Below are 57,165 nucleotides of genomic sequence, written 5' to 3'. Positions count from 1 at the left end.
GGCCCATGCGCGGGTTCGGTGCGACTGGGCGCTCTCATTTCATTCGCGAAATACTGTCCGGCAGAAGCGCCAAAAGCCGTCCTGAACACCGCAATGAAGGCGCTGGGGCCTGAGCAGCCAAGCAAAAGGCGATATCGCCGACGCTTCGGCCGGCAGCGAGCCACTCCACTACTTTGAGAAGTTTCGCCTGCTGACGCCAGGCGCGGAAACTCATGCCTGTCTCAGATTGGAAATGGCGCTGGAAGCTGCGGGGGACATGGCCGCACGTGATGCAAGCGCATCGAGTGGCCAATCGGCACCCGGTTCGTCCCTGATGTCTGAAGCGATGCTACGGAGGCGCTCGGATGCCGGCGAGGGAAGGGACAGCGGCGCGATCGGACTCGCCTGGAGCTGGCCGAGAATGACCGGGATAAGTCTTTCGGCATGGGCACTGCCGGCGTCCGCGCGAGGTATCTCCAGGAACGCCAGGATAAGTTCGCGTAGGAGTGGCGTCCGGTGCAGCCGGGTTGGTTTCGAAGAAGCAATCACGGCCAAGCAATCGGCGCCACAGCGAGGAGTTTCGCAATGCGGCGCTAGACCTGGTCGGTGTTGATATCGAGCAACGACCATATTGTGGCTACTAAAGAGTAGATTTTTAATAGTTGAGCCGAGCAACGGTTCATATTGGTTCTGGAGCGGCAATTCACCAGGCAACTTTCAGTCCGAGGTGGGCAATGTGGCGGCCGGTCCGCGCACGAGCGCCTGGGTGCGTGTTTCCAGCAGACAAAGCCTCGCGATGCGATGGCAGTGTCGTGATAACGCGGCAACAAGGCAGTGCTATTGCCTAATGTTGCCTAATCGCGGCAAGCCGAACTAACGCGTACCCCGCGCCGCCAACTTGATTCAAAAGGTCTGCTCTCATTTCCCTGTCGGTGACGACCTTGATTTTGGTCCATTTGTCTATCTTGGTATCGAGCGGTAGAGGCAGGCCCTCTCGCAGCAAGAGGGTAAGCTCAGGGGCTCTTTCCGACTTATAGATGCAAATCCTCATCACACGGCACCCCAACTGCACAGATTTGTAACAGTTATATTGCAGTGCGTTATCAGCTATTGCAATGCCGCAAAATACTTCTCCGCAAATGTGCCGAGGTATGTTTCCGTTCCGCTGTACATACGCCGCCGCTTCGTCCAGTTATGAGCCTGACATAATGGTAGAACACTCAGCTTTCAGCACTTCGCAAGCTGGTATCGTACACTACTCGCCGTCAACGCATCTGGCGCTGGTATTGCGTCTGCAAGGCAATCACGCAGATCGTCCCGTATCGCGATGCGCTTGTCGCCGAACTCAAGCTTATCCCGACGGACAAGGTCACCACAGGACAAGTGGGCATCATAAGGCATGCCACGTGGTCAACGCGTTTTTGGAAGCCAATCCAATTGAGGTGTTAACCAATGGCTGCTTAATACGCCCACGATTCCAACTTTGAGCCAGCATATCAATCGGGAGCTGGCGGTACTTTCTAACACAAGGCCAAAAAGAACGGAGTGCCGATGGCGGCACCCCCAATCAGAACTCACATGGAAACTAATTCGATTTGTTACGCCGCTCTCTCTTCTGCGGCGTTCGGTCTCCACTTGATGAGCCGGCCTTCCAGAACATCGAGAATTCGATCGATGATGAGCACGAACATGGCCAGGATGATGATGCCGGCAAACACCCCCACCGCGTCGAAGTTGCCTTCCGCCTGCGCGATCAGGTAGCCCAGTCCTGCAGAGGAGCCAAGATACTCGCCAATGATGGCGCCGACGACCGCGAAACCGACGGAGGTACGAAGCGACGACAGGATCCAGCTTGCTGCTGCGGGGAAATAGACATGCCGCAATAGATCGGAAGGTTTGGCTCCGAGGATCCTTGCATTCGCGAGGACCACCGGGTTGACTTCGCGGACGCCCTGCATGGCGTTGAAGAAGGTAATGAAGAAAACAAGTGTTACGGCAAGCGCCACCTTCGACCAAAGGCCGAGCCCGAGCCAAAGAACGAAAATCGGGGCAAGCACCACGCGCGGAACGGCGTTGAGCCCCTTGATGAACGGGTCGAGGATCCGGGCGGCGCTCCGGCTGAGACCGAGCCATACACCAGCGGCGACACCAAGGCCCGTGCCAATGATGTAACCGAGCACTGTTTCCGTCAGGGTTATCGAGACGTGCTTGTAAAAGCTCGGGTCAACGATCCAGCTGACAATCTGATTGAAGATATCGAGTGGCGCCGGGAAAAAGAAGACATCAATGAAGCCGGCGGTCACGCCGAGCTGCCAGCCACCGAGGATAAAAACCAGCATACCGAGCTGGATAGTGCGTTCAGTCCCGACGTTCATAGCTTTTCTCCACTTCGCCACGCAGGGAAGCCCAGATATTGCGATACAGATCCATAAAGCGTGGATCGAGTTTGATCTCTGCCACATCCCGTGGCCGCTCGAGATCGACCGGGAAACTTTCGATGACCCGCGATCGAGGGCCGGCGGCCAGAATGGCGACGCGGTCTCCCAGCGCGATGGCCTCTTCAAGGTCGTGCGTAATCATGACCACGGCGCGGCGTTCTTCCTGCCAAAGGCGCAGCAACTCATTCTGCATAAGGTGCCGCGTGTGGATGTCGAGCGCGGAGAAGGGCTCGTCCATCAGGATCACCTTCGGACCGGCAATGAGGGCCTGCGCCATCTGGACACGTTTACGCTGGCCGCCGGAGAGTTGGTGCGGATAGCGGTGTTCGAACCCCTTCAGCCCGACCTTGGCAAGCCAGCTCATCGAACGCTCGCGGCGCTCAGCGGCTCCAACACCCCTGAACATCAGGCCGAGCTCGACATTCTCGATGGATGTCTTCCACGGAAGCAGCGCGTCCTGCTGGAAGAGATAGCCAATGTCATTCTGCACGCCCTTTACCGGCGTGCCGTCGATCGTCACCGTACCGCTCGCGGGTTTCAGAAGACCTGCGATCGCGTTCAAAATAGTGCTCTTGCCGCAACCGGTCGGGCCGACGATGGCGAGAAACTCGCCATCGGCAACCGTGAGGTTGACGTCCTGCACCGCGACATAGGAACCAAATGACATTGTCACGGCGTCGATCGATACCATCGACTTTGCATTTTGCTGTCCCGTCGGGATAGGCATGGGGTTTACGACAGCCAAGGACATGGCCTCCTCCTAGGATCAATTGGTGGTCTTATCCGTTACCTTGTCCACGAAAGCGTTCGTGTAGGTTTTGGAAAGATCGATTGTTGCGGCAGCAACCTTTTCGTTGAAGCTCTTGAGGACGGCCAACGGCGTCTGCGTGTCGGTCTCGCTGAACTTGCCGTCCACCGAGAAAATCGGCTTGGCATTCTGGACGGCCTTCACATAGGTGTCCCGGTCGCCGGAGATGAATTCTTCCGGCAGTTTTTCGACAATCTCTTCAGCGCTATGTGTGTTCATCCATGCCAGTGCCTTGACGGTCGCGTTCGTGACCTTCTGGATGGTTTCCGGGTTCTCATCGATATAGGCCTGTGTCGCATAGAGGACGGCGGTCGGATAAATTCCGCCATAGATCTCCTTTGCTCCCTCGTCGCTGCGGGCGTCGATCAAAATCTTGCCGACACCCTTTGCCTCGATAAAGGTCGCCGCGGGATCGTAGTTGACCAGAAGATCCACTTTACCTTGCTCGAGGGCCGCGACTGCGGCCGCGCCGGAACCGACGCCGATCAGCGAGATGTCGTCGGCCGAAAGATTGTTGCGCTGCAGGTAGTAGCGCACGAAGAAGTCGGAAGATGATCCCGGTGCGGTGATGCCGATCTTCGCGCCCTTGATCGTTTCCGGCTTGGTCGGATCGAAGGATGAGTTTTTCCCGCCGGCCAGAACCAGGCCAGAATTGCGCGCAAGCTGGACAAAGCCGACCACCGCCTTGTTCTGCGACTGCATCTGGATCGTATGGTCGTAGAAGCCGACAGCGATATCCGTGGAGCCGGCAACAAGCGCCTGCAGCGTCTTGGAGCCGCCAGATGCGAAGTTTTCGACGGTCACCTCAAGACCTTCCTTCTCGTAAAGACCTAGGCCAGCTGCCACCGGGAAGGGCAGGTTGTTGAGGTTGTAGGACCCGACGCTGATGCGCACAGGTTCCGCAAAAGCCGAACCGGCAAAAGCGACCGTTGCCGCAAGGGCGAGTATAAGTTTGCGCATGTGTATTCCTCCCTGATGCGTGGCGCCCTCCCGGCAACCACTTCCGATTATGCAGCGCAAACCACTTGCGCGATAGGTTTTGCAAAGACCCGGCCCTCGAAGAGGCGTCGGGCCGTCCGCAGGATTCCGGCAACTGTCTTGCCGTCGCGGGTATCCAGTTTTACTTCCAAACGACCGCTTGGATGTTCGAGAACGAGGATGACCGGCGGCTTGCGATTGCCGATCAGTTGCGCAGCGACGGTTCCGTCGCTGATGCAGGCCGTGGCAATCCCAACCGCGCCGGTTGTTGCAAGAGACGGGTGGCATTGGTGCGGCATGAAATAGCGCACGCCGAGATCTCCGCCCTTGTTGGGAGTGGAGATCAACACCGGTTTGGGCGTGACCTGGTTGCTGACATCGCCCATGCCCATACGACGGCCAGCCTCAAGCCGTAGCGTTTCGAGTCGGTGCAGCATTGCGCCGTTGGCGTTAAGCTCGGCTGCAGGTTCGTTTCCCGTCACACGGAGGGCGGCGGCTTCGAGCAGCATCATCGGCATCGCGCAATCGATGCAGGTCACATCGATGCCATCAATCGTGTCGCACGGGTTGCCGGTCGGGAAAAGTTTGCCTGTGCGTGCCCCGGCCGCATCCATGAAGGTCAGCGCGATCGGTGCCGCATTGCCCGGCACGCCGTCGATCGAGGCATCTCCCATGTAGGCAACGCGGGCATCGGGGGTCGGAACCTCCGCTTCGATGAGTTTGCCGGTATTGACGTTGTGAATGCGCACGCGGGTTACGCCCGTCGCCGCCTTGACCAGTCCGGCCTCGATCGCGAACGGCCCGACGGCCGCAAGCATGTTTCCACAGTTGGGCGAGATATCCACGAACTGCTGATCGATGCGGACTTGGGCGAACAGATAATCGACATCAGCATCGGACACAGTTGACGGGCCGACGATGGCAACCTTGCTGGTGACGGGGTTGCCGCCGCCAATACCGTCAATCTGCAGAGGGTGACCCGAACCCATGACTGAAAGCAGGATCTGATCGCGTTGCCGCGAATCCGATGGAAGATCGGATGCGAGAAAGAACGGTCCTTTGGAGGTGCCGCCTCGCATCAGAACGCAGGGAATGGAAATCAGGTCGTTCATGGTTGTACCCGCATACTGATGTGATTTATATATCAATCAGCTTCTTTGTTGCAGTAAGCGGCAAAATGATTGATATGGGAAATGCGAATATCAGAGGGAATGATGCGTTATGAGCATCAATTGCGAGATACTGGATCTGCGCGCGTTTCTGTCGGTCGTCGAACTGGAAAACTTCCACCGCTCTGCCGAAGCGCTCAATCTGTCCCAGCCGGCGCTCAGTCGTCGAATTCAGAAGCTCGAGCTGGCAATCGGGGCGCCTTTGCTCGAGCGCACCACGCGTCATGTCTCGACAACCGCCCTTGGCGCGGAACTGATACCTTTGGTGCGACGAATGCTTGAGGAGTTCGACACGTCGCTGTTTGCGGTGCGCGATGTCGGATCTCAGCGCAGCGGCCTCGTGACAATCGCATGTCTGCCGACGGCTGCTTTCTATTTTTTGCCGACCGTCATCAAGCAATTCAGCGCCGAGTATCCGAACATTCGTTTTCGCATTCTCGATCTCCCGGCCACCGACGGACTGCAGGCAGTCGCCCGTGGGGAAGTCGAGTTCGGCATTAATATCATGGGCTTTTCAGATCCCGACCTCATCTTCGAGAGGCTCATCGAAGATCCATTCGTGCTGGCGGCACGCAAGGATCATCCGCTGGCAGCGAAGAGCGAACTCGAATGGGACGATCTGGCGCCCTATCAACTGATCACAGTTCACCGGTCCAGCGGCAACCGTACGCTTCTTGACGCCGCTCTGGCGAAGTCGAACCTGAAACTGCGCTGGTCCTATGAAGTCACACATCTTTCGACATCGCTTGGTTTGGTGGAAGCGGGGCTTGGAATTTCGGTTCTGCCTAAACTCGCCACCCCACAGGAAGAGCACCCGTTCCTCGTCACGAGACCTATTGGCAATCCTCAAATCTCACGAACGATCGGCATTGTGCGTCGTCGCGGTGGGACGCTTTCGCCCGCGGCCGAGCGCTTCATGACAATGTTGATTGGGACGTGGAGGAAACCGTGCAACTGAAAGAAAACCGGGATGGTAACCCGCCTACTTAGTGAAAAGTTCGAGGCTGAAAAAAGAGCATTTCCCGTTGCAAAAGAAAACCTTATGCGTCCTGCGCATAGGTGGGGTGAGGGATTGTCGCTGTTTTAAACCGATTGAAACGCCTATATTCCGATACATCGAAACGACGCCGGAACCAAGCAAGGTTGCTGACGTCACATAGCCCTCAGGAAGGGGATTATCATGAACGTAGCACGCTCTTTCAACAACTGGCGCAAGTTCCGTCAGACCGTCACCGAACTCGGCCGCATGTCTAGCCGTGAGCTGCAGGACCTTGGGATCGACCGTGCTGACATCCGCAGCCTCGCCCGTGCATCGATCGCGCGCTAACCGCACATCATTTAGTCTCTCCGACCGCTCGACGCCCGCTCATGACGCGGGCGTTTTTGCGTCAAACGCATGTCTAGGTCGGCTGGATCCGTGGCTCGAGAAATTCAAGGACGAGTCCCGGTGCGCCGGCAAGAACCAGATTCTTTTGATTACGCATCCTATGCTGCGGACGCTCAAGCTCGTCGAACACGTATTTCTCTCCGGGGCCGACGTCGGCCGATGACCGATCTCCCGCAAATGATCGCGGCGACCCCTCCAAGACCCGGCGATAAGTCAGCGCCGTTCACTCGACGGTCGTTGGAGAACGCCGCATGGGATGTCGCCAGCGCACGCGAGGGCCGTTCCACAGCTATCTCGATCGAAATGGTCAGCGTTCGTGACCGTTCGAACAGTTGAGCTGTCCGGCCGCCGAGCGGCGTCAGCTCGTAATCCACCCGGGACGGCGTCGATGGTTAAACGGTATCGACGCGGCAAAGGCACTTGAGTTGGACCACTCGACCAGCAGCTGCCGTCTCTCGAAGCTCGAAGAAGGCCTTTGTGTTCAGCTTTTCGAACGGGCTGGGCGACGATTGCGCATAACGTCGGCGGGCGACGAGCTCCGCCGGTCCGCAAACTTGTCGCGCTTTTGATCGCTCATGACGGACAAAATTGGCACCCTTTGAAGTTTCTCGGCAAGACTACTTTGAAAAATGGCGAAATGTCCGTGCCAAAAGGACTTTCAAAGCCAATCGTGCGGCGGCGAGACCTGGCCGTCATCGTTCGTCTCGAAGCCTTTTGCCAAAAGCTGCAGGAAGGCACGATCGTTCTTCATGCCTATGCGAAAAAATTGCAGGCCTCCGACCTTGCCGTTTTCACTTTCGTACTCACGAAGCAGAATGCCTGGGCCGGCGGGCCAGGTATGCTTCGACCATGCTCGTCGAGATAAAGCACGCGCCCATGAACACCTCTGGCGCCTTGCAGCGGTTCAGGGCATCCTATGTGAAAATTGTGTTTATGGCAGTTGGAGGAATGCCGATGCGCTGCTTTACCGTGCTTGGACCCTCGCAGACCGGAAAATCAACAGTCGTGGAAAAGCTCGGCTCCCTGGAGGGGGCGCCGAGAAAATCCAGCTCCCCTTATGGATTGAACCTCACAGAATTCACCTTTGGAAACGAGGCGTGGTGTGCGCTGGATGCGCCAGGACCCAACGAAGCGTTGGCGCATGCACAACACGCGCTTCTTGCCAGCGACGCCTGCATCCTGTGCGTTTCATCGGCACCCGAGGAGGCTGTGCTCGCCGCGCCCTATCTGCGGGTAATCGAGGCCTCGGAGACGCCGTGCATCCTCTTCGTCAACCGGATGGACGAACCGAGAGGGCGGCTGAGGGACGTGATCGCCGCGCTTCAAGACTACGCCAACCACACGCTTTTGCTTCGCCAGATCCCGATCCGCGAGGGGGACAGGATCATAGGCAGTTGCGATCTGATTTCGGAACGGGCGTGGCGCTACCGGGAAGGCCAGACTTCGGCGCTGATCGCAATCCCCGAAAGCGCCGCCGAGCGCGAGCACGAAGCGCGCAGCGAACTCCTGGAACACCTGTCCGAATTCGACGACTGGCTTCTCGAGGAGCTGATCGAAGATCGCGAGCCGCCCAGCGACGCGCTCTATGCCATTTCATCGCGGGTTCTCAGGGAAAACAGGATTATTCCAGTCCTGATCGGTGCCGCAAGTCACGGCAACGGCATGATGAGGCTGATGAAGGCGCTGCGCCACGAGGCGCCGCCGGTCGGGGTTCTTCGACAGCGCCTAGCTCGTGCGAGCAATGTTGATGAAAACAAGCTGAGCGCCGTGAGCTTCCATGCCTATCATCGCCAGAATGTCGGTAAGACAGTGCTCGTGCGCGCGCTTGGCGATGGACTGCGGCAGGGCGCATCGCTGGGCGGCTCCGGCCTCGGCGCCGTACAGCATCTCGCAAACGGGAAGTCCAATTCGGCCGTTGTGCCTGCGTCGGGGGATGTGTTTGCGACGGTCAAGTCCGACCACTTGCCCGTCCCTTCGCTGTTGACATCAGGCGCGGTGGTCGCCCCGCCTGAGTGGACGCAGCCGCCCACCCCGATGCTTGAAAGGATCCTAGTCCCGGGCAGCGAGCGCGATGAAAACAAGCTCTCCGAAACGCTGGCAAAAATATCCGAGACGGATCGCGGCCTAACGGTCTTGCAGGAGGAAAGCACCGGGGCCCATCTCGTCTGCGTCCAGGGGCCGGTGCATCTGCGCGATCTCTGCCGAACCCTGTCCGACGTGTTTCATATCGACGTAACCGATCGAACGCCCAGCCCGATCTACCGCGAGACAACTGCGAAACCATCCGAGGTTCATTACCGTCACCGCAAACAGACAGGCGGTGCCGGACAGTTCGCGGATGTGAAGCTGAGCATTCGCCCCAATGAGCGCGGCCGGGGCTTCAGCTTTAGCGAGACCGTCAAGGGTGGCGTCGTCCCGCGCAACTATATCCCAGCTGTCGAAGCAGGCGCGCGCGAAGCTATGGAGAAAGGGCCGCTAGGCTTCAAGGTCATCGATGTCGGCGTAACGCTGTACGATGGTCAGCACCATGCCGTCGACAGTTCGGAACACGCCTTCCGGACTGCGTCGAAAATGGGAGTGCGACAGGCGCTTTCCGAAGGGGCGGCAGTTTTAATGCAACCGGTCTTCCGCAGCGAAATTCACATTCCGTCGATCTATTCCGGCAGCCTCGTCCAGATCGTCTCCGCTCTCAAGGGCCAAGTTCTCGGCTTCGACCGGGATGAAACCGCCAAGGGATGGGACATCTTCCGGGCACTTATTCCGGGCGGCGCACTCGACGATCTGGCGCGGGCGCTGCGCTCGGCGACGCAGGGCATTGGTTATTTTTCCAAGACCTTCGATCACTTCGAGGAGCTATACGGCAAGGAAGCGGACGCTATCGTGAGGGCACATGGGGAACCAGGCGTCGCACACTGAACCGTTCGCGCACTTCATGCTCGTTCGCAGAATGGCGCCGTCGCAGAAGTTTCCTTTGGTCGATGCATAATGGATATTACGCCTATATGTATGATGGATCGACCAATGCGGCGACAAAAAAGCGAAGCTACGCCCGATCGTTGCGATCGTTCCGTGGGCCTGCTGCGAAGTTCATGCAGACATTTCGACCTGCACCTCCACGTCCATTGATCCGAATGCATCTGACATAGCGGAAGGGAAAAGTGACGGCGGAGCCTGCAATAGCAAAGACCGGCCATGCTGCGGCGGTAAGGTCTACCAGGGCGACGCTATCAACGGTCAGGACATCGGCCATCTCGTTGAAAACCGCAGTGGCAACGACATTGCCGAAGACATCCGTCGCCCAACTGAGCTGGGCCTGTGGTGCTATCGAGACCTCATACGACAGCAGCCGGAGATCGCGGCCCTCGCGCGGCCTCAACATCAGCCGATGAGGCCTCAGATGCACCGCGTAACGGTAGCGATAGATCGTGCGATGGTGGATACGAATTTGTGCCATGAATCTTACCGGGTTCTCTGGGAGTCAGCGGGGTAACGGGTCAGTGCATCGATCCGACAGGTTCGAACGCTCATCCAGCGGGTTCGCACGCAGGCCGCGCGAGAGCCCGTTCGAATTACTTCCTTGTCTTCGACCACCGGGACAAACGCCGTGCAACGCCGCCAGCAGGTCAAATCGCGCGAGACATCCTGACTTGCATATGGACGTTCTACCTGGGAAGGCTCGGTAACTCAGTTCGATGGTCGACTAAACAGGCGATGCGTGCAAAAACAAGGCGACGGGAACACTGAACGCTGACAATATCAATGCGCACGCGGGTGGCTTAATAGGTCGCATTCGTCGTGTCGGCTTTCATCCACTCGTATGTCATCTTCAGTTCTTCGAGCGCCAATGAAGCATTCCCGGGGATTCGAGTCGAGTCTAGGAGAATGCCCTCACAATCTGACGTTTCCAGGCGCGTGCGATTATACCGGCGGGGACGCAGAACTGGTGCGCCGCTGAAAAACGAAGGAGATTTGGCGGTCATTTAAGGGACTGAGTGCTTCGATAGAGCATCTAGTTTCGCGCATTGCCAGGGGTGTGCAGTGAAGCCCCCGCCTTTTCGGCCGCTGCCCGCAGACGCTTATCTCTGGTCCATAAGGCCGCCCGCTGATCGAGGAGAACTGAGGCCATCAAGTGGGCATCTGTGTAACCAATGCCCATACTGAAAATGGAGTGGCGATCAATCATCATCATGACTTCGTCGTGCGTCGCGACGAAAGCTTCGCGCTGGGCCGCCAGGAAAGCTATCAGGCTACTGCGATCTGGAAAGGCTGCCAAGTGCTGGCTCTCCGATTACGGCTGGATGGCATAAGAGACGATCGTCCTCGATAATCCTCCGCAGCTCTGGATCGGCCTGTCGGAAATGATCGATCCTGGAAGAGTCGGCCAGTATCACTTGGCAGCTGCGCTACGGCGGCGGGGGGCTGCCTCCGCATCCGGCATAGTTCCGCCGAGCGCAATGAGGCGTTTTCCCGACTCGACACGGACAAGCGTCTCCAACGCTTGGCGGACCAGAGTGGCGGTTTCTATCGTGCCGGTTAGGGCCCTAGCCCTTTCCAGGAGGGTGTCATCGAGATTGATAGTCGATCGCATCCTTGGTTTCCTGATGATGGTGTTACAGATAGCACCATTTGGTGATGAAATCCACGCTTGATCTCTATTCGAATACGTCCGCCGTCGCATGAAATCCGCCGACAATTGCCCCATCACCGTGAGCACGGTAAACCGCCATGCACAAAAGCCGCCATCCGTTTTGGACGAGGGTCTCGGCGGGAATCAAGCTTTGCACGGCGACCTGAACATGTACGATATCATTCTTCTATTCCTGGCTGGCTTGTTAGCCGGCAGCAGGAATGCGCTGGCGGGCCGGCGGGCTATCCCTGCCTGCGCTGATATCGGTCGGGGTGCCGTCGGTTGCCGCAAGCGCCACAAGCACTTAGCCTTGTTTCCCGCGGAATGGCGAGCTCGTGGTTTACCGTGATGGGGTTAGGACTGTGTGCGGCACCAATTGCAGCGGTTCAGGGAATCCTATGATGGCTGAAGATTGTGTTTACGGCAGTTGGAGGATTGCCGATGCGCTGCTTTGCCGTGCTTGGACCCTCGCAGACCGGAAAATCAACCGGCGTGGAAAAGCTCGGCTTTCGCCTGCCTAGCCGACCATGCAGGGGTTGGCATCGGTACCATGATCGCGACGTTCAGATTCATTCCGCAAGCGGTTCATCCTTCGAAGATCGATGAGCCTGCGCATTCTGGCGGGTGAGAGTCCCGATGAAGATGATATATTCAAATGTGTGGCGGGCGCCGCCCGGAGATCCAGACGCGGCCGATGCCATGCCCTTGGAGGAGAAGTCGCGGTGAAGCCAATAGTGGTGGCGATCCTACTTCTGGGTGCCGGTATGGCGACGCGCATGGGCCCGAACGGCGGCCACAAGCTGCTGGCCGATTTTGACGGGATGCCGCTCGTCCGCCGTTCGGCGTTGATTGCGATTAATAGCCATGCTGAATCCGTCACTGTGGTCGTTGGCCATCGCCAAGACGACATCCGCAAGGCACTCTCCGATATGCAATTGAACATCGTCGCAAATCCGGATTACGCGTCCGGCAAGCTCCCTGGTGACAGGCTTTGTTGCTGCCGGGGCGAATGGTGTTGACGGTGTCCTGGTCATGCTCGCGGACATGCCGGATGTGACCAGCAGCGATCTCAACCGGCTGATTACGGCCTTTCAACATGGCAAGGGCGCATCGATCGTTCGTGCCGTCTCGCAGGGCAAGCACGGAAATCCCGTTATCCTGCCGCGGTCGCTGAACGATGCCGTTCTGCGGCTGAAGGGCGACATCGGCGCCCGCGACCTGATCAAAGCCTCCGGGCTGCCGGTGATTGAGGTTGAGATTGGCGACGCGGCGCTGATCGACGTCGACACGCATGAGGCCATCATCGCGGCCGGGGGCATTCCTGCGGAAAGCTGACGCGAATCCATTTCGCATATGTTCTCACCCACGGCCACGCTTCCATTATAGAGAATTATGCCTCGATGGTAGGGAAGCGGTCCTTGGTCGAGGCCGCGATCGGCCGCTACAAGTCGATCATCCGACACCGGCAGCGAGCCCGCTCATTCCGCGCCTAACAGACAGAAGTTGCCATCGGCTGCGCGATCCTCAACCGAATGCTGGCATGTGCACGCCGGAAGTCAGTCCGGTTTCGGTTCACGCCAGGAGCGATGCACCGAAGCCCTTCCAATTCGCTCTTGGGCTGCCGCCCTCCAAAATTTCGGCAGGATCGTCCGTTTGGAACAGATCTTCCTAATATACGTTTGTGGGAAGCCTGCCCCACGGAGGACGCCATGATCAGCATCTGGGACGCGAACGTCGAATTGAAGATAGATGATCGGGTTCACGTCATCAGGAACGCTAGAGAGGCGGTCGCATTCTTGAAGAAATACTGGCCCGAGAACAGAAGCGCCAGCTATGCGACAGCGTGGAAGGTATGCCTGGACGCGGCGAGTGGCGTTGTTCCCGACGCGGAAGCGCGATCTGCGTTTGAGGCTGCGGCGAAGGAGGCCGGCATCCTTCGTCAAAGTTAAGGTCGCTTCGTTTGAAGTGAGAATCTGGATCATGCCGCCCCCCACCCGGAACGGTTCTTGCACGGTTACCAATATGTTTACCGTGGGAAGGCGTAACGTCATGAAGTGGCACACAACCGGAGAGTTTACCCCGCTGATGCTCGTTGTAAATGGGCCGGAAAAATACAAGCTTGTCGCGAGCCTTTGGGAGGCGGCAAATATGTTGACGGCTTGCTGGCCCATCGACGATGGAGAGGAATATCTTATCGCGGTCAGGGCATGCCGGGATGCTATCCATGGGGACATATTGGCCGAGGACGCGCGAGAAGCGCTGATCCGTGCCGCCGATGAAGCTGGAATTCCGGTGATCACCGTCGTTCACTGAGTTGCTCCCTTCCTTGATGCCACAGCCCTCCGCTTCGCATCGAAGCGCCTGTCCTGAGTCCAAGAAACGCTGCTGCATCCATTTGATCTCGGGGATGGCGTACTGAGCCCAGCATGTGCAGATGCCGATTGCCTCGGCTGCGTCTCGCTGCTCTACGGCTCCCTGGCGCCTTTACTCGCATCAGTTGTTTCGGCGACATCGTCCCCCCGCAACGCTCCAGGAAACTGAGGTGCCTAATCGCCACCCGGCCGAGTGTCTTTCCCGACAGTCTCCAACTGGTCGCGAGGCAAACTATAGGTCAGTGCGAAATTATTGCATTCGAAAGTGCTGCTGAGGTTGCGCGCAATTGCAAGATTTCTGAAACGGCGGTTCGCCGACTTGCATATGGGTTTCGAACTTTTGGCGAGTTGGGCGCGATGATAAGAGATCAGATCTCTCGAAGAATCTTGGCGCCAAGTGCCGGTGCTGCCGAACTGACATCACATGCGGCTTTAACCCCGGGGAGCCGGATTTTGTTTGTGCCACAGGCATTAGCGGCTTTGGTTATAAGGTTTTGGCAGAGACTTATAACTTGACTATAGAACGGGGAGTTATAAGGTCTTGGCAGGGACTTATAACGGCGCAAGACAGGGCGACCTTTTAAAAGAGGGCAAGAGCGCATGGGCAAGGCGCGGGCCTTAGTTTGTGGGCCGAGAGGGCCCCCGCACGCCTGGAGGGGAAACGCCAATGATGAAAGAGATCGACATCAGCTACCGGACGATGTTCGCGGAGCTAACGCAGCGGACGCTTGATGCGCAATTTGCGGCAGACTTCCCTCTGGAGGGCTGGTTTGTAACGGTCACCGTGAAGGGCCGCGATTACTGGTATTTCGATCTCCCTGCCGAGGGAAAGGACAAGCGACGCTATGTCGGTCCACACAATGACGAGGCAATCACGGCGAGGGTGAAGGCTCACAAGGAAATCAGAGACGACATGCGTGAGCGGAGGCGGATGGTTAGCACTCTGCGCCGCGCTGGCCTTCCGGGTCCCGACACCTTCGCGGGCGACGTCACGAAGGCGCTTGCTGACGCCGGATTGTTCCGTCTTCGTGCAGTCCTGATCGGGTCGGTGGCTTTCAGCACATATGCGGGGATGCTAGGGGTCCGATTGCCCTCGTCGGCAATGCAGACCGGCGATGCCGATTTCGCGCAGGACTTTGCGATCTCAGCCGGGGTCGAAGACAGTTTGCCTCCCGTGCTGGAGGTCCTCCAGTCGGTTGATCCCGAGTTTCGGCCGGTTCCGCACCATGCTGACAAAGCGAAGGTGGCGGCATTCCAAAACGCCAAGGGCTACCGAGTGGAGTTTCTCAAGGGAAATCGGGGATCGGACGAATACACGGGCAAGCCGTCTCCTATGCCCGCCCTCGGTGGCGCGTCGGCGGAAAATCTGCGGTTCTTGGATTTCCTGATCTATGAACCTGTCCGCACGGTGCTTCTCTTCCGCGAAGGCGTGAACGTCCTCGTCCCCGCTCCCGAAAGGTATGCAGTTCACAAGCTCATCGTGTCCTCAAGAAGGCGCACAGACACTCTAGGACGCATTAAGTCCGACAAAGACCTGACCCAGGCATCCCTGCTCTTCCAAGCCCTCGTCGAGACGCGCCACGACAGCGAGCTGGCGGATGCTTGGGAGGAAGCATGGAATCGTGGGGATGCGTGGAAAGAGGGCATCGTCAGCGGCCTATCGAGACTGCCGAAAAACGGGGTGAAAGCCCTGGAGAAGGTCCTCGGCCCCGAGGTGATGGAAGACCTGGTGAAAAGGTAATCGGAATGATGGCCGTTGCGACGCTTCATTCCCAGCCCGTCAGGAAACTCGACGAGCGGCGGTGACAATGCAAGCCGGCGCCCTCGACGAAATCACGTTGTGTTGAGCACATCATCTGAGGAACTCGCTGCGCCATCGACGAGGCGGGGCGTGCCGTTTCCGCGGGCGCCGCTCTTTCTTGCCGGAAAGGCCTTCACGCAGTATTGCCGGTGATACTTCCAACTGTCGTCTTGATCTCACCGGCTCAGTGATCTCACCGCCGGAAGTGGCAATATTCGCAGTCCTGGTACCTTGGCCAGCCCCTGAACTTTCCAGAACGGAGCAAACGCAGGTGTTCTCCGGTCTGAAGCCATATACGGTTAATCAGATCGGCAGGCGCTCTCGAACGAGTGGGGGTTCACTTCGAGTCCGTTCAGGAGCGCTTGCTACACGGGCGTGGCCCGGCTCTGTCGTACTAATTCACAATGAATCGCTCTGAGTCTTTCTCGCAACACCTAAGCGGCAACTGGAATCTTGGACGGATTTGTCTGGTCTAGCGCATTTCAGTTGCTGTATCCGTGGGACTGCAAACTGATTTGCGCGAGCGGACTGTTAAGGAAAGCAAGTCCGCATCTTCTAAAGCAGGGCTTTAATGAACGCGGACATGATAGCCGCCTGGGCGGTGGAAAATGGATTCCATGCAATCGACTCGGGGAGTTATCGTCGCCACGACACTGCGGGTGTGATCACGATCGAGATAAAGAGGATCTCATTCCTCCTCATCGATGAGAGGCAAGGATTGCGACCGCGCCTTATATCTTGGTTGTTCAAAGACTTATCCCTCACGAGCGGGAGCGGCCGCTTGCAGGGTGTTCTTCTTGACCGCAATCCCATTCATTGAGCGCTGACGCTATCCCAAAGCCTAGCAATTCTGATGGCGGATCGTGGTTGACGACGGTGAGCACCGTCGCAAACGTCAGCACTTTCAATATTTCTTCTTGCGAACGATCTTGTTGCCGCGGGGTCCACTGACGACCGGTGTTCGGTCGCGGTTTTCTGCAAGCAGGTTCCGCCAGCGTTCCAGGCGATCGGCGACTAGGGCACCGCTTGCGACAGCTGCCTGCACCGCGCACCCCGGCTCATGGGCATGGGTGCAATCGCGAAAGCGGCAAAGCGGCGCCAGTTCGGTTATCTCAGCAAAGAGGGTGTCGATACCGTCGGCAACATCACTCACGTAAAGCGTTCTTACTCCCGGCGTATCGACAACCCACCCGCCGCCTGGAACTGCATGTAGGGATCGCGCCGTGGTCGTGTGTCGGCCCTGCGCGTCGTATTCCCGGATGGTGCCTGTTTTTTGCTTTGTGTCAGATTCAGGCCCAGTCATGGTGTTAACCAGCGTTGATTTTCCAACACCAGAGGATCCCACCAGGGCGACCGTCTGGCCAATGCCGCACCAAGGCCTCAACAGGGAAACGGCATCCGCCGAGCGCCCATTCAAGGCAATGACAGGCAGGTCGCGCTGCAAAGCCTTGGCTTGCGCCTGGAAAATGTCGGCATCGTCGGCGGTGTCAGCCTTCGTCAGGACAATCACCGGATTGATCCCGGCCTGAGTGGCCATGATCAGGTAACGTTCCAGCCGAGCAAGATTGAAATCGGCGTTGCACGAGGTCACGATCAACAGGGTGTCGACGTTGGCGGCAACAAGTTGCAGGCCACGTCCGCCTTCCGGACGTCGTTGAAGGACGCTTTTTCGGTCGAGACGTCTGATAAGCATGTCAGTGAGTGAATCGGCAAGAACCCAGTCGCCCACCGCGTAGTCACTGGTATTGGTATTGGATGGAAACTCCAGTCCGACCGGCCCGGTGACATCGATCGCCTCGATGCGGGCTCGGTGAACTGAAGCGATGCGTCTGGGGATCAAGTCCGCTTCGCTGGCCTGGACTTGGTCCGCGAAGAATTCGGACCACCCAAGTAGTTCCAGCGGTGAAGAAAGTTGGGAGCTGGTCAAATCTTGGTCCGCATTCGGTAAGGCCTGCCATAGAGAGTTTTTCAATGATCTTCCGCGGCTTCTCGCTTAGCTGCGTGGATGATCCCGCTTTGGCAAAGAGGTTGCGTAGGCAGCAGCCTCGCCAGGATAGGGGAAATCGTCCCCGAGCTGACGGTCGCCATCGTAGACTTTGAATGAAGGCCCTTCAACTTCAACGATCTTGTAGCCATTCACGTATTCGATCTTCGGTGTTTTCCAGCCCATTAAAGCTCTCCGGTCGGTCCGCGGTTCTCTCTGAAGATGGTGCCACCTCATACTCGGCAGTCTATGGTCTATCAGGTGCTTCACGATTAGCCAACGCCGGTTCGATCCCATTCGGCGGGCAAGACGAAGACTAGGCGACCGCCTTTCCTCAGGAACAATGCAGAGTGCACCGTAAATGCTGCCCAACTCGAGGCGAGGCCCGTCGGAGAAATGCTGCCCCTGATGACCGCCTCCCGGGCACGGGCGCGGGCTTCCCCGGTAAAGTCCTGGTATCGGATATAGGGAGGATTTCCGATGACGACGTCCAACGCGGGATCAGCCCCGACGGCAAAGAAGTCGTACAATTGCGGCGGGCTCGAGCACGCGGTCGTCAGGCGCGCGAATGGCCCGGGTCCGCGGATGGCCGCCTACTTCCATCCAGAACTACAGCGCGCTGATGGGTTTGTGCAGCCTATCCCATTAAATCAGGCGTTTTACGATCTGCGGGTCGATGTTCGGGTGCTTTCGAGAGCAGACGATTGCCGCTTCTCTGGATCTCACCCTGAGACGCTTTCACCGAAACGAATTTGAGATTTCAACGTCCGTCACGATAGGCAGGCGTCGACTAAAATCATTTCACAATCCACTCACAAGATTTTTATAGATGAGATTGCAATCATTCCGTGTCGGCTATTTTCTCGCCGGCAACTTTCCCTATCTCGCACTTGCGAAATATCGCGCATGCCAACCCGCCGGGCTGGGTACGCCCCCTGCCTGCCGTCCGGCCCAACACAAGGACTCGACAATGGGTGATTTGCTTAAAGGGATCTCCAGCTTTCGCGGTGCCGTCTTTCCAGACCATCAGGCACTTTATCGCAAGCTAGCGGAGGAGGGACAGCAGCCGCAGGCGCTGATGATTTCCTGCGCCGACAGCAGGGTGATGCCCGAAACAATCACGCAGTCCGGCCCCGGCGAACTCTTCGTCTGCCGCAATGCCGGAAATATCGTTCCTCCCTTTTCCACGGCAAATGGCGGTGTATCATCGGCGATAGAATACGCGGTCGTAGCACTCGGCGTTCGTGATATCATCGTGTGCGGGCATTCCGATTGCGGTGCGATGAAAGGGCTTTGCCACCCCGATCTTCTGAAGCCGATGCCGAATGTCGCTGCCTGGCTGAAGCATAGTCATGCTGCCCATTCGATTGTTTGCGAAGCCTACCCCGTCGACCTGTCCGAGCGTCAAAGAATTCGCGCCATCGCGATGGAAAACGTCGTCGTCCAGCTCGACCACTTGCGCACGCATCCTTCCGTCGCCGCCAAGCTGGCGACCAACGACATTACCCTGCACGGGTGGTTCTTCGATATCGAGACGGGGGAGGTGCTCGTCTATGACGGTGCGGCCGCTCGCTTCACGGAAATCCTTGAGAACAGGCCCTTGCCCGTCGCGGTTAAGGGTCGTGGTCGTCCGCATGTGATTCCGCAAGCCGCGGAGTAGGCCGATGATTTCCAGCTCTGTTCTTTCGCGGGACCTCGCGTCGTCCCTAGTCGTGTTCCTGGTCGCCATACCGCTTTGCCTCGGGATTGCGGTGGCCTCAGGAGTTCCTGTGGCCATGGGCCTCATATCCGGCATTGTCGGCGGCCTCGTTGTCGGCCTCTTGGCCGGATCCCCGCTTCAGGTGTCGGGGCCGGCGGCGGGTTTAGCCGTGATCGTCTTCGGCTTCGTCGAGCAATATGGCGCTGCCATGCTCGGGCCGGTTCTCATCGTGGCCGGATTGCTGCAGGTCCTCGCGGGTTTCCTACGGATCGGCTCATGGTTTCGGGCGATTTCGCCTGCGGTCGTCCACGGCATGCTCGCCGGGATCGGCATCCTCATCATTCTTGGGCAGATCCATGTGCTGATGGGGGCAAGGCCCGCTGCCGGAGGCATTGAGAACGTCACTGCCATGGAACAGACCTTCGCTCGCGTATGGGGCGCGGGGCTGACGCGTGAAGCGGTCGCCCTCCTCGTGGGGTTAATTTCCTTGCTTGCCATGATCGCCTGGGAGAAGTTCAGGCCGAAGTCCCTGACGCTGGTACCTGGTGCCCTGGTGGGGGTCGCGGCCGGTACGACTTTGACGGTGGGGATGCAACTGCCGATCGCAAGAGTGGAGGTGCCGTCCTCTCTCGTCCAAAGCATTACACTGCCGACGCTCGATGGCTTCGCCAGGATGGTCGAGCCCGGTATCATCGTGGCGACGCTGGTCATTGCGGTGATCGCCAGTGCGGAAACGCTGCTGTCATCCGCCGCCGTTGATCGAATGCATGATGGCGTGCGGACCCGCTTCAACAAGGAGTTGTTTGCCCAGGGCATCGGCAACGGACTTTGTGGTCTGCTTGGTGCCTTGCCGATTACCGGTGTCATCGTCAGATCGTCCGCCAACATTCAGGCCGGCGCACGGACACGGGCGTCGGCCGTTCTGCACGGCGTTTGGATCCTTGGGCTGGTGGCATTTCTGCCGCAACTGCTCGCGATGGTGCCGCTGACCGCACTTGCCGCAGTGCTGCTTGTGACAGGATGGCGGCTGATCAGTCTTCATCACGTCCGGCACCTCTTCGATCATCACGGCTGGGTTCCCGTGGGAATCTGGACCGCGACGGTGGCGATGGTGGTGCTTCAGGACCTGCTCGTCGGCGTGGCGCTCGGCCTTGCGCTGTCCATACTGGAAATCCTACCGCACCTCCGTCGCAAACTTGCCATCGACAGGTTGGAGGATGAGGAAACCATCCACCTCGACCTCGTCGGCGCGGCGACTTGCAAGGACGTTCCTGTACTGCTCAACACGCTGGAAGCGCTTCCCGAGGGTCGTAAGATCAGGATCGCGGGTGCCCGCTTGCATTATCTTGATCATACCAGCGCCGAGACCCTGCGCGACTGGTTGAAGCGCGAGAAGAAATCAGGGCGCCTCGTCGAAATAGAGCATCCGCCGGTCGGACGCCATCGCCGGCTGAAACCGATCTTTGAACGGCTATCAGAGGAAGTTGCCTGATCGGCGGAGAAGAACCAGCTATCTAGCGACAATGTTCTTGCCCCGCTTGCGGGGCAAGAACAGCAAGAAGGGAAGCGCGAAACATTCCGTCACTTCCATTGCTGCGGCCATACGAGATGCCAAATGACAGTCACGCCTTGTTGGCACTCGGTCTCTCGAGCCCGATATTGGCGAAGCCGATGATCGCCAGCTCATGCGGAATTCCTAGGCCGAACTCGCTACGGATGACATCCATCGCTCCCAGCGCCAAAATGTCGTTATCACACGTCAATACGTCGACGCTGGCCTCCAGATTAGTTTAAGCCGCGCGACTTCAGTCACATTCGAGATCCAAATTAACCGAACTTTACTCGAGCTTTGCGTCACTTAGCATTCGCGCGGCTATTCTCTTGTTCAGATTGCAAGCGGTATCCGTTTCTGACCCAACGTCAGGCCAAACCAAAGTGACCGATAAAATGTACCGGCCCTACGTCCCGATTTTGGCAACAGTGCTTGCCATTGCTATTTTGGTCGGCGGCATCGACCGGCCGAAGCGCATTGCTCGTTATCCCTGTAACCTCAATTTGGAAGGCCGATGCAATGGGCCAATGTCGCTGATACCAGTAAACAGCTGGCGCGGCGAGCTGACGACTGATATTGCTGGACAAGCGGGACGCTCACCATCCTTCCAAGCCAACTCCTTCCAATTTGATCTCTCTCGCACCCGACGTCCGGGACCGCACTAGCAGAGATACGATCTGTGCTCTGGAATTCGGATCAGACGATTACCTCGGCAAGCTGTTCAATTCGCGAGAACTTGTAGCAAGGATCAGGGCAGTCCTGCGACGAGCCGCTAACGCCGAGGACGCCGACACCCACAAGGTCTTCAACTTCGCAGAACTTATCGCTGACACAAGTACCCGGCGGGTTTGCAAGTTCCTTGGCCCGGAAATCGAGTTGACCGGGGCCGGATTTGACCTTCTGGTGGTCTTTCTTGAGAGGCCGGGCCGACCGTTAACACGTGACCGGCTGCTTGATCTGTCACACGGACGCAGGAGCGAGCCTGTGGACAGATCAATAGACGTCCTGATGAGCAGGCTGCGACGCAAGCTTGGTCAAACCCAAAGTGGCCCGCTTTTCCGGACGATCCGAAATGGCGGTTATCAGTTCACGGCTCCAATCAAGTCAGGCATCCCTGACGGGATAGCTACCATTGGGGCTCTCACCGCGAACGGCAACGTTAGCTCCATATAAGCGGCTGGAGAATTTTGTCGTCTCAGCTTGCCGAAGTGCCCTGCCTGCGGCCGGTGCTTGCATATTGTTCATGAGCCCCAGACCACTGACTGCTCATGCCGCTTTATCAGGTGCTTGAGGTTATCGAAGCCCGTGCGGATGTGACGAGCGAAGTGATCGACGGCGGGCGTGCGGGGTGCGTCCGAGCGCTTCAGCAAACCGAGCGCGCGTTCCGGATGGGGGATGGGGACGGGCAGGGCGGTGATGGATTTGTCGTTGCGCAATGCGAAGACGACACTGTGCGGCATAATGGTCAGCGCATCAGCCGCCTTCATATAGTGGATGACGCTCATGAGGGAGCCGCCCGAATAGCGGATCTTGACTTCGGTTGCGCCGAACGACAGGAGCATGCTGCGCAAGTCGGCGAGAAGCGGGCTACCCGGCGGCGGCGCGACCCAGGGAAAGTCGAGCAGATGCGCAGGCTGTGGACGTCGCTTCATGAGCAGCGGATGGGTGACCCGACAGGCAACGACGTTGCGGCCAGGCAGGATGTGCTGGAATTCCAGGCCGGACCCTTCGTCGAGAATATCGATCGGACAGATGGCCAGATCGATCTGGTCGGCGTGAAGTGCTGCGCGCAGGTCCGGGAAATAGCCGTAGGTCTGGTCGATACGTACATCGGAATGCTGGTTCTGGAACTCGGCGATCATGCCGGCGATTAGCGCATCCATGAAGAAGGGCGTGCCCCCGACGCGCACGACGCCGCTCTTGCCGACCCGAAAACTCTCGACGACATCGGACGCCTTGCGCGATGCCGAGAGCATGGTCTGACCGTGGTCGGCTAAGGCTCGGCCGAGCGGCGTCGGCTGCAGCGGACGGCGGCCCTTGATGAAAAGCGGTTCGCCGATCCGCGCTTCCAGCATGGAAAGCGTGCGCGACACCGCCGGCTGGGAAAGGCCGAGCAGGGCCGCGCCCTCGGTGACGCCGCCGGTTTTGACGACCGCAGCCAGTTGGACAAGATGTCGTTCATCTATTTTCATAACGATATGATATATTAAACTGGAATAAAATCATCATGGGCAACCTGATCTCGCGCTAATTTATCTCTACCAGCCAATGCCCTGGAGGAGACGCATGACGCCGGGACCGACGGCGCTGCATTTCAGCGAGGCCACCTCGCATGACATGTTCGCGCAACGACTTCCGCATTCGAAGGACGACAGTCTGCCGCAGATTCTGGCGGCTGCGGTGACGCATCTTCATGCCCTCATCCGGGAATTGCGGCCGACCCAGGCGGACTGGCGCAAGGCGATCGAATTTCTGACCGATGTCGGCCATGCCAGCGACGAGCGGCGCCAGGAGTGGGTGCTGCTGTCGGATCTGCTCGGTGTTTCGGCACTGGTCGAGGAAATCAATTCGCGCCGTCCGAAGGCGGCCACCCCCAACACCGTGCGCGGACCGTTCTTCCGCGCGGACGTTCCGCAACTGGCGCTCGGCAGCAATATCTCTCTCGATGGCATCGGCGAGACGGTCGATGTGTCTGGCCGCGTGCAGGATCTCGATGGCGATCCCATCGCAAATGCCGAGATCATCACCTGGCAGGCCAATGCTCAAGGCTTTTACGAAAACCAGCAGCCGGACCTGCAGCCGGAGTTCAATCTGCGCGGCAGCTTCCGCACGGATACGGATGGACATTTCCATTATCGCACCATCAAGCCCTGCGGCTATGGCGTGCCGGACGATGGTCCGGTGGGAAAGCTCCTGCGACAGGCGGGCTATCCGCTGCGCCGCCCCGCGCATCTTCATTTCATCATCAAAGCGCCGGGCTTCGAGACGATCACCACGCATATCTATGACAGCAGCGATCCGCATCTGGCCGAAGACGCGATCTTCAGCGTCAAGCCGGATCTGGTGCGAAGCTTTGAGCGCCAGGGCGAGCGGCAAGGCAAGGGCGCAACGACGTGGCGGCTCGACCTCGCCTTCGTCATGGTCCGCGCCAGACAGGGAGCCGACACATGAGCCGCGACTTCATCTATAGCGGCAGCCCCGCCCATATCGTCTTCGGCCAAGGCAAGAGCGCTGCCGCCTGTGAATGGGTGGAAAAGCTCGGATGCACCGGGGCGCTCGTCCTCTCGACGCCGCATCAGAAGTCGGATGCGGAGGCCCTGGCGGAGCGGCTGGGCTCGCGCGCCGTCGGCGTCTTTACGGGCGCTGTCATGCACACGCCTGTTGATGTCACCGAAAAAGCTGTGGAGGTGGTTCGCGAGACGAAGGCCGATTGCATCGTCTCGCTCGGCGGCGGCTCGACCACCGGGCTTGGCAAGGCCATCGCCTATCGCACCGATCTGCCGCAGATCGTCATTCCCACGACCTATGCCGGATCTGAGGTGACGCCGATCCTCGGCCAGACGGAGGGTGGGCGAAAGACAACCGTGCGCCATGCGAGCATCCTGCCTGAGGTGGTGATCTACGATCCGGCACTGACGTTTGGCCTGCCGATCGGCATGAGCGTCACCTCTGGGCTGAATGCCATGGCTCACGCGGTCGAGGCGCTCTATGCTCGGGATCGCAACCCGATTTCGACGCTGATGGCGGCTGAGGGGCTGCGGGCCTTCAAGACCAGCCTGGCTGACATCATCGCCAGACCTTGGGCTCCCGAGGCCCGCGCCGATGCGCTCTACGGTGCCTGGCTCTGCGGTACGGTGCTCGGCACGGTCGGCATGGCGCTGCACCACAAGATCTGCCACACGTTGGGCGGCACCTTCGATACGCCGCATGCCGATACGCATGCGATCATGCTGCCGCACACCGCCGCCTACAATGCCGCCGCCGTGCCGGAGCTTCTGGCGCCGGTCGCTGATATCTTCGGCGGTTCGGTCGGCGGCGGGCTTTGGGATTTCGCCAGGCAAATCGGCTCGCCGCTGGCGCTGAAGGATCTGGGTCTGAGCGAAGCCGATCTGGACCGCGCCGCTGATATTGCCACCGAAAATCCCTATTGGAATCCAAGACCGATCGACCGCGAATCCATTCGCGCCCTGCTGCAGGATGCTTGGGAGGGCAAGCGGCCGGCATGAGCTGACGACAGACACCACGCTCTCTGGGAGGAGAGAAAAATGGGAGGAGGAAACATGTTTACGAGGCGAGATTTTCTGAAGACCACGGCCGCCACCGGGGCACTGGCGGCTACATCCGGGCTTACCGCCCCCGCAATCGCACAGGATGCTGCGATCAAGCTCGGCTATGTCAGCCCGCAGACCGGGCCGCTTGCCGCCTTCGGCGAGGCCGACAAATTTGTCATCGACAGCTTCTTGGCAACCACCAAGTCGATGGGTCTCAACTATGAGATCGTCGTCAAGGACAGCCAGTCCAATCCGAACCGGGCAGCCGAAGTCGCCAAGGAACTGATCGTCACCGACGAGGTGAACCTGATCCTCGTCGCCTCGACGCCGGAGACCACCAATCCGGTGGCGACCACCTGCGAGGCCGAGGAAATGCCCTGCATTTCGACGGTCGCGCCCTGGCAGCCCTGGTTCATCGGCCAGCAGGGCAATCCCGGTGACCCCACGTCCTGGAAACCGTTCAACTATGCCTATCATTTCTTCTGGGGTCTGGAGGACGTCATCTCCGTCTTCACCAATATGTGGGCGCAGATCGAGACCAATAAAAAGGTTGGCGGCCTGTTCCCCAATGACGGCGACGGCAATGCCTGGGGCGACAAGGTCGTCGGCTTCCCGCCGGTGTTGGAGAGAATGGGCTACGGCCTGATTGACCCCGGCCGCTACCAGAACATGACGGATGATTTCTCAGCGCAGATCAACGCCTTCAAATCCGGCCAGTGCGAAATCATCACCGGCGTGGTGATCCCGCCTGACTTCACCACCTTCTGGAACCAGGCCAAGCAGCAGGGTTTCGCCCCGAAGATCGCCTCGATCGGCAAGGCGCTGCTCTTCCCGCAGACCGTGGTGGCGCTCGGCAATGCCGGGCATAATCTGTCGTCGGAAGTCTGGTGGACGCCAAGCCATCCGTTCAAGTCGTCCTTGACTGGGGAAAGTGCGGCTGAGGTGGCAGCGGCCTTCACCAAGGCGACCAACAGGCCCTGGACACAGCCGATCGGTTTTGCCCATGCGCTGTTCGAGCTGGCGGTGGATGCGATGAAGCGGGCCGGGGACCCCAAGGATGGTGATGCCGTCGCAGAGGCGATTGCCGCCACCAAGCTCGATACGCTGGTCGGTCCGATCGCCTGGGACGGCAAAGGCCTGCCGCCATTTGCCGCCAAGAACATTGCCAAGACGCCGCTCGTCGGCGGCCAGTGGCGGTTGAAGGACGGCGGCGGCTACGATCTCGTCATCACCGACAATAAGACGGCGCCGAGCATTCCGGCCGGCGGCAAGATGGAAGCGATCGCCTGATTTTTGGCGCCTGATTTTTGGCGCGGGGCCTGAGGCCCCGCCTGTTCTGGGAGGAATGGGTTTGGCAATTCTCGAACTCGATGGTGTTTCGAAGAAATTCGGCGCCCTGACCGTCGCCGAGCAGATTTCCTTTGCCGTTGGCGAAGGCGAGGCGCTGGGCATTATCGGGCCGAATGGGGCCGGCAAGTCGACCCTCTTCAATCTGATCACCGGCAATATCGCCGCCGATAGCGGCAGCATCCGCTTTCTCGGTAGCGATGTGACGCGCACACCGCCGATGGCGCGCTGCCTGTCGGGCATGGGCCGCACCTTCCAGATCCCGCAGCCGTTCGAGAAGCTGACGGTCTTCGAAAATCTCCTCGTCGCCGGCGCTTTCGGCTCGCGGCGCCGCGAGGCCGAGGTGTCGGACCGCTGCGCCGAAATCCTGGTGGATACAGGGCTGATCGACAAGGCGAATGTGCTGGCCGGAAGCCTGTCGCTGCTGCAGCGCAAGCGGCTGGAACTGGCGCGAGCGCTGGCGACGGAACCGAAGCTGCTGCTGCTCGATGAAATCGCCGGCGGATTGACCGAGGGCGAATGCCGATCGCTGGTTGCCACCATCCGCGCCATTCACGCGCGCGGCGTTGCCGTCATCTGGATCGAGCATGTGCTGCATGCGCTGAATTCCGTCGTCGAGCGGCTGCTGGTGCTGCATTTCGGCACGGTCATCGGGATCGGCAAGCCGGAGGACATTATGGCCTCGCGCGATGTGCGTGAAATCTATCTGGGGATCGAGATCTGATGGCGCTGCTTGAAACCAGAGGCTTGACTGCCTCCTACGGTGATTTCCAGGCGCTGTTCGGTGTCGATATTGCGGTCGGCGCCGGCGAGACCATCGCCATCATCGGCGCCAACGGTGCCGGCAAGACGACGCTGATGCGCTCGATTTCAGGCGTGCTCACCAATGCGCCGGCATCGATCCTTTATCGCGACGAACCGATCGGCGCGCTGCCGGCGCCCGACATCCTGGCGCGCGGCATCTCTATGGCGCCGGAGGGGCGAAAACTCTTTCCGTCGCTGAGCGTCGAGGAGAACCTACTGATCGGCAACTATGGCCGCAAGGTCGACGGGCCGTGGACGCTCGAAAGCGTTTTTTCGCTGTTCCCGATCCTCAAGGAGCGGCGCAACAATGCGGCCACAGCACTTTCCGGTGGGCAGCAGCAGATGGTGGCGATCGGCCGCGGGCTGATGTCCAATCCAGCGGTGCTGCTCTTCGACGAGATCAGCCTTGGACTCGCGCCTGTCGTGGTTCGCGATATCTACGCCGCTTTTCCGCGAATCCGCGAGACCGGCGCTTCGATCGTCATCGTCGAGCAGGACATCGCCCAGGCGCTGAAGGTGGCCGACCGCGTCTACTGCATGATGGAAGGGCGGGTGACGCTCTCCGGCCGCGCCGCCGATGTTAGCCGCGACGACATCCACAAGGCCTATTTCGGGACGGATCACCATGAACTGGCTTGATACCATTCTCCAGGGCGTGCTGCTCGGCGGGCTCTATGCGCTGTTTGCGGCGGGGCTCAGCCTCGTCTTCGGCATCATGCGGCTGGTCAACCTCGCCCATGGCGACCTGATCGTGCTTGCCGCCTTCCTGATCCTGGTGCTGGTGACGACACTCGGGCTCGACCCGTTCGTTGCCGCGGTGATCGCGATGCCCTTGATGTTCGCCATCGGTTGGGGCCTGCAATATTTCCTGCTCAACCGCACGCTCGGCAAGGACATTCTGCCGCCGCTGCTCGTCACCTTCGGCCTGTCGATCGTCATCCAGAATGGCCTGCTCGAAGGCTTCTCCGCCGATAGCCGCCGCGTCTTTGCCGGCAGTCTCGAGAGCGCCTCCGTCAATCTCGGCCCGGCCACTGCCGGCATCATGCCGCTGATGACCTTCTTTTCGGCCGTCGCCGTCATCGTCTGTCTCAACCAGCTGATCTATCGTACATCCGTCGGCCGCGCCTTCCGGGCGACCTCGGACGATCCGGTGACCGCGGGGTTGATGGGCATCCGGCCACACCGCATCTTCGCGCTGGCGACGGGGCTTGCCATGGTCGTGGTGACGATCGCCGCCCTCTATCTCGGGACGCGCGCCAATTTCGATCCGACGTCAGGGCCATCGCGGCTGATCTACGCCTTCGAGGCGGTGATCATCGGCGGGCTCGGCTCGCTCTGGGGCACGCTTGCCGGCGGCATCATCTTAGGCGTTGCCCAGACGGTGGGTGCAGCAATCAATCCGGAATGGCAGATCCTTGCCGGCCATCTGGCATTCCTTGCCGTTCTCCTGTTCAAGCCGCGCGGTCTTTTCCCGCGCGCGGTCGATTGAGGTGCATCGATGACCATGGCCATTCCATCCTTCATCGTCGAGACACGCACCCGGGCATCGACATTATCCGCCGCAGCAGTGATTGCTCTCTTGCTGCTTGCCTTCGCCGCACCCTTCATTGTCTCGCGCGGCGTCATCCAGGACCTGTTCTTCATCCTCACCATGCTGGTGCTGGCGCAGAACTGGAACCTGCTTGCCGGTTATGCCGGGCTGATCTCGGTTGGCCAGCAGGTCTTCGTCGGCTTTGGCGCCTATACCATGTTCGGCTGCGTCATCCTGTTCGGCATCGACCCGGTCGTTGCCATCCTGATCGCCGGGCTGCTTTCTGTCGCTCTCGCTATTCCGACAGCCTTCTTCACCTTCCGGCTCTACGGCCCCTATTTCGCCATCGGCACCTGGGTCGTGGCCGAGGTTGTGCGGCTGCTGCTCGCCCAGTGGAAGGCGCTCGGCGGCGGCACCGGCACCTCGCTGCCCCGGGATGCGACCCGCGACATGATGGGCGTCGGCGCAATGCGCGATCTCTTCGGCATGAAGGCCTCCGAGGCAGGTGACGCGCTGACCTACTGGCTGGCGCTGATCCTCGTCGTCGCGACCATCGGCTTCATCTATGGGCTGCTGCGCAGCAAGCAGGGCCTTGGGCTTGCTGCCGTCCGTGACAACGAGCAAGCGGCCGGCGCCGTCGGCGTCGATGCGCGGCTGATGAAGACGCTGGTCTATCTCGCCACCGCCTTCATCACCGGCATCGCCGGGGCGCTGATCTATGTGCAGAAAGCGCGGATCTCCCCGGATGCCGCCTTCTCGGTCACTGACTGGACGGCCTATGTCATCTTTATCGTGGTGATCGGCGGCATCGGCACGATCGAGGGACCGATCCTCGGCGTCATCATCTTCTTTCTGCTGCAGAACCTCCTCGCCGATTACGGCTCCTGGTACCTGCTGATGCTGGGTCTTCTTGGCATCGCCATCATGCTTTTCGCGCCGCGCGGCCTCTGGGGGCTGTTCTCCGACCGCACCGGCATCCAGCTTTTCCCGGTCCGCCGCGTCTTGAAGGGCGGGCCGCTCAGTCTCACGCATAAGGGAGGGCCTCATGGCTGACATTACCACCGACGTACTCATCATCGGCACCGGCCCGGCCGGCTCCGCCACCGCGGCGCTGCTTTCGTCCTACGGGGTCGAGAACCTGGTGATCAACCGTTACCGCTGGCTCGCCAGCACGCCGCGCGCCCACATCACCAACCAACGCACAATGGAAGTGCTGCGCGATCTCGGCCGCGACGTGGAGGATGAGGCCTATATGTTCGCGGCCGAGCAGGACCTGATGGGTGAGAACGTCTTCTGCACCTCGCTCACCGGCGAAGAGATCGGCCGGTTGAAGAGCTGGGGCAAACATCCGCTGTCACGCGCCGAGCATCAACTGTCGTCGCCGACCCAGATGAACGACCTGCCGCAGACCTTCATGGAGCCGCTGCTCTTCAAGACGGCCTGTTCGCGCGGCAGCCAGTCGCGCATGTCGACGGAATATCTGAGCCATGTACAGGATGAAGACGGGGTCACGACCACCTGTCTCGACCGATTGACCGGCAAGGAACTTACCGTCCGCTCGAAATATCTGGTCGGCGCCGACGGCGGCAATTCCAAGGTTGCGGAACATGCCGGCCTCACCTTCGAAGGCAAGATGGGCGTTGCCGGCTCGATGAACATTCTGTTCAAAGCCGATCTGTCGCGCCTGGTCGCCCACCGTCCATCGGTGCTTTACTGGGTGCTGCAGCCGGGTGCGGATGTCGGCGGCATCGGCATGGGGCTGGTGCGGATGGTGAGACCATGGAACGAATGGCTGATCGTCTGGGGTTACGACATCAACCAGCCGCCGCCTGAGGTGGATGAAGCGCATGCGAAGAAAGTGGTACGCGACCTCGTCGGCGATCCCGATCTCGAAATGACCATCAAGTCGGTCTCGACCTGGACCGTCAACAATATGTACGCCACGACGATGTCAAATGGCCGCGTCTTCTGCATGGGCGACGCCACTCACCGCCATCCGCCCTCGAACGGTCTCGGCTCCAACACCTCGATCCAGGACGCTTTCAATCTCGCCTGGAAGCTTGCCTTCGTCCTGAAGGGAGCCGCAGGCCCGGTACTTCTCGACAGTTATCAAGCCGAGCGCGCGCCTGTTGCCAAGCAGATCGTCACCCGCGCCAACAAGTCGATTGAGGAGTTCGGGCCGATCTTCAAGGCGCTCGGACTGCTCGATTCCATCGACCCGGTGAAGATGCAGCAGAACATGGACGCGCGCTGCAACAACACGACGGCTGCCGAAGAGCAGCGCGCCGCGATCCGCAAGGCGATCGCCGACAAGGTCTACGAATTCGATTGCCACGGCGTCGAGATGAACCACCGCTACCGCTCGGGTGCTGCGATTTCAGATGGGCAGGTGGAGCCGGCTTTTACCAAGGATCCGGAACTGCATTGCCAGCAGACGAGCTGGCCCGGTGCGCGGCTGCCGCATGCCTGGGTCTTCTCCGCCACTGGCGAGAAGGTTTCGACGCTTGACCTCACCGGTCACGGCAAATTTGCCGTGCTGACAGGGATCGGCGGGCAGGGCTGGGTCGAGGCGGCCCGCAGTCTCGGCAAGGAATTCGGCACTGAGATCGTTGCCCATGTCATCGGCCCCCGCCAGCCGTGGCAGGATTTTACCGGCGACTGGGCCAATATCCGCGAAATTCGCGACAGCGGCATCCTGCTGGTCCGCCCGGACCACCACGTCGCCTGGCGGCGCGAGGCGATGGCCGACGATCCCGCGACTGAACTGCGCCGCGTGCTGACAGCAATTCTTGGAAAGTGAGATCGTGATGGACGCGCATGAGAAAGGCTTCTTCACCGAAGAAAACTCCGTCGAGGTCGTCACCGGCCGGAACAAGAACGCCAAGGACCAGCGGCTGAAGCAGATCATGGGGGTGGTCACCCGCAAGCTGCACGAGGCAGTGAAGGAGATCGAGCCGAACCAGGACGAATGGATGCAGGCGATCCTGTTTCTGACGCGCACCGGCCAGATGTGCAACGAGTGGCGGCAGGAGTTCATCCTGCTGTCGGATGTTCTCGGCGTCTCGATGCTGGTCGATGCGATCAACAACCGCAAGCCGTCGGGCGCATCCGAAAGCACGGTGCTCGGACCTTTCCATGTCGAGGGTGCGCCGGAACTGGCGATGGGCGCCAATATCTGCCTCGATGCCAAGGGCGAGGACATGGTGATCGGCGGGCGGATCCTTGATACGGCGGGACAACCCATCGGCGATGCGGTTATCGATGTCTGGCAGGCCAATGACGAGGGCTTCTACGACGTGCAGCAGCAGGGGATCCAACCAGACTTCAACCTTCGCGGCGTGTTCCGGACCGGCGCCGACGGCCGCTATTGGTTTCGAGCGGTGAAGCCAAAATATTACCCGATCCCGGATGATGGACCCGTTGGCAAGCTGCTCGGCGCGCTCGGTCGCCATCCCTACCGGCCCGCCCACCTGCACTACATCATCAAGGCCCTCGGCTTCGAGACGCTCACGACACACATCTTCGATCCGGACGACCCGTACATCCAATCTGACGCCGTCTTCGGTGTGAAGGAGAGCTTGCTTGCCCAATTCCAGCACGTTGAGGATCCGGTACTCGCTAGCGAGCTCGGTTTCTCAGGCAAGTTCTGGCAGATAGAGCACGATTTCGTGCTGGCTCGGCCCGAGGAGTAGCATGCTCTTCAGCTGGCGGGTATTCGTCGTTGACCTTACGAATGCGTCAGGATCTTCGAATGGATATGCGCGGGTCAAAGCATCAATCCGTAGGGGGCTGCGCGCCGCAGTCCATCATATGGGCGAAAAGGCGCAGCTTGCTCCCGAGACTGTCGAAGGCGTTTCAAAAATGTGCTTACGCCTCAGGAGTCGATCGCGGCATTCCGCGATAAGCCCTCGGGCCAGGGCTGCCTTTACCGGGTCCTGGTGACGGCTTGGAGACGCGTACTTCTAGCGCTCTGGCGGACGGTGGCCCGCGTGCCGCTCCCTCCGGGCTCGGGTGCGGCTATGGCGGTAGTCAGGTGGTCCACGTTGGTCTCAGGGTGGGATTCGCGTTGGCCTTATGCGGTGACGCGGCTATGGTTGCGACGAGAAATTTTCGCCAAACAATAATCCCGCTACAACGGCGGTGGAGACTGGCCAGCGAACAAGGCAGACATGTCTATCCAACGTACGAGTTTTTATGTCATGCTAGCGGTGGTGACGATCGCGTTCATCTGGCTGCTTATCCCCTATTACGCGGCGGTCTTCTGGGCAGTGATCCTTGCGATCATCTTCTTTCCAGTACACATGCGACTGGCGCAGATGCTAGGGGGTCGACGCAGCATCGCTGCCCTGCTGACGGTGCTGCTATGCATCGGCCTCGTCATCGTGCCGGCGTTGATAATTCTCGTTTCCCTTATCCAGGAAGGCACCAGTCTTTACCAACGGATAAGCAGCAACGAAATCGACCTCAATGACTACTTGGTCCGGATTCAGAATGCGTTGCCTGGCTTCGTCGACAACTGGCTGAACTCATTGAAGCTCGGCGGCTTCGCGGAACTTCGCGCCAACATCTCATCAGGCGCAGTACAGGCAAGCCGGTCGGTCGCCGGGAGCCTTCTGAGTTTTGGACAGAACACGCTGCATTTCTTCATAAGCTTCGGGATCATGCTTTATCTGCTTTTCTTCCTCTTCAGGGATGGGGCTGACCTCGGCCGGTCGATCCGACATGCAATCCCTCTGAATGACGACTATACCCGACAGTTTCGCGACAAGTTTTCCGCTGTTGTTCGGGCAACCGTCAAGGGGAATATCATCATTGCTGTGATCCAAGGAACGATCGGTGGCGTGGCATTCTGGGCCCTGGGAGTCGAGGCGGCCCTTTTGTGGGGCGTCACGATGACGTTCATGTCGATGCTGCCCGCAATAGGAGCAGCTCTCGTATGGGTTCCAGCCGCCATCTGGCTAGCCCTCACGGGTGCCTGGTTGAAAGCATCGATCCTGGTTCTCGTCGGCCTATTTGTCATAGGGCTAATCGACAACCTGCTGCGTCCTCCACTGGTGGGCCAGGGGACGCGGCTGCCCGATTATGTGGTGCTGATTTCAACGGTCGGCGGCATTTCGCTCTTCGGTATCAATGGTTTTGTCATTGGACCCCTGATTGCCGCCTTGTTTATCGCTTCATGGTCGATCTTCGCCGACCAACAGGACGCACACAAACCAGACGCCGGGGATACTAAATAGCGCGGGTCGGGATGGCGAATGGCCAAAGCGCACGCGGGTAATCATGCGCCGGATTGTTGACGACCCGATCGGTCTTGCCGGCTTCGATCCAGATGAATGCTTCGCTTACGGCCAAGACCACGTTCCCCTACGATCGGGTTGTCTCGTGCCGAGCAGCTTCTCACAGCTCAGCTTGACCTCTCATGACGAGACCAGTCGTCACGGTTATAGCTGAGATTCGAGCGGCAACCACTTGATCAGCCAAGCGGTCGCGCGCCGGGCAATCCCGGCATCCGGCTCGTCTCGGAGGAGAGTATTTTTCCCGTCGACGACCTTAAGCCACCGCACGGATCCCTTTTCGAGCGTTAGGGGATAGCTCAAATCCGCATCGGTTTCTACGGCAAAGATCGCGTCCATTCGCTCGACAAGTTCCTGTGACTCGAACAGGACACCCATTTCGGTGTTTAAGGATACGGACCTCGGATCGAGATTGAGAGATCCGATGAAGCCGTACTTGCCATCCCTGGCAAAGGCCTTCGTGTGAAGGCTGGCCTGCTTGGAACCGCGCAAAGAGAAGGTTCCCATGTCTGCAATCGATTTCAACTCAAAGAGCGCAATGCCGGCTTTCAACAGGGCGGGGCGGTAGCGCGAATATCCCGCGTGAACTGCGGCAACATCGGTGGCTGCAAGCGAGTTCGTCAGAACGGAAACCTTTACTCCTTTGTCGCGTAGCTTCGTCAGCGCCTCGACGCCGCGTTCGCCGGGAACGAAGTACGGCGAGGTGATATGGATGAACTCGGCCGTGCCCGTGATGACCGGGAGCAGCGTTCCCATCAGCGTGTTTTGCCCGCTGCGCAGCTTCCCGGCCGCCTTTTCGGGGGGGTCTGCCAGAACGTCGAGTTTGTGGACCCAGATGTAGCGGTCTTCGGCAACGATATGCGTCAGCGATGTTTCATCGCGAACTGGATCCAGATATGGCTGGGCGCGCTGTTCGAAATGAAGGCGTTCCATATTGCGGCGGAGCTTCTCCAGCTTGTTAGCTCTGCGTGACAGAAGTGCACGCACGGGCACGGCAACCGAACTGTTCCAGTAGCCGTCGAACAGCCGCTCCGTCTTCGCAACGGCTTCACCGACCATCAAGAGATCGAAGTCCCTGAAGTTAGCGTTCTCCCCGGCATCGAAATACGGATCGCCGATATTGCGCCCCCCGACCATCGCGATCCGGCCATCGGCAATCCATGCCTTGTTGTGCATGCGACGGTTGACGCTTCGGAACCGCAAAGCCATCTCGAGGCCGCGACGTAGGATATGCTCACGTGCCTTTGTGGGATTGAAGAGCCGCAGCTCGATGTTCGGATGACAGTCGATCGCATGGAAGATCTTGTCTGACATGGAGACGCCGAGATCGTCGAGAAGGATCCTCACACGTACGCCACGGTCGGCCGCCGCGACGACCTCCCGCATGATCAGCATTCCGGTCAGGTCCGCATTCCACATATAGTACATGAGATCGAGGCTGCGCCCGGCGGAACGGGCCGCTAGAAGCCTGGCTGCGAACGCGTCCAGGTTGGAGGTGATCAGGACGAGGCCGCTTGCCGCCTCCCGCTTGTGGCACAGCCCAGCGCCGTATCGATCAAGCTCGGTGTCGGCAGCGGCAATCTTGAGGACGTGGGAATCGATTTTCTGGACCCGCTTCAGAAACCCGGCATAGCTTGATGCTGCTGCCAGAGCCCATAGGGCTACCAGCGCTACGGTCGCGATGATGGCAATGCCGAACCAACTCACACGATACCTCTGAGCCGCGGCCAGGAAGCGCTATGCTGACTCGATCCGCCCGGGTAAAATAGGGTCACGCGAGTAGCGAGCAAGATGTCGCCATAGGAGATGCGAAACATGGGCGATTTGACATGATGGCCAGGGTTGCCCCGTCACCGGGAGCGCTGTAAAGCGTCGGTGCCCCTCAACCCGCCCGGGCGCCGGTTTTCGACAAGCGTGTCGCGAACTCAAGCTTAGGTGCTAAGGCGAGCTGAACATGTACGATATTACTCTTCTTTTCCTGGCTGGCTTGTTAGCAGGCAGCATGAATGCGTTGGCGGGCGGCGGGTCGTTCGTCTCCCTGCCTGCGCTGATATCGGTCGGAGTGCCGTCGGTAGCCGCAAATGCGACAAGCACTTTAGCCTTGTTTCCCGGCGGTATGGCAAGCTCGTGGGTTTATCGTGACGGCGTTACGAGTGTGTGCGGTGTCAATGTCGTTCCAATCGCTATGGTGACAATGGTCGGTGGAGTGGCCGGAAGCATTTTGTTACTTCTGACCCCATCCAGGATCTTCGATGGAATACTGCCATGGCTTTTGCTGATGGCGACAGTGATGCTGGCAGTCGGTCCGAGGCTCACCGCCAAGCTCCGGACGCAGGCACGCCCGAGTATTCTGGCCTTCGCAGCGGTTCAGTTCTTTCTCGGTCTCTATGGCGGCTATTTTGGCGGCGCAGTGGGCCTTATGATGCTTGCGGCATGGAGCGCGCTCGGGGGCGGGGACATCAAGAGCCTCAATCCGACAAGAATGGTGATGGTAACTGGCGCAAATGCGGTCGCCGTAGTCACCTTCGTACTCGCCGGAGCAATTGTATGGCAGGAGTGCATTTTCATGACGGTCGGGGCCACTATCGGCGGGTGGATCGGAGCGCATATCGGACGTAGGCTGCCATCGCCGGCCGTCAGGGTTCTAACCGTCGCGGTCGCCGTTTTGACGACAACGGTGTTCTTTTCGCGAGCTTACCTTTGAACGGAGGCGTGCTTTCTAAATTGCGGACTCTCCACCACAACCAGCTGCAGCGTAAGCGCAGAGCGCATCCCTGATCGCCTGAGTCTGACCAGCGCGGCGCCGGGAACGGGCAGCCTTTGTTTTCATCAGCAGCGCACCCGCGCGTCCGGCTACTTCAATGCCACGTCGACTATCGCGCGTGACCGGCGTAGGTCGAGTGCTACCCCTACGCGGGTCATGTTCGGCCTCAAATTGCCTGCGCAAAAGATCATTAGCCATATCAATCAATCCGCCGCTCCGGGCTCCACGCCCTGGCAACCCCTTCCTTAAATAGCGTCTTCCCGATTGCTTTATCGCTCTTTCGGTAGATGTTAACGAGCGGCCGATGTGCTCGTGTCCTGTCGATTGCACGGGGGGACGAAGAATGTCGTCTGGGTTCGGCTCTACGCCGTGGTCATTGGTTTCGCCGCGGCCGGCCTCGAGGCCTCGCAGAGGTGCAAGGCGATCGTAGTCGGCATTCTCGCGGCCACCCTCCTGCGCTTCCTGTTCGCCAGCGCTGCGCGAACGCGGCATGCTAGACACAATGGCAAGTTCCTGTGGTGCAGGACAACGCCGACGGCGCGGCGAACTGGGTAGCCATTTTCTGCAGCCGCGTCCAGCCCATCACGGAAAATCGCTGAACAGACCTGCGTAGGCCGGAACTCACGCCCTTTGTCGGAGTTACGGGGGTGGAAACCGCTGCTAGCCGTCAGAAAAAACGGAAGAGTTCGATGAAGGTACGAGATTACGCCGTTGAAAGTTGCCTGGAAGGATGACGATATCACCGAGACGGCCGAGATGCGGCGGCTGGCAGTCTTCACCAATGAAGGTGAGCTTTAGGCATTATTTTGCTCGGCGATATCGCAATTGAACATCAGGGATATGTCGCTTCTGCTGCGCTTGAAGAGATATCGCAGGACGGTTGGCGGTGCAGCCGAGGCCGAAAGACCTTCACACGGATACCGAATGGTAGAGCGCATTGCTGAAGAGATTGAAAGTCGGCGGGCACGGCGCGCCGAGCGCCGCCAAAAGCAGCGCGAGGCCAATATTGCGCGCGCCGCTAAAATGCATATAGCCCGTCTGGCGAGCGATCCGCTGATTGTGATCAGCTCCGATGGCAATGTCGCCAGGCGGGTCCATATTGGCTGTTCCGGGTGGTATTACTGGCACTGGAAGGGCCATTTTTACCCGACCGACGCTCCCTCCAATCAATTGTTTTCGATCTACCAGCACAATTTCAAGACCGTCGAGCTCAATGCCCCATTTTATTCCTGGCCGACGGTGGCAACTGTCAAGACATGGAAACGTCAGGCCGAGCCGAGCTTCGTCTATACGATCAAGGTGTGCGAGCTCATCACGCATATCAAACGCTTCGAAGATACCCACGCCCTCATTGAAGATTTCGGATACGTCGCAGACGTTCTTGGAATGCAGATGGGATGTTTTCTGTTTCAGCTTCCACCGAGCGTCCGCTACTCCACAGACATGTTGCAAATGATCTTGTCGCAGCTGGATCCCCGTCGCAGGAACGTCGTCGAATTCCGTCACAAGAGCTGGTGGAATGAGGACGTTTATAGTGCGTTTCAAGCTGCAGGCGCGATCTTCTGTTCATGCAGCGGTCCCCGGTTACCGGATGAGCTTGTTCGGACAGCCGACGACATCTACATCCGGTTCCATGGGATCAAACAATGGTACCGCCATGACTACAGCGATGCCGAATTGACGGTGTGGGCGGAGCGCATCAAGCTGTCTGGCGCTAAGACCGTGTGGGCCTATTTCAACAACGATCGCGATGGCTATTCGATCAAGAACGCCAAGCGGCTTTTAGAGCTGATCGACGCACCGGCCTGATGGCCCGTCTCAAGATCGCTGCTTGTTTTAGCAAGTGATGATTTCATAGCAGTCGCGTAAATACCATCATCGCCTTCATGCTGCCGCCTCAACGAAATCAGGCGGGGACACCGATTTCGCTTTGGTTAGATGGCGGCAACAAGGGAGCGCCAGCGGGCGTTGCCCAGACGAGCGTTCAAGCGATGGCTTGTCTGAAACCGAGGAAATGCTGTGAGACGGAAAATAAACCGCCGAGCAGCCGCCAGATCGGTTGGGCTGATCTCAAATCGTCAAATGCGTGCAAGATCATGGGCCTCACCGCGGGACATGGGTTCAAAGACGCTGGACTTGCGTGGCTCGGATCACGATTTCCTCCTGATCGAAACGAGCCTCAAGCTGTTTTCGGTACGCCGCCCACCAAGTTCGGTCGAGACTTTCAGTCATGACTTCGGCAACAACGATGACGTCATGCTCAACCTCTCCATCGTCTTCCCACAAGCCTTCCGCGGGTGAATTCACATATAAGGTAACGCCGCCAAATTTTGCGGCGAGTTCATCACGGACAGTGCCAACGCTCACCAAGCTAGGGCGCTCGCGCGGGACTGGAAGAAGAAGTTCGATCACGTAGGGCATGGCGCGCCAACTCTGAGCGGCCCGGATTGTTCCGGACCGGTCAACCCAATTGATCGTTCGCCAGTTTGGACCATGCCTATATCCCAGCACCGGTTGCACGTCGCAGGGGCCGGTGGCCATGGGTGAAGCGCACTGGTCTTCTTTCGCTTTGGAGCACGCGTCCCCTTGGTACGCGATCGATTCCTTAGATTTTTAGAAAATCGGGGAACAGAACAGTGATCTGGATGTTGGAGGGCCGCAACTTAACCGACGAAGGAAATGAAAAATGAATATCAAGCTCATCGTCGCGTCTCTGCTAGCGGCTGGAATGGCCACGGGCGCTTTTGCTCAGTCCGGCATGGGAGCTGGGACCATGATGGAACCCAATGCCGTCGGTACCGATGGGGGTGCCAATGTCCAGACAATGCAGCCAATGACCTCCGATCCAACCCCCACCGGCAGCACGACCAACGGATCAATGGGGGCGACCACGCCGGGCGGTTGCAGCGGCGGAAGTGATCCTGCTAGCTCAACCGCTTCGGGCTCCGTCCAGACTCAGGGTGGCTTGAGCGACGCGACCCCACAAGGTCAGGCTTGCGCTCAGTAAGCAGATAGATTTTCCAAAGAGCGAAGAGGCGGCCGGCGTAGGGTGGAGCCTGTGGCAGCACCCTACGCCACCTCAGCGATTACTCGTAGCGTCCGGACCGAATGATGACGTTCGCCGCGCTGGAGGGCAAACAGCGCCTGGGAGAGCTGGCCGCCATGCCGGAATCCGGCGCTAACTGACTATCATCCCGCGCAGCACCGTCGTTGTGGCTCACTTTCGTCATGACAGTACGGCCCGGGGTTCGAGAAAAGCCTCGAGCCCGAAAACACCGAATTCTCGCCCGAAGCCCGACTGTTTAAAGCCGCCGAAGGGTGCCAGCGGATCATGCGGCGCGTCGTTGATGAACACGCGCCCTGCTTCGATCTGGTTTGCGATGCGTTTCGCCCGCTCGATATCGGAGGAAAAAACGTGCGCCTGCAGGCCGTACTCGGTGTCGTTCGCAATGGAGATGGCGTCTGCTTCGTCGTGGTAAGAGATCAGCGAGAGGACCGGCCCAAAGATCTCCTCGCGAGCGATGCGCATATCGTTGCGAACGCCGGTAAAGATCGTTGGCTGTACGAACCAGCCGCGGTGCAGCCCTTCCGGACGTCCTTCGCCGCCTGCCAGCAGTCTGGCGCCTTCCTCCTGTCCCAAACGGATATAGCTTTGTACGCGATCCCACTGCTTCTGGCTCACCATCGGGCCTACCTGGACCTGTTCGTCGGCGGGATTTCCAGCCCTGAAGCGCCTGACCGCGTGGCTGAGACGCTCCTCGATTTCGCCAAACCTGCTTTGAGGAGCGAGGATGCGGGTGCCGGCAATGCAGGCCTGCCCGCTGTTGCGGAATCCCGCCGCCAGCACCTGCGGGATGGCGATATCAAGATCGGCATCATCCAGAATGATGCTGGGGCTCTTGCCGCCGAGTTCCATCGTGACCCTTTTCATGGTGGGCGCTGCGGCCTGAACGATGCTGCGGCCAGTGGCCGTGGAACCAGTGAAGGTTATCTTCGACACGTCGGGGTGGGTCGTTAGCGCCGCGCCGACGACGTTTCCATACCCGGTAACGATATTGAAGATGCCATTGGAAAGACCGGCAGCATGCAGGCATTCAGTGATCACCTGCGTCTGGAGGGCGCTCATTTCGGATGGCTTGATCACCATGGTTGCGCCCGCTGCAATTGCGGCGGAGAGCTTGCCGCAGATAAAACTGTAATTGCTGTTCCAGGGCGTGATCGCCACCGCAACCCCCGAGGGCCGCATCTCCACGTCGGCGCTCCCGGCGCGGCGTCGGAATTCATAATCCTTGAGCGTTCTCGCCATGTCCAGAAAGACGGTACCTGCTCGTGGAGCGGAAAAGTCGATGAAACACGATGGCGCGCCGTATTCTTCGCGCATGGCGCAAGTGAGATCGTCGGTACGGGCTGACACGGCGGCATACAGCCGGTTCAGCATGTCGATCCGCTCTTCCTTGGTTGTATGTGAGAAGGCCGGGAAGGCGCGTTTGGCGGCGGCAACCGCGCGGTTTGCATCGACTGCGTCTGCAAGCCGCACAGTTCCGATCTGCTCCTCGGTTGCCGGATTGAAAAGCGGCGCCCATTGGTCGCCAGTGGGCTTGACGAACGCGCCGTCGATATAGATCCGATCGATGATATGCATGTTTCTTTTCCTTTGATGACTTCCCGGTAAAAGTGCCATGCGATAAGTGTTGCGAGTAGTAGGACAAAATCGGATGAGTTGATGAGCTGGATCGTGCAATGAGGGCAAGCCTGATCGAGCTTGAAGCGTTTGCCGGCGTCGCGCGTCATCGTGGATTCCGGGCTGCCGCGCGCGAGCTGGGGATGTCGTCATCGGCTTTAAGCCATGCGATCGCCGCGCTTGAGGAGCGCCTCGCCGTCAGGCTCTTTAACCGCACTACGCGGAGTGTCGCCTTGTCCGCGGCCGGAGAGCAATTCCTGTCTGAAATCGAACCGGCCCTGCAGACGCTCGAGAAAGCGATCGAGAATGTCGGCGAACACTCGGACCGCCCACCGGGAGACTCCGGCTGAACATGGCGCCGGGTGCGGCGCGCATTCTGCTGCAGCCGATTATTCTTGAATATAGCTGCCGATATCCGGACGTCGATATCGAGGTCGTGACCGAGAATGCACTTGTCGACGTCATTGGCAAAGGTTTCGATGCGGGCATTCGTCTCACCGAGGCGATCTCACCGGACATGGTCGCCGTTCCGATCATTCCGGAAATGCGGTCTTTCGTCGTCGGATCCCCGCGCTATTTCGATGGTCGTCCAAAACCAATCGTCCCGGGCGATCTGGCCGGGCACGTCTGTATCCAAATGCGCATGACGAGCGGGAGACTCTATCGCTGGGAGTTTGAGAAACACGGCGAAACACGAGTGATTGATGTCACTGGTCACCTTACATTCGATGGGTCTGACCTTATCTTGGAGGCAGCTCTTGCCGGCTTCGGGCTCGCCTATCTGGGTGAACACGCGCTTGCGCCACATATTGCTTCAGGTAATCTCATACCCGTTTTGGAAGACTGGTCTCCCCATTATCCGGGGCTCAGCCTCTATTTCTCCCAACGCCGACACATGCCAGCCAAACTGCGTGTCCTCATCGAGCTAATCCGCCAGCGCGCGACTAGCGACAACTGATAACGACGGTGTCTGGCCTGTCGTGAATCGGCTCGTCACCGCCGACAAAGTCGACAGCGAGATCGATGTCATGCGCAAGCAGCTCGAAATGCTGGTTCTGATAGTCGATCACTTCAACTGCGCCGGGCGACCGTACATGCGGCAGGCATTTCGTCGCGGCCGTCGCTCAGACGAGCAGCCTGCCTGATCATCGGATTGAATCCGCTGGCGATTTTGTTTGCCTTGCACCGTTGCGCCAGTCCGCTTGGTTGCCGATGAGGCGTCGGTACCAGCAATGGCCTGCACCAATTTTTTGCACCCATGGCATTTTTGAACTTTACAAATAATAAATAATCTGTGAAGTAGTGTGCAACTTCACAGATTTGGAATGATCCTTTGAACCCGACACGCTTTGCCACCCGGCTGAACTCGTTCGCCTCCGCGTCCCATATCGAATGGCCCGACCAGTCGTCGAAGCCCTCCGTCATGCAGATGGCCGAGCGCGCCGCCCAGGTGAAGGGCCTTACCGACCTCGATCTCAACTATCCGGATCACATGAGCGAAAATCCGGCAGAACTGGCTCGAAAACTTGGCGATATCGGCCTTTCGATCAACGGCTTTGCTATGCGCTACTACAGCAACCCCGCCTTCAAACTTGGTGCTTTCACCCATCCCGACGAAGTGGTCCGCCGTGAAGCGATCGACCTGACGAAGAAGGGCATCGATGCAGCGCGTGAAGCCGGTTCCAATCTGATGACCATCTGGCCTGGGCAAGATGGCTTCGATTATGCCTTTCAGGCGGACTACGCGAAGATGTGGCAACACGAAATCGATGGAATCCGTGAAGTTTGCGCCCATGATCCGGATTGCCTGATCTCGATTGAGTACAAGCCGAACGAGCCGCGGTCCTACAGTCTGATGCCGGATGCGGCCACGACTTTGCTCGCTATCAAGGAGGTCGGCGCTGCCAATCTTGGCGTCACGCTCGACTTCGCCCATGTCCTTTATGCCGACGAGCAGCCCGCCTTTGCGGCGGCACTGATTGCCCGTCATAGCCGCGTGCTCGGCGTCCACCTCAACGACGGCTACGCCAAGCGCGACGACGGTCTGATGGTCGGCGCGGTGCACACGCTGCAAACGATCGAGCTACTCCGCCAGATACGCCGGGATGGTTATGACGGCGCGATCTATTTCGACACGTTCCCCGATATGACCGGCCTCGATCCGGTTCACGAATGCGAGGTCAACATCCAGACCGTCCAGCGGATGTTGAAGGTCGTCGACCGCCTCGAGCAGGACAATCGCCTTGCAAGCGCGATTGACCGACAGGACGCCGTATCCACGCAGGCCATCGTTCAGGAGCTGATGTTCGGCGCGGAGCACTGAACCACCCCAACTTTCCGGGAGGAAAACATGAAGAGAATTCTTGCTGCGGCTCTCGCCGCAACCCTTTGCGCTGGCATCGTGTCAGCGCAGGAACTGAAGCCGCTCAATTCGGATTCGGAAGCGGACCGCATGGACTGGTCCGATCTCGACGCCAAGCTCGGTGCGCTGCCGAAGTTGCCCGAAGGCCTCAAGGTCGGCGGCGTCTCCAAGACGCTCACCAATGAATACTGGCGCTCGCTCGGCGAAGGCTATCAGACGTTCGCCGACAAGGTCGGCGTGACCGTCGCCTATCAGGCGGCGCAAAGCGAGGGTGACCAGCTCGGCCAATTGACGATCGCCGAGGGCATGGTCACTCAGGGTTATAAGGTGTTGCTGGTCTCGCCGCAGACCGATGCCAACCTGCAGCCGGTCATCGAACAGGCGAAAGCCGCCACCGTACCGGTCGTCAACGTCAACGATGCGGTGATCCCGCAGGCCGAGCACTATGTCGGCAACGTCCAGCGTGACAACGGCGTTCGCGTCGCCAAGTGGTTCATCGAAAACCGCGCCAATGGCGGCAAGGTCGCGATCATCGAAGGCCAGGCCGGTGTCTATGCTGCCGTGCAGCGCACCGATGGCTTCAAGAGCACGATCGAACAGGGCGGCAAGTTCACGGTGGTCGCCAGCGTTCCGGGCAACTGGGATCGCCAGATGTCCTATGACGCCGCAACCAACATTCTCCAGCAGCATCCTGATCTCGTCGGCTTCTACTGCAACAATGACGGCATGGCGCTTGGTGTTGTCGAGGCGGTGAAGGCCGCCGGCCTGCAGGACAAGGTCGTCGTCTTCGGTACCGACGGCATTTCGGATGCCTACAAGTCGATCGAAGCCGGCGAACTCACGGGCACCGTAGACAGCTTCCCGGTCCTGACGGGCGAGGTGGCGATGGAAGTCGCGTTGCGGCTCGTCTCCGGTCAGAAGCTGCCGCGCGTGGTCGCAACCCCGCAGGCCCTGATCACCAAGGACAACATCAAGGACTATCAGGGCGGCGACGTTCGCTCGGTGCTAATGAAGGCCGCAGGAAAGTAAACGCCTCCCAAGGCAGGATGGCCGGCCCCGCCGGCCGTCCGCACTCTCAAAGGTTGGACTGTCATGGCATCTCCCAGACTGGCGTTCGAAGGCATCTCCAAGGTTTTCCCGGGCGTCAAGGCATTGTCCGACGTTTCGTTCAGCGTCGCCCCGGGTGAAATCCACGCGCTGCTCGGCGAGAATGGCGCAGGCAAGTCCACCCTGCTGCGCATTCTGTCCGGGGTCTTCCGTGCAACGGAAGGCGAAGTCAAAGTCGACGGCACCGTGCACCACTTCCGCAAGCCCGACAGCGCTCGCCAGGCAGGGATCGCCATGATCCACCAGGAACTTCAGCAAGTCCCGCATCTCAGCGTTGCCCAGAACATGTTCCTCGGCCATTCCCTGACCCGTTTCGGCGGCGTGATCGTCAATCGCCGTGAGCAGGAACGGCGCGCGGCCGAGGCGCTTGCGATGATCGATCCGTCCATCGATCCCTCGGTTCCCATCTCGACGTTGAAGGTCGCCCAGCGGCAGGTCGTCGAGATCGCCAGAGCGCTTCTCGACAGGGCGAAGATCATCGCCATGGATGAACCTACCTCGAGCCTGACGCCGAGCGAATTCGAGCGGCTCGCCGAGATCATCGAGCGGTTGGCGGCGAGCGGCGTCTCGATCATTTACGTATCCCACAAGATGGACGAGGTCTTCCGGGTCTGCCAGCGCGCCACGGTGATGCGCGACGGCAAGGTCGTGGGCGTCGGTATCGATCTGAAAACGACTTCACCCGACGACGTCATCGCGATGATGGTTGGCCGCGAGCTGCTGACTGAAGAGCATCATTCCCACACCACAGATACCGTGAGTGTCGAGGTCCGCAATCTTTCGACGTACCGTATCCGCGACGTCTCGTTCGACCTTCACAAGGGCGAAGTCCTCGGCGTCGCAGGGCTCGTCGGCTCGGGCCGCACCGAGCTCCTGCGCGCACTTTCCGGCGCGGACAAGCTTATCTCCGGCACGGTCAAGGTCGACGGAAGGGCGTTGGCGCTGTCCAATCCACGTGCGGCGATCGCCGCCGGTATCGGGCTGCTACCCGAGGAGCGCAAACGCGAAGGCATCATTCCGGGCCGGTCCGTCAGCATGAACATGGCGCTGCCCTCGATGAACCGCTTCTCGAAAGCCGGGATCATCAACCATCGGAAACTCAAGCGGACGGCGGAAGACCTGCTCAAGCGCGTCAACCTGCGACCCTTCCAGCTTGACCGGCAGATCAGACTGTTTTCCGGCGGCAACCAACAGAAGGCGATCATCGCACGCTGGCTGGCGGCCGGATCGCGCATCCTGCTGTTCGACGAGCCGACGCGCGGCATCGATGTCGGCGCGAAATCCGAAATCTATCAGCTGATCGAAGACCTCGCTCGCGAGGGACATTCGATTATCGTCGTCTCCTCCGAGCTTCCCGAGGTGATGCGGGTGTCCGACCGCGTCCTCGTCATGCGCGACGGCGCTGTTGTGGCTGAACTCGGCCGCGAAGACCTCTCCGAAGAAACCATCGTTTCCCACGCCGTTGGGAAGGCCGACAACCGCCGTGGTGCGGCATGACCTACAGGAACATATCCATGTCTGACACGACCCAGAATGCCGGGGCGCCCACTTCCAAACAGTTCGGATCGTTCTCGGTACGCGATGCGGGCACCCTCATTGGATTGATCGCCATCGTCGTCATCTTCGGATTGTTGGCACCCGACTTTCTTTCGCAAAGAAACCTGCTCAACATCCTTCAGCAGTCGAGTATCAACGCCTGCCTGGCACTCGGCATGACGCTCGTCATCATCTCCGGTGGCATCGACCTCTCGGTCGGCCCGACGGCCGCGATCTCTGCCGTGATTACGGCCACGATGCTTGTCGCCGGCGTTCCCGTTCCGCTCGCCATCCTGGCCGGCCTTGCGATCGGTGCTATCTGCGGTCTCGTCAACGGCGTACTCGTGGCCTATGCGGGCCTTCAGCCCTTCATCGTCACGCTCGGCACGCTCAGCACCTATCGCGCCATTGCGCTGATCTACACGGGCGGCAACCCGGTTCTCGGTGTGCCCGCGGGCTTCCGGTCGCTGTTCAACGGCTCCCTGCTCGGCCTTCCCATTCCGGTCATCATGGTCGCCGTCGTCGCCCTGCTCGCCTGGGTGCTGCTCAAGAAGACACCGCTTGGCGAATACCTGCTCGCTGTCGGCGGCAATGAAGAAGCGGCCTATGTCGCCGGCGTACCGATCGCCATCGCCAAGATCACCGCCTATGTGATTTCGGGGGTCCTCGCTGCCCTGGCCTCGATGATCCTGGTCGGCCGCTTGGGTGCCGCCGAACCGATCCTCGGCAATCTCTGGGAACTCGACGCGATCGCGGCCGCCGCAATTGGTGGGGCCTCTCTGATGGGCGGCAAGGGCAGCGTCATCGGCACGATCCTCGGTGCGATCATCCTCGGCGCAATGCGCAATGGATTGACGCTGATGAATGTCCAGGCCTTCTACCAACTTCTGGCCACTGGTCTTATTATCCTGGTCGCCATGATGATCGATCGCGTCACAAGGGGTAGAGGATGAATTCTGCAAATGATCCCAAGGCGGTAGGCCCGCGCATCCGCATGATGATGCCGCAGCTCACCCCTTTGGAGGCGCGTGTCGTGGAGACGGTGTTCGGATTGAGGGATTTTTCCGAGGACACCGCTCTCAAGGATCTGGCGGCGGAAGCGGGAGTGTCCGAGGCCATGGTGGTCAAGATCACCAAGAAGCTCGGCTTCAGCGGCTATCGTGATTTCCGCACTGCAGTGTCGAATTACAACAGGCTTCCTACCGCTGAAATGCATCAGGAATTGTCAGCCGATGACAGTTCGAGGGAGATCATTCAGAAGGTCTTCCGGACGTCGATAAATGCGCTGGAGGAGACTCTCGCGATCCTGGATGTCGACGGTTTCGACCGCGCCGCCGATATACTCGCCAAGGCGGGGCAACGTGATTTCTACGGGGTTGGTGGTTCGGCACAGATTGCCAGGGACGTGGCGCACAAGTTCCTGAGAATCGGCGTGCGGGCCAATGTCCAGGACGATTCGCACATGATGCTGATGTCGGCGTCGCTGCTCGGAGCCGACGACATCGCGATCGGTTTCTCCCATTCCGGGAACACGACCGCTGTCATCGACGCCATCCAGCTCGCGCGGAAGTCGGGGGCGCGAACGATCGCCGTCACGAATTACGGTGGATCGCCGCTTGCGCAGATCGCCGACATCGTTCTGTGTTCCACCGCGCAAGGATCGCCTCTGATGGGCGAGAACGCCGCAGCCCGGATTGCCCAGCTCAACATCCTCGACGCGCTCTTCATGGCCGTCGCGCAGCGAAACTATCAGACGGCGGAGAAAAATCTCGAGAAGACGATGTCCGCCGTCGCATCCAAACGCAAGGACAGGCTTCCATGAGTTCCGCATCACCCTCCGTCGTCGTCTTCGGCAGCCTGCACTATGACATCATGGTGCACGGCCCGGCACGTCCTCGGAAGGGTGAAACCGTGACGGGGGATCACTGGCACCCGAAATGCGGCGGCAAGGGTGGCAATCAGGCAGTCTCGGCAGCGAAGACAGGGATACCGACGTCGATGATTGGTGCGGTCGCGGACGACGATTTCGGCCATGCCCTCACCGACAACCTGGTCCGCAGCAAGGTCGATCATCGCTTCGTCAAGAAAGTGACCGGGGTCGGTAGCGGCATGAGCGTCGCAATCTTCGACAGTGAAGGCGACTACGGCGCGGTCATCGTTTCCGGTAGCAATCTGATGTTGGGACAAGTGGATGTGGATGCAGCTTCGAAGGCGTTCGTCGACGGAGCGCTGCTGGTCCTGCAGAATGAGGTGCCTGATCACGCCAACGTCTCGGCGGCCAAGGCCATGAAGGTCGCGGGCGGAACAGTGGTTCTCAACGCCGCGCCCGCGCGACCTCTCTCCGCCGATTTGCAGCAACTGGTCGATGTCCTGGTGGTCAACGCCATCGAGGCCGAGCAGTTGGCCGAGCTTCCAGTTGTCGACACACTCGAGGGTGCCGCGAATGCCGCGAAACTGCTCGCGGCGATATTCCCCGTCGTGGTCGTGACGGCGGGCGGCGATGGTGTCGCCTGCGCGACCCGGGAAGGTGATGCGTTCTCGATCGAGGCGATCAAGGTGGAACTGGTGAGCACCCATGGTGCCGGCGACGAATTCACCGGCGTTCTCGCCTCAGAACTCGCGCGTGGAAGTGGAATTCGTGCCGCAATCGAGGCCGCGAACCATGCGGCGGCGGTTCTGGTGAGCACGCCACGGGCAAACTGAAATCGTCTCGGCGAACATTGGCTTCGCGTCGGTCATTTCGGGGACATGCCGGATGCCGATTGGCATCGATCCACTTGTTCCGCGGGCTGATCTGCGCGCTTTCGCTCGATCCGCACGACAACGCTACCGCCATCGGCAGTCCGGCGCGCGCCAAGCGCCTTGACCGAAAAGAGCGCGTAGATGATCAGCGGAAGGCAGGCGAGATAGGATGTCCTGATGCCTGCATGTTCGGCAATTAAACCGAGCAGAGGCGGCGCCAGGAAGAAGACGACGAAGGTCATCTGGCCGAGAGCGGCGACGTTGAGATATGCCGCGCGATCGGTACGCTGGGCGGCGGCCGAGACGGCGAGGGGGTAGACCGCGCTGCAGCCGGCGCCCATCAAGGCGAAGCCCGCCAGTGCGACATAGGAATGCGGTGCGCCCCCGACGGCGCAGATGCCAATCGCCGAAAGAACAAGCAGCATCGTGGCGACGGCGCGCGCACCAAACCGATCGACCAGCGGATCAACGAACAGGCGCGCCAGCGCCATGCAAAAGGTAAAGAGTGTCAATCCCAGTCCGCCGATGAAGGGCTCGACTGAAAACACGTCGCGCATATAGATCGCCGACCAGTCGATCCCGGCACCTTCGACGAGGAAGGCGGCGATGCCGATGACACAGAGCGGCATTAGTCCCCAGGTAGGAAGCGCTACCGGCGGCGCCTTGCCCTCGTCCTCCGTAATCCGCGCTGGCGCATTGCGCATGCCGGCGATCGCCCAGATGCCGATGACGAGGACCGCGACAAAGGTCACGGCAAGATGTAGCTGCATCGAAATACCGGCTTGGCGGACGACCGAAGAGACAAGCGCCGTGACGAAGAAGCCGAGGCTCCAGAAGCCATGGGCTCTGTTCATCACGCCGCGTCCCAGCTGCGCTTCGATGCGGTCGATCTCGACATTGAGATTGATCTCCAGCGCCCCGGCGAGCAGCCCTTCGACGAAAAGCAAACAGAACACGGCCGGCGCAGCGCCGATCCATGGCACCAGCGACAGCAGCGCAGATGTGCCGAGAACTGTAATGAACGCCGTCGTCCGCGCGCCGAGCCGGGCGATCAAGGGCGAAGACAAAGTCAACGAAATCAAGGCGCCGATCGCAGCCCCTATCAACGTCAACCCGAGCTCGGACTTATCGACGCCAAGCGCATCCTGCAAATCCGGCATCCTCGACAGCAGCGCCCCCAGCGACACGGCGAAGAGAAAGAAGCAGACATAGATCCGCTGTTGCGGCGCAATTTTCATGATGCAACTCCGGGGATTGACGCTTCGAAGCAGACGAGCGCTTTTAGATCTGTGATGAATACCTCACATGGCCGGAGATCAGAACTTGTTTCTGAGCGGATGCGACGGAGCACGCGGTTTGCCAGACATTCTTCGTGATCACTCGCCCGGTCGACTGCTCGATCCGGCGAAGGATATAGAAACTCGCAACTGACCGCGGCAGGCGTGCGCCCTGGATCCAGGAGAGGAGGCTGTCGAATGTCTCGTTCCATCGGAGGACGGCGCGGTCGAGCTGCCAATAGCTGTCGCCGAACCGGCGCATATGATAGAGCATCGCCTGTCGGGAACACATTGTTGCACTGGAGATAGGAAATCGACAGGAAGACCGTGAGCGACGCAGCCGGCCGCATTATCGACCTCTATCGTCGCCATGCTGATGCGTGGACAGCGGCGCGCGGCACGGCACTGTTGGAGCGTGCATGGATCGACCGGTTTGCAGAGATGCTGCCACGAATGGCGGCGGTGCTCGATATTGGTTGTGGCTCAGGTGACCCAATCGCTCGGTACCTTGCGGGCGGAGGTCATCTGATTACAGGCGTGGACAGTTCGCCAGAAATGATCTCCATATTCCGGACCAATCTTCCCGGCGAGACAGCGCAAGTGGGGGATATGCGCTCGCTGAAACTGGATCAGAGATATGGCGGGCTGATCGTTTGGGACAGCCTGTTTCACCTTGCTCCTTCCGATCAGCGCATGATGTTCTCCATCTTCCGCGACCATGCTGAACCGGAAGCACCATTGCTGTTCACGAGTGGCCCCGCCTTCGGCGAAGTTATCGGCACGCTGGAGGGGGAACCTCTCTATCATGCCAGCCTCGATCCCGACGAATACCGCATGCTGCTCGACCGGAATGGCTTTGACGTTGTTGCCCATGTTGCGGAAGACCCAGATTGTGGCGGGCGCACGGTCTGGCTGGCGCGTCAGCGCTATGCGTAAAGCGTCGCGGAAATGCCAAGATCGCCCTGTCACTTTCTGCACCAACTGGAACAGCCGGGGCGGGCCGGCAACAGATGGCCACCCGGAGCATACTCAGGCATATTCTGCGTTTTGCGAAGGCCGCCTTAATCCGGTAGAGAGCGGGGCGCCCGTCTCGATTGCCGCCGGCGCGATCAAGCTAGCCCCAGATTCGAACGAGTCAAAACTGCTTGCACAGCCACCACCTTGAAAGGCTCACGGATGGTCAACCTTGTTGACGGACTGATTTTCGCAGGGGCGGCTTACGTGCACGGCAAGGCTTCGGGCAATGTTGTTGCAAGCGATCTGGAACTGAGTTTCTGGGGCGGGGTCGATCCCTGGACCGGCGAGGTGATCGATCGGCATCACCCCTTGAGCGGCCGCGGTCTCAAAGACCATATCCTCGCGATCCCGGGGGGCAGGGGGTCCTGCTCTGGCAGCGGCGTGATGTTGGAACTGCTGCTCAATGGCAATGGTCCCAAAGCGATGTTGTTCGAGCGAGAGGAGGATATCCTCACGCTCGGTGTCGTGATCGCCGAGGAGGTATTCGGTCAATCTATTCCCGTTGTAACGCTCGCGCCCGAGAATTTTCGCAAGGTGGTGAGTTCGGCATTTGTCGAGATCGACGGAAACGTTGTTGCCTGTTCCACCGACGGGCTGGCAATGGACGCCATTCCGTCGCATAGCAAAGACTCTGCCCCTCTTTTCGGTGAAGTCGCATTGTCGGAGCGGGATAGAGCTTATCTGGCTGGTGCTCACGGCAAGGCTGCACAATCGGCGATCCGCATCATCCTGCGAATGGCGAAACTGCAGGGCGCCACACAATTGATGGATGTCTCACAAGTCCACGTCGACGGCTGCATCTACAGCGGACCGGGCTCGCTTTCGTTTGCCGAAAAACTGCGGGATCTGGGCGGGCGCGTTGTGGTGCCGACAACGCTCAACTCGATTTCGGTCGATCATCGACGCTGGCGCTCGCAAGGTATTGATCCCGTCCTGGGCGAGCCGGCCAGTCAGTTGGGTGACGTCTATGTCGAAATGGGTGCGCGGCCGACCTTCACCTGCGCGCCTTATCTGCTCGAGACGGCTCCCAAGATCGGCGAGCAGGTGGCCTGGGCAGAATCGAATGCCGTCATCTACGCCAACAGCGTTCTTGGTGCGCGGACAATGAAATATCCGGACTTTCTCGACATTTGCATCGCACTAACCGGCCGCGCGCCTCTGGCAGGCCCACATATCGACAGCAATCGGAAAGCCGGGCTGCTTGTCAGTGTCGCTAATATCGAAAACATCGACGATAGCTTCTATCCGCTGCTCGGTTATCACATTGGTGCGCTGGCATCGAACCTTATCCCTGTCGTCTCCGGTCTTGATCAGGCCGGTCCAACCAATGACGATCTCAAGGCCTTCGGCGCCGCATTTGCGACCGTTTCCAGTGCACCGATGTTTCACATCGTGGGGGTGACGCCCGAGGCAAAGACGCTGGATGCCGTTGTCCCCTCAGGCATCAGCATCCCTTCGATCGATCTTCGGCTCGAGGAACTCGCGTCGAGTTGGGAGGAACTCAACAGCGCCGACGATGAGCGCGTCGATCTCGTCTCGCTCGGCAATCCGCATTTCTCGATCAGCGAAATCGAGAGGCTCGCGTCTCTGTGCAGCGGTCGAAAGAAGCATGTGGATGTGGCGATGGTGGTTACCTGCGGACGCGCAACGCACGATAAGGCCAACGAAGCCGGGCTGATAGCGGCCCTTCAAAGCTTCGGGGTGGAGTTCGTGACGGACACATGCTGGTGCATGATCACTGATCCGATTATTCCCACCTTTGCGAAAACCATACTGACGAACTCGGGCAAATATGCCCATTACGGGCCGGGGATAACCGGTCGGCGCTTTTACTTCGGCGACATTGCCGCATGCGTTGCGGCTGCATGTAGTGGGGTATACAGCAAGGCGGCGCCCAACTGGCTGAGGCAGGCCTAGCTGCCAGCACCAGGTGCGCAAACTTGCGTAAACGAGACGGTTGCTGCCCGGGCGGTCGGTATCGCCAGCGTGCGCTCGTCTAGAATCTCGATGAAGCAGATGGATCCCCGCGCCGGCTGACATCCGCCTTTCCGATCCTGCGTACCGATGCAGAGGAATGGCGATGAACTCCGGTGCATGCCGGCCGATAGTCGCCTGACATTTCTAAATGACCATCGCATATTTCGCCCCGAACAGCCACGAACAGATTGCTCGTCTCTCAAGGCGAATTCCGGATCGAGCTCGAACCTGTTTGTCGACTTGCACTCCCCGAAGCGTATTGTTGACTGGCGGTCTCGTGCCCGAGCAACTTGCCTAGGCGGTGAAGGTTGAAATACACATCCACCATTCACCGCGATCAGCCAGTTACGATTTCGGTCTTGAGACGCGGCTGGTTTAGGCTGGAGCTCAGCGGAAGCCGAAGAAGCTCAATATAGCCAGTACGATCACAACGGCGCCTACGAGCCAGATCAGGTTGTTCATCTGATTTTCCTTTCCCAAGTTGTTGTCATCGACCCTCGATGAATGCGCCGGACGGCGCAATCTCGGCCACCATTACTGCTGCGGCAGGATGATTTTCTGTTCGGTCGTGTTCTTGACGGGCTTCTGGCCGGGCTCGTGCGACATCGTGCGGGTCGTGCTCTGGAGACTGTCGCCATCCGTGCTCGTCTTCGTCCGCGACTTGCTAAAGGTGCCTTTGTCCACGGCCTGGGCCTTCGTCTGAGACCTGAGCTTGTCGCCGTTGTCGTTGACATGGGTCTTGCTCATGGCCTTGCCGTTAGTGGTTGCAGCGCTCCCGCCTGAGCCGACGGAGGAGGTCGTCCCTTCGTCGGTCTGACACACGCCCGCCGTCCCGACGGAACTCGCAGACGTTGCGCCAGCCGCCGCACTTCCGCCCGTTCCGACAGTTCCAGCCGCGTTGCAGTCCTGTGCCGAGACGCCGGCCGTGGTGGACAAAACTGCGATACTGGCCGCGCCGATCAAACTCATGATCTTCATGTCTGGTCTCCTATTTATTGGGTTTCGTGACAGAGCAGGTGCCGTCCGAGCGCTTGGTGATGACGGTTCCGTCGGGCCGCGTGACACTTGCCGTCGAGTAGCTGTCGACGCTGCCCGCGCCTGCCGAGCTAGCTGACGACGAGGATGCCGCAGTCGACGAGCCGGCGCCGGTCGCACTCGAAGAAGACACCTTGCCGTTTCCGGCGGTGACGGTCGTAGACATATTGCCCGATGAGGTCCGGCCTTCGACCACCGTGCAGGTTGTCCCGTCGTCCAGTTTGATATCTTCCGAGGCAGCCTGACCGGCTACCAAGATCGCGGCTCCATAGATGATGCCTTTGACTGTGTTGATCATTTGCTTTCTCCGGTGAAAGGGCCGACGCCTTGTGGCGCCGGCCGGATGCCTCAGCATGAATGACTGGAGCCATTCTTCTTCATCTGGCCCGGAGCGCAGCCCTTCTTCCCATTGTTCTCATGGGATGAACCGGCTTGGCTTGCGCCGGTGCCGACGGTGCTGCCGGTTTTATCGCCGTCAGTCGACGATGCTCCCGTGCCGACTGAAGAGGCCGAATTGGCGTCACCTGACCCTGCGGCCGACCCACCGGTCCCGACAGAACTGCTCGACGTGCCGCCGCCCGCAGAGGAACCGCCTGTGCCGAGTGTCGATGCCGAACCCGAGCCGGAACCGGAGCCTGCAGCAGAACCACCGGTGCCCACGGTGCTGCTGGACTTGCCGCCGCCTGCCGACGATCCACCTGTGCCGATGGTCGAGGCGGAACCGGAACCGCAGTTTTTAGTTCCGGCAGGGCAGTCGCCACCGCCGGCGGAACTTCCACCAGTACCAACGGTGCTGCTCGAAGTTCCGCCGCCCGCCGACGATCCGCCCGTGCCGACGGTGCTGGATGACTGCGCGAATGCCGTCGCCGTCGTGCTTGCCAGCAAGGCTGCAGCGAACGCAATGTGGGTGAGCTTGATCATGTGATTTCCTCCGAATGTTTGTGTTTTGCCTTGGGTCAGTTTGACCGGCGGCTGTCTGGCAAACGAAGGGGAGTGCCGGCTGTTCCAAGGCTACGACCTCAGTCCGGGGTGGATCAGACAAAGGTCTAACCCACTGTAACGCATTGTGAATTTGCCCTTGCCTGGCAGCGGTTGATCGGGCTCGCAAGGTGCAGCAGCAGTTTCAAGGCCGGCTGAAGGTCTGCTCTTTAGCGAATTGGTGTTGCAAAGCAGCCTGTCTGATTCATGCCTCCTTCATCCCGCACACGCGTGCCGGCGGCCGCAATAAGAAGGCGATCGGAAGGCTCCGCCCTATGAACAACGGCAGGTCAGATGAGGGATCAGCTCAGAGCGTGTCGATCAGTCCTCCGTCCACACGCATGGAAGCTCCTGTCGTCGCGGATGCCAAAGGCGAGGCGAGGTAGGTTACGAGGTTGGCGATCTCCTCGACGCTCGCAGCTCGTTGGATAATCGAACTTCCACGATGCTGCTTGACGAAGTCCGCCGCGACCTCCTCGATCGGCTTGCCCGTCTTCGCACGCTCTTCGGCAAGCATCGCCTCGACGCCTTCGGACAGTGTCGGTCCGGGAAGAACCGAGTTCACAGTAACGCCCGTACCAGCCATGCGCTTGGCGAGCCCGCGGGCAACCGCGATATCGGCGGTCTTGCTAACGCCGTAGTGAATCATCTCCACTGGAATATTAAAGCCGGATTCCGACGCGATGAAGATGACGCGACCCCAGTTGACGGTCTGCATGCCCGGAAGGTAGGCACGCGAAAGCCTGACGGCCGACATGACGTTTACCTGCCAGTGGCGATCCCAGACCTCGTCGCTCGCCTCGAAGAAGTCGAGCGGCTGGAAGATGCCCGCATTGTTGATCAGAATATCGACATGATGAACCTTGGCGACGAGAGCTTCACACCCTTCAGCGGTTGCGACATCGGCTGCGACGGCGCTCACGCTTCCCCTGGCACCTTCGCCTTTCAGGCGGTCTCCCGCCTTTGCGGTCTTTTCTTCAGACCGTCCGTTGACCACCACGTTCGCACCAGCCCTCGCAAGCTGGCGGGCGATCGCGTAGCCGATGCCTTCGGTAGATCCAGTAATCAGCGCGGTTTTGCCTGTGAGGTCGATCTGCATCTGCGGCTCCTTCTGAGGTTGGATCAGTGAAGGTATGATCTGGCGGTCTGTCTCGCAACAGCCCGCGACGTCGATGATCCTTTCGGGTGGAACCCGTGGCGGTGCCCTGGAAGCGGGTTTGCAAGCTGATCCAGAAGCAGATGACATTCTCTCAGAGTTCGAGCAGTGATCCGGCAAGCGCGACACTTGGAAAGAAGGCAACAGCTCGATTGGCAGACCTAAGGTGTCCGCCGTCCCTTATGAACCGTCCGGAAACCGGTAATTCATTCTCGTATAAATCTGCTCGAATCCGGCCACAATGAGATTGGCGTGAGAGATATTCGGCTCATCGGCAGAAGGTTGGGCGGTTTCGACGACGAATGTCTGAACACCCTGGCTGGCGCCTTGGTTCAGACGCGCGGCAATCAGGGCTTTCTGTGCCCCGCGATTGCAAAACTCGGGAACGGTCGAGCCACCGCCAAGCCAAGCACAGCCGTCTGCCGCATACATCGCGCCGGTCGCAATCGGCCTGCCGTCCAATTCCGCGAAAAAACAGCTCCAACCGTCCTT

At 59.6% G+C, this 57,165-nt stretch carries 50 protein-coding genes and 11 pseudogenes; 38 read left to right on the top strand and 23 right to left on the bottom strand.

The window, feature by feature from the left end:
* Nucleotides 1-47: 47 nt before the first annotated feature.
* The 5 genes and pseudogenes from FHT75_RS36440 to FHT75_RS32015 all read right to left on the bottom strand — a co-directional run.
* Nucleotides 48-492 (bottom strand): annotated as a pseudogene (locus tag FHT75_RS36440) (helix-turn-helix transcriptional regulator); the annotation flags it as partial.
* Nucleotides 493-1,577: 1,085 nt separating this feature from the next.
* A complete protein-coding gene (locus FHT75_RS32030; protein ID WP_183845521.1) occupies nt 1,578-2,354 on the bottom strand; it encodes an ABC transporter permease in 777 nt (258 codons plus the stop codon).
* Nucleotides 2,338-3,168, bottom strand: coding sequence for an ABC transporter ATP-binding protein (locus FHT75_RS32025; RefSeq protein ID WP_409527375.1), 831 nt, complete (start codon nt 3,166-3,168; stop codon nt 2,338-2,340). Before FHT75_RS32025 ends, FHT75_RS32030 begins: the two co-directional genes overlap by 17 nt.
* A 15-nt stretch (nt 3,169-3,183) precedes the next feature.
* A complete protein-coding gene (locus FHT75_RS32020) occupies nt 3,184-4,185 on the bottom strand; it encodes an ABC transporter substrate-binding protein (protein ID WP_097623347.1) in 1,002 nt (333 codons plus the stop codon).
* 47 nt (nt 4,186-4,232) lie between these two features.
* Nucleotides 4,233-5,315, bottom strand: coding sequence for a 4-oxalomesaconate tautomerase (locus FHT75_RS32015; RefSeq protein ID WP_097623348.1), 1,083 nt, complete (start codon nt 5,313-5,315; stop codon nt 4,233-4,235).
* A gap of 109 nt (nt 5,316-5,424) precedes the next feature.
* On the opposite strand from FHT75_RS32015, the gene FHT75_RS32010 reads away from it, so the two are divergent.
* The 5 genes from FHT75_RS32010 (at nt 5,425) to FHT75_RS31990 (ending at nt 9,675) form a co-directional block, all read left to right on the top strand.
* On the top strand, nt 5,425-6,330 hold the full coding sequence (locus tag FHT75_RS32010) for a LysR family transcriptional regulator (RefSeq protein WP_183845476.1): 906 nt from the start codon (nt 5,425-5,427) through the stop codon (nt 6,328-6,330).
* A 222-nt stretch (nt 6,331-6,552) separates the two neighbouring features.
* Nucleotides 6,553-6,699, top strand: a complete 147-nt coding sequence (locus tag FHT75_RS32005; protein WP_097544157.1) for a DUF1127 domain-containing protein — start codon at nt 6,553-6,555, stop codon at nt 6,697-6,699.
* 392 nt (nt 6,700-7,091) lie between these two features.
* Nucleotides 7,092-7,328, top strand: a complete 237-nt coding sequence (locus tag FHT75_RS36545) for a LysR family transcriptional regulator (protein ID WP_409527374.1) — start codon at nt 7,092-7,094, stop codon at nt 7,326-7,328.
* On the top strand, nt 7,235-7,624 hold the full coding sequence (locus FHT75_RS31995) for a hypothetical protein (protein WP_246713001.1): 390 nt from the start codon (nt 7,235-7,237) through the stop codon (nt 7,622-7,624). Before FHT75_RS36545 ends, FHT75_RS31995 begins: the two co-directional genes overlap by 94 nt.
* 89 nt (nt 7,625-7,713) lie before the next feature.
* Nucleotides 7,714-9,675 (top strand): elongation factor G, encoded by a 1,962-nt coding sequence (locus tag FHT75_RS31990; protein WP_183845519.1) that lies wholly within the window; start codon nt 7,714-7,716, stop codon nt 9,673-9,675.
* Nucleotides 9,676-9,802: 127 nt separating this feature from the next.
* Here the strand turns inward: FHT75_RS31990 and FHT75_RS31985 are convergent, their stop codons facing one another.
* The 3 genes and pseudogenes from FHT75_RS31985 to FHT75_RS31975 all read right to left on the bottom strand — a co-directional run bounded on the left by FHT75_RS31985 (nt 9,803) and on the right by FHT75_RS31975 (nt 11,347).
* Nucleotides 9,803-10,213, bottom strand: a complete 411-nt coding sequence (locus FHT75_RS31985) for a transglutaminase N-terminal domain-containing protein (protein ID WP_183845473.1) — start codon at nt 10,211-10,213, stop codon at nt 9,803-9,805.
* Nucleotides 10,214-10,768: 555 nt separating this feature from the next.
* A pseudogene (locus tag FHT75_RS31980) lies at nt 10,769-11,150 on the bottom strand (type II toxin-antitoxin system VapC family toxin).
* Nucleotides 11,147-11,347, bottom strand: coding sequence for a type II toxin-antitoxin system VapB family antitoxin (locus tag FHT75_RS31975; RefSeq protein ID WP_183845472.1), 201 nt, complete (start codon nt 11,345-11,347; stop codon nt 11,147-11,149). Before FHT75_RS31975 ends, FHT75_RS31980 begins: the two are co-directional and overlap by 4 nt.
* 208 nt (nt 11,348-11,555) lie before the next feature.
* Here FHT75_RS31975 and FHT75_RS36435 point away from each other — a divergent pair.
* The 7 genes and pseudogenes from FHT75_RS36435 to FHT75_RS36090 all read left to right on the top strand — a co-directional run.
* Nucleotides 11,556-11,763 (top strand): annotated as a pseudogene (locus FHT75_RS36435) (sulfite exporter TauE/SafE family protein); the annotation flags it as partial.
* 399 nt (nt 11,764-12,162) lie between these two features.
* Nucleotides 12,163-12,721: pseudogene (locus tag FHT75_RS31970) on the top strand (NTP transferase domain-containing protein).
* Nucleotides 12,722-12,792: 71 nt separating this feature from the next.
* A pseudogene (locus tag FHT75_RS31965) lies at nt 12,793-12,951 on the top strand (IS5/IS1182 family transposase); the annotation flags it as partial.
* A gap of 144 nt (nt 12,952-13,095) precedes the next feature.
* The gene (locus FHT75_RS31960; protein ID WP_097544185.1) at nt 13,096-13,335 is read left to right on the top strand and encodes a DUF982 domain-containing protein; all 240 of its coding nucleotides are present in this window, start codon (nt 13,096-13,098) and stop codon (nt 13,333-13,335) included.
* Nucleotides 13,336-13,435: 100 nt separating this feature from the next.
* A complete protein-coding gene (locus tag FHT75_RS31955) occupies nt 13,436-13,699 on the top strand; it encodes a DUF982 domain-containing protein (protein WP_097544186.1) in 264 nt (87 codons plus the stop codon).
* 726 nt (nt 13,700-14,425) lie between these two features.
* Complete coding sequence (locus FHT75_RS31950; protein WP_183845471.1) at nt 14,426-15,499, top strand: GSU2403 family nucleotidyltransferase fold protein; 1,074 nt, start codon at nt 14,426-14,428, stop codon at nt 15,497-15,499.
* 631 nt (nt 15,500-16,130) lie between these two features.
* The gene (locus FHT75_RS36090) at nt 16,131-16,379 is read left to right on the top strand and encodes a hypothetical protein (RefSeq protein ID WP_097623355.1); all 249 of its coding nucleotides are present in this window, start codon (nt 16,131-16,133) and stop codon (nt 16,377-16,379) included.
* A gap of 84 nt (nt 16,380-16,463) precedes the next feature.
* Here FHT75_RS36090 and rsgA read toward each other — a convergent pair whose 3' ends face one another.
* From rsgA to FHT75_RS31935, 3 genes are all read right to left on the bottom strand, one after another.
* The gene (rsgA, locus tag FHT75_RS31945) at nt 16,464-17,531 is read right to left on the bottom strand and encodes a ribosome small subunit-dependent GTPase A (RefSeq protein WP_183845470.1); all 1,068 of its coding nucleotides are present in this window, start codon (nt 17,529-17,531) and stop codon (nt 16,464-16,466) included.
* Nucleotides 17,532-17,552: 21 nt separating this feature from the next.
* Nucleotides 17,553-17,729 carry a hypothetical protein gene (locus FHT75_RS31940; protein WP_018071841.1) on the bottom strand — a complete coding sequence of 59 codons (177 nt, stop codon included), beginning with the start codon at nt 17,727-17,729 and terminating at the stop codon, nt 17,553-17,555.
* An 86-nt stretch (nt 17,730-17,815) separates the two neighbouring features.
* Entirely contained in the window at nt 17,816-18,073 is a 258-nt protein-coding gene (locus tag FHT75_RS31935) for an Eco57I restriction-modification methylase domain-containing protein (protein WP_409527373.1), read from the bottom strand.
* A gap of 440 nt (nt 18,074-18,513) precedes the next feature.
* Between FHT75_RS31935 and FHT75_RS31930 the strand changes: the two genes are divergently transcribed.
* Nucleotides 18,514-19,203: a carbonic anhydrase gene (locus FHT75_RS31930; protein WP_097544191.1), complete on the top strand. Its 690-nt coding sequence runs from the start codon at nt 18,514-18,516 to the stop codon at nt 19,201-19,203.
* A 4-nt stretch (nt 19,204-19,207) separates the two neighbouring features.
* Complete coding sequence (locus FHT75_RS31925) at nt 19,208-20,734, top strand: SulP family inorganic anion transporter (RefSeq protein WP_183845469.1); 1,527 nt, start codon at nt 19,208-19,210, stop codon at nt 20,732-20,734.
* Nucleotides 20,735-20,891: 157 nt separating this feature from the next.
* Here the strand turns inward: FHT75_RS31925 and FHT75_RS31920 are convergent.
* Nucleotides 20,892-21,014: pseudogene (locus tag FHT75_RS31920) on the bottom strand (LacI family transcriptional regulator); the annotation flags it as partial.
* A gap of 449 nt (nt 21,015-21,463) precedes the next feature.
* Here FHT75_RS31920 and FHT75_RS31915 point away from each other — a divergent pair.
* Nucleotides 21,464-21,967, top strand: a pseudogene (locus tag FHT75_RS31915) (winged helix-turn-helix domain-containing protein); the annotation flags it as partial.
* A 68-nt stretch (nt 21,968-22,035) separates the two neighbouring features.
* Here the strand turns inward: FHT75_RS31915 and FHT75_RS31910 are convergent.
* Entirely contained in the window at nt 22,036-22,986 is a 951-nt protein-coding gene (locus FHT75_RS31910) for a LysR family transcriptional regulator (RefSeq protein ID WP_028757990.1), read from the bottom strand.
* Between the two features lie 94 nt (nt 22,987-23,080).
* On the opposite strand from FHT75_RS31910, the gene FHT75_RS31905 reads away from it, so the two are divergent.
* From FHT75_RS31905 to FHT75_RS31860, 10 genes are all read left to right on the top strand, one after another.
* Entirely contained in the window at nt 23,081-23,965 is an 885-nt protein-coding gene (locus tag FHT75_RS31905) for a dioxygenase (protein ID WP_028757989.1), read from the top strand.
* Entirely contained in the window at nt 23,962-25,020 is a 1,059-nt protein-coding gene (locus FHT75_RS31900) for a maleylacetate reductase (protein WP_183845468.1), read from the top strand. The genes FHT75_RS31905 and FHT75_RS31900 overlap by 4 nt, the downstream gene beginning before the upstream one ends.
* Before the next feature lie 54 nt (nt 25,021-25,074).
* Entirely contained in the window at nt 25,075-26,355 is a 1,281-nt protein-coding gene (locus tag FHT75_RS31895; protein WP_183845467.1) for an ABC transporter substrate-binding protein, read from the top strand.
* Nucleotides 26,356-26,416: 61 nt separating this feature from the next.
* Nucleotides 26,417-27,136, top strand: coding sequence for an ABC transporter ATP-binding protein (locus FHT75_RS31890; protein WP_097623395.1), 720 nt, complete (start codon nt 26,417-26,419; stop codon nt 27,134-27,136).
* On the top strand, nt 27,136-27,855 hold the full coding sequence (locus FHT75_RS31885) for an ABC transporter ATP-binding protein (protein WP_183845466.1): 720 nt from the start codon (nt 27,136-27,138) through the stop codon (nt 27,853-27,855). Before FHT75_RS31890 ends, FHT75_RS31885 begins: the two co-directional genes overlap by 1 nt.
* Nucleotides 27,842-28,705 (top strand): branched-chain amino acid ABC transporter permease, encoded by an 864-nt coding sequence (locus FHT75_RS31880; RefSeq protein ID WP_097623361.1) that lies wholly within the window; start codon nt 27,842-27,844, stop codon nt 28,703-28,705. The genes FHT75_RS31885 and FHT75_RS31880 overlap by 14 nt, the downstream gene beginning before the upstream one ends.
* 9 nt (nt 28,706-28,714) lie before the next feature.
* Nucleotides 28,715-29,800 carry a branched-chain amino acid ABC transporter permease gene (locus FHT75_RS31875; protein WP_097623362.1) on the top strand — a complete coding sequence of 362 codons (1,086 nt, stop codon included), beginning with the start codon at nt 28,715-28,717 and terminating at the stop codon, nt 29,798-29,800.
* Nucleotides 29,793-31,547: an FAD-dependent monooxygenase gene (locus FHT75_RS31870; protein ID WP_183845465.1), complete on the top strand. Its 1,755-nt coding sequence runs from the start codon at nt 29,793-29,795 to the stop codon at nt 31,545-31,547. Before FHT75_RS31875 ends, FHT75_RS31870 begins: the two co-directional genes overlap by 8 nt.
* A 7-nt stretch (nt 31,548-31,554) precedes the next feature.
* Nucleotides 31,555-32,439 carry an intradiol ring-cleavage dioxygenase gene (locus tag FHT75_RS31865; protein WP_097623364.1) on the top strand — a complete coding sequence of 295 codons (885 nt, stop codon included), beginning with the start codon at nt 31,555-31,557 and terminating at the stop codon, nt 32,437-32,439.
* A 477-nt stretch (nt 32,440-32,916) separates the two neighbouring features.
* A complete protein-coding gene (locus FHT75_RS31860; RefSeq protein WP_183845464.1) occupies nt 32,917-33,984 on the top strand; it encodes an AI-2E family transporter in 1,068 nt (355 codons plus the stop codon).
* Here the strand turns inward: FHT75_RS31860 and FHT75_RS36315 are convergent.
* Both FHT75_RS36315 and FHT75_RS31855 read right to left on the bottom strand, forming a co-directional pair.
* Nucleotides 33,977-34,099 carry a hypothetical protein gene (locus FHT75_RS36315; protein ID WP_254955937.1) on the bottom strand — a complete coding sequence of 41 codons (123 nt, stop codon included), beginning with the start codon at nt 34,097-34,099 and terminating at the stop codon, nt 33,977-33,979. The genes FHT75_RS31860 and FHT75_RS36315 overlap by 8 nt on opposite strands.
* A gap of 89 nt (nt 34,100-34,188) precedes the next feature.
* The gene (locus tag FHT75_RS31855; protein WP_097623366.1) at nt 34,189-35,748 is read right to left on the bottom strand and encodes a phospholipase D family protein; all 1,560 of its coding nucleotides are present in this window, start codon (nt 35,746-35,748) and stop codon (nt 34,189-34,191) included.
* A 247-nt stretch (nt 35,749-35,995) separates the two neighbouring features.
* On the opposite strand from FHT75_RS31855, the gene FHT75_RS31850 reads away from it, so the two are divergent.
* The 3 genes and pseudogenes from FHT75_RS31850 (at nt 35,996) to FHT75_RS31840 (ending at nt 38,614) form a co-directional block, all read left to right on the top strand.
* On the top strand, nt 35,996-36,745 hold the full coding sequence (locus FHT75_RS31850; protein ID WP_183845463.1) for a sulfite exporter TauE/SafE family protein: 750 nt from the start codon (nt 35,996-35,998) through the stop codon (nt 36,743-36,745).
* Between the two features lie 426 nt (nt 36,746-37,171).
* A pseudogene (locus FHT75_RS31845) lies at nt 37,172-37,285 on the top strand (TerC family protein); the annotation flags it as partial.
* Nucleotides 37,286-37,729: 444 nt separating this feature from the next.
* The gene (locus tag FHT75_RS31840) at nt 37,730-38,614 is read left to right on the top strand and encodes a DUF72 domain-containing protein (protein WP_097623396.1); all 885 of its coding nucleotides are present in this window, start codon (nt 37,730-37,732) and stop codon (nt 38,612-38,614) included.
* A gap of 312 nt (nt 38,615-38,926) precedes the next feature.
* Here the strand turns inward: FHT75_RS31840 and FHT75_RS31835 are convergent, their stop codons facing one another.
* Nucleotides 38,927-39,226, bottom strand: coding sequence for a hypothetical protein (locus FHT75_RS31835; RefSeq protein ID WP_097623368.1), 300 nt, complete (start codon nt 39,224-39,226; stop codon nt 38,927-38,929).
* An 805-nt stretch (nt 39,227-40,031) separates the two neighbouring features.
* Nucleotides 40,032-41,447, bottom strand: a complete 1,416-nt coding sequence (locus FHT75_RS31830; RefSeq protein ID WP_097623371.1) for an aldehyde dehydrogenase family protein — start codon at nt 41,445-41,447, stop codon at nt 40,032-40,034.
* Between the two features lie 98 nt (nt 41,448-41,545).
* On the opposite strand from FHT75_RS31830, the pseudogene FHT75_RS31825 reads away from it, so the two are divergent.
* The 7 genes and pseudogenes from FHT75_RS31825 (at nt 41,546) to FHT75_RS31795 (ending at nt 49,194) form a co-directional block, all read left to right on the top strand.
* A pseudogene (locus FHT75_RS31825) lies at nt 41,546-42,444 on the top strand (LysR family transcriptional regulator).
* 375 nt (nt 42,445-42,819) lie between these two features.
* A complete protein-coding gene (locus tag FHT75_RS31820) occupies nt 42,820-43,809 on the top strand; it encodes a sugar phosphate isomerase/epimerase family protein (protein WP_183845462.1) in 990 nt (329 codons plus the stop codon).
* 27 nt (nt 43,810-43,836) lie between these two features.
* A complete protein-coding gene (locus FHT75_RS31815) occupies nt 43,837-44,877 on the top strand; it encodes a substrate-binding domain-containing protein (RefSeq protein ID WP_183845461.1) in 1,041 nt (346 codons plus the stop codon).
* A 63-nt stretch (nt 44,878-44,940) separates the two neighbouring features.
* Nucleotides 44,941-46,452: a sugar ABC transporter ATP-binding protein gene (locus FHT75_RS31810; protein WP_183845460.1), complete on the top strand. Its 1,512-nt coding sequence runs from the start codon at nt 44,941-44,943 to the stop codon at nt 46,450-46,452.
* Between the two features lie 17 nt (nt 46,453-46,469).
* Nucleotides 46,470-47,444, top strand: coding sequence for an ABC transporter permease (locus tag FHT75_RS31805; RefSeq protein WP_183845459.1), 975 nt, complete (start codon nt 46,470-46,472; stop codon nt 47,442-47,444).
* Entirely contained in the window at nt 47,441-48,313 is an 873-nt protein-coding gene (locus FHT75_RS31800) for a MurR/RpiR family transcriptional regulator (RefSeq protein WP_028757177.1), read from the top strand. Before FHT75_RS31805 ends, FHT75_RS31800 begins: the two co-directional genes overlap by 4 nt.
* Complete coding sequence (locus tag FHT75_RS31795) at nt 48,310-49,194, top strand: ribokinase (RefSeq protein ID WP_183845458.1); 885 nt, start codon at nt 48,310-48,312, stop codon at nt 49,192-49,194. Before FHT75_RS31800 ends, FHT75_RS31795 begins: the two co-directional genes overlap by 4 nt.
* A 32-nt stretch (nt 49,195-49,226) precedes the next feature.
* Here the strand turns inward: FHT75_RS31795 and FHT75_RS31790 are convergent, their stop codons facing one another.
* Complete coding sequence (locus FHT75_RS31790) at nt 49,227-50,471, bottom strand: MFS transporter (protein WP_245445215.1); 1,245 nt, start codon at nt 50,469-50,471, stop codon at nt 49,227-49,229.
* Nucleotides 50,472-50,837: 366 nt separating this feature from the next.
* On the opposite strand from FHT75_RS31790, the gene FHT75_RS31785 reads away from it, so the two are divergent.
* Complete coding sequence (locus FHT75_RS31785; protein WP_183845457.1) at nt 50,838-51,446, top strand: class I SAM-dependent DNA methyltransferase; 609 nt, start codon at nt 50,838-50,840, stop codon at nt 51,444-51,446.
* A gap of 240 nt (nt 51,447-51,686) precedes the next feature.
* Complete coding sequence (locus tag FHT75_RS31780; RefSeq protein WP_183845456.1) at nt 51,687-53,444, top strand: aconitase X; 1,758 nt, start codon at nt 51,687-51,689, stop codon at nt 53,442-53,444.
* A gap of 33 nt (nt 53,445-53,477) precedes the next feature.
* Here FHT75_RS31780 and FHT75_RS36540 read toward each other — a convergent pair.
* From FHT75_RS36540 to FHT75_RS31770, 3 genes and pseudogenes are all read right to left on the bottom strand, one after another.
* A pseudogene (locus FHT75_RS36540) lies at nt 53,478-53,764 on the bottom strand (hypothetical protein); the annotation flags it as partial.
* Between the two features lie 274 nt (nt 53,765-54,038).
* A complete protein-coding gene (locus tag FHT75_RS31775; RefSeq protein ID WP_028757460.1) occupies nt 54,039-54,482 on the bottom strand; it encodes a hypothetical protein in 444 nt (147 codons plus the stop codon).
* A gap of 10 nt (nt 54,483-54,492) precedes the next feature.
* Nucleotides 54,493-54,837, bottom strand: a complete 345-nt coding sequence (locus FHT75_RS31770) for a hypothetical protein (protein ID WP_028827743.1) — start codon at nt 54,835-54,837, stop codon at nt 54,493-54,495.
* A gap of 195 nt (nt 54,838-55,032) precedes the next feature.
* Between FHT75_RS31770 and FHT75_RS36535 the strand changes: the two genes are divergently transcribed.
* Nucleotides 55,033-55,464 (top strand): hypothetical protein, encoded by a 432-nt coding sequence (locus FHT75_RS36535; RefSeq protein WP_179869570.1) that lies wholly within the window; start codon nt 55,033-55,035, stop codon nt 55,462-55,464.
* 360 nt (nt 55,465-55,824) lie between these two features.
* Here FHT75_RS36535 and FHT75_RS31760 read toward each other — a convergent pair whose 3' ends face one another.
* Nucleotides 55,825-56,616 (bottom strand): SDR family NAD(P)-dependent oxidoreductase, encoded by a 792-nt coding sequence (locus FHT75_RS31760; protein WP_183845455.1) that lies wholly within the window; start codon nt 56,614-56,616, stop codon nt 55,825-55,827.
* Nucleotides 56,617-56,853: 237 nt separating this feature from the next.
* Nucleotides 56,854-57,165 (bottom strand): annotated as a pseudogene (locus FHT75_RS31755) (N-acetyltransferase); the annotation flags it as partial.

The sequence above is a fragment of the Rhizobium sp. BK112 genome, from assembly GCF_014193215.1.
Taxonomy (GTDB): Bacteria; Pseudomonadota; Alphaproteobacteria; order Rhizobiales; family Rhizobiaceae; genus Rhizobium; species Rhizobium anhuiense.
Note: the sequence above shows the minus strand (reverse complement) of the source record. Positions and strands in the feature narration are given on the sequence as shown.

Coding starts and splice junctions, on each gene's coding strand:
- FHT75_RS32030 (WP_183845521.1), bottom strand. CDS start 2,354: ATGAACGTCGGGACTGAACGCACTATCCAGCTCGGTATGCTGGTTTTT.
- FHT75_RS32025 (WP_409527375.1), bottom strand. CDS start 3,168: ATGTCCTTGGCTGTCGTAAACCCCATGCCTATCCCGACGGGACAGCAA.
- FHT75_RS32020 (WP_097623347.1), bottom strand. CDS start 4,185: ATGCGCAAACTTATACTCGCCCTTGCGGCAACGGTCGCTTTTGCCGGT.
- FHT75_RS32015 (WP_097623348.1), bottom strand. CDS start 5,315: ATGAACGACCTGATTTCCATTCCCTGCGTTCTGATGCGAGGCGGCACC.
- FHT75_RS32010 (WP_183845476.1), top strand. CDS start 5,425: ATGAGCATCAATTGCGAGATACTGGATCTGCGCGCGTTTCTGTCGGTC.
- FHT75_RS32005 (WP_097544157.1), top strand. CDS start 6,553: ATGAACGTAGCACGCTCTTTCAACAACTGGCGCAAGTTCCGTCAGACC.
- FHT75_RS31990 (WP_183845519.1), top strand. CDS start 7,714: ATGCGCTGCTTTACCGTGCTTGGACCCTCGCAGACCGGAAAATCAACA.
- FHT75_RS31985 (WP_183845473.1), bottom strand. CDS start 10,213: ATGGCACAAATTCGTATCCACCATCGCACGATCTATCGCTACCGTTAC.
- FHT75_RS31975 (WP_183845472.1), bottom strand. CDS start 11,347: ATGCGATCGACTATCAATCTCGATGACACCCTCCTGGAAAGGGCTAGG.
- FHT75_RS31960 (WP_097544185.1), top strand. CDS start 13,096: ATGATCAGCATCTGGGACGCGAACGTCGAATTGAAGATAGATGATCGG.
- FHT75_RS31955 (WP_097544186.1), top strand. CDS start 13,436: ATGAAGTGGCACACAACCGGAGAGTTTACCCCGCTGATGCTCGTTGTA.
- FHT75_RS31950 (WP_183845471.1), top strand. CDS start 14,426: ATGATGAAAGAGATCGACATCAGCTACCGGACGATGTTCGCGGAGCTA.
- FHT75_RS36090 (WP_097623355.1), top strand. CDS start 16,131: ATGAACGCGGACATGATAGCCGCCTGGGCGGTGGAAAATGGATTCCAT.
- FHT75_RS31940 (WP_018071841.1), bottom strand. CDS start 17,729: ATGGGCTGGAAAACACCGAAGATCGAATACGTGAATGGCTACAAGATC.
- FHT75_RS31930 (WP_097544191.1), top strand. CDS start 18,514: ATGGGTGATTTGCTTAAAGGGATCTCCAGCTTTCGCGGTGCCGTCTTT.
- FHT75_RS31925 (WP_183845469.1), top strand. CDS start 19,208: ATGATTTCCAGCTCTGTTCTTTCGCGGGACCTCGCGTCGTCCCTAGTC.
- FHT75_RS31910 (WP_028757990.1), bottom strand. CDS start 22,986: ATGAAAATAGATGAACGACATCTTGTCCAACTGGCTGCGGTCGTCAAA.
- FHT75_RS31905 (WP_028757989.1), top strand. CDS start 23,081: ATGACGCCGGGACCGACGGCGCTGCATTTCAGCGAGGCCACCTCGCAT.
- FHT75_RS31900 (WP_183845468.1), top strand. CDS start 23,962: ATGAGCCGCGACTTCATCTATAGCGGCAGCCCCGCCCATATCGTCTTC.
- FHT75_RS31895 (WP_183845467.1), top strand. CDS start 25,075: ATGTTTACGAGGCGAGATTTTCTGAAGACCACGGCCGCCACCGGGGCA.
- FHT75_RS31885 (WP_183845466.1), top strand. CDS start 27,136: ATGGCGCTGCTTGAAACCAGAGGCTTGACTGCCTCCTACGGTGATTTC.
- FHT75_RS31880 (WP_097623361.1), top strand. CDS start 27,842: ATGAACTGGCTTGATACCATTCTCCAGGGCGTGCTGCTCGGCGGGCTC.
- FHT75_RS31875 (WP_097623362.1), top strand. CDS start 28,715: ATGACCATGGCCATTCCATCCTTCATCGTCGAGACACGCACCCGGGCA.
- FHT75_RS31870 (WP_183845465.1), top strand. CDS start 29,793: ATGGCTGACATTACCACCGACGTACTCATCATCGGCACCGGCCCGGCC.
- FHT75_RS31865 (WP_097623364.1), top strand. CDS start 31,555: ATGGACGCGCATGAGAAAGGCTTCTTCACCGAAGAAAACTCCGTCGAG.
- FHT75_RS31860 (WP_183845464.1), top strand. CDS start 32,917: ATGTCTATCCAACGTACGAGTTTTTATGTCATGCTAGCGGTGGTGACG.
- FHT75_RS31850 (WP_183845463.1), top strand. CDS start 35,996: ATGTACGATATTACTCTTCTTTTCCTGGCTGGCTTGTTAGCAGGCAGC.
- FHT75_RS31840 (WP_097623396.1), top strand. CDS start 37,730: ATGGTAGAGCGCATTGCTGAAGAGATTGAAAGTCGGCGGGCACGGCGC.
- FHT75_RS31835 (WP_097623368.1), bottom strand. CDS start 39,226: ATGCCCTACGTGATCGAACTTCTTCTTCCAGTCCCGCGCGAGCGCCCT.
- FHT75_RS31830 (WP_097623371.1), bottom strand. CDS start 41,447: ATGCATATCATCGATCGGATCTATATCGACGGCGCGTTCGTCAAGCCC.
- FHT75_RS31815 (WP_183845461.1), top strand. CDS start 43,837: ATGAAGAGAATTCTTGCTGCGGCTCTCGCCGCAACCCTTTGCGCTGGC.
- FHT75_RS31810 (WP_183845460.1), top strand. CDS start 44,941: ATGGCATCTCCCAGACTGGCGTTCGAAGGCATCTCCAAGGTTTTCCCG.
- FHT75_RS31805 (WP_183845459.1), top strand. CDS start 46,470: ATGTCTGACACGACCCAGAATGCCGGGGCGCCCACTTCCAAACAGTTC.
- FHT75_RS31800 (WP_028757177.1), top strand. CDS start 47,441: ATGAATTCTGCAAATGATCCCAAGGCGGTAGGCCCGCGCATCCGCATG.
- FHT75_RS31795 (WP_183845458.1), top strand. CDS start 48,310: ATGAGTTCCGCATCACCCTCCGTCGTCGTCTTCGGCAGCCTGCACTAT.
- FHT75_RS31790 (WP_245445215.1), bottom strand. CDS start 50,471: ATGAAAATTGCGCCGCAACAGCGGATCTATGTCTGCTTCTTTCTCTTC.
- FHT75_RS31780 (WP_183845456.1), top strand. CDS start 51,687: ATGGTCAACCTTGTTGACGGACTGATTTTCGCAGGGGCGGCTTACGTG.
- FHT75_RS31775 (WP_028757460.1), bottom strand. CDS start 54,482: ATGAAGATCATGAGTTTGATCGGCGCGGCCAGTATCGCAGTTTTGTCC.
- FHT75_RS31770 (WP_028827743.1), bottom strand. CDS start 54,837: ATGATCAACACAGTCAAAGGCATCATCTATGGAGCCGCGATCTTGGTA.
- FHT75_RS31760 (WP_183845455.1), bottom strand. CDS start 56,616: ATGCAGATCGACCTCACAGGCAAAACCGCGCTGATTACTGGATCTACC.